General features: G+C 61.3%; 49 protein-coding genes (2 of these 49 only partly in view). 37 read left to right on the top strand and 12 right to left on the bottom strand.

Annotated features, from left to right (window positions below):
- Positions 1–940: the 3' end of an indolepyruvate ferredoxin oxidoreductase family protein gene (locus UC34_RS24385; protein WP_044458640.1), read on the top strand. The gene continues 2,675 nt to the left of window position 1, outside the view; only the last 940 of its 3,615 coding nucleotides appear in the window; its start codon lies off the left edge, out of view; its stop codon occupies positions 938–940.
- A gap of 100 nt (positions 941–1,040) precedes the next feature.
- On the opposite strand, the gene UC34_RS24380 is transcribed toward UC34_RS24385, so the two are convergent.
- From UC34_RS24380 to UC34_RS24370, 3 genes are read right to left on the bottom strand one after another with little or no spacing between them, the layout of a single operon-like run.
- Positions 1,041–2,258, bottom strand: a complete 1,218-nt coding sequence (locus UC34_RS24380) for an MFS transporter (RefSeq protein ID WP_044457520.1) — start codon at positions 2,256–2,258, stop codon at positions 1,041–1,043.
- Positions 2,255–3,841 carry a carbamoyltransferase C-terminal domain-containing protein gene (locus UC34_RS24375; protein ID WP_072617540.1) on the bottom strand — a complete coding sequence of 529 codons (1,587 nt, stop codon included), beginning with the start codon at positions 3,839–3,841 and terminating at the stop codon, positions 2,255–2,257. Before UC34_RS24375 ends, UC34_RS24380 begins: the two co-directional genes overlap by 4 nt.
- Positions 3,838–4,899, bottom strand: a complete 1,062-nt coding sequence (locus UC34_RS24370) for a SagB family peptide dehydrogenase (protein ID WP_237165194.1) — start codon at positions 4,897–4,899, stop codon at positions 3,838–3,840. Before UC34_RS24370 ends, UC34_RS24375 begins: the two co-directional genes overlap by 4 nt.
- Positions 4,900–5,381: 482 nt before the next feature.
- Here UC34_RS24370 and trpS point away from each other — a divergent pair, with 482 nt between their 5' ends.
- Positions 5,382–6,422 carry a tryptophan--tRNA ligase gene (trpS, locus tag UC34_RS24365; protein WP_044457519.1) on the top strand — a complete coding sequence of 347 codons (1,041 nt, stop codon included), beginning with the start codon at positions 5,382–5,384 and terminating at the stop codon, positions 6,420–6,422.
- Between the two features lie 116 nt (positions 6,423–6,538).
- Here the strand turns inward: trpS and UC34_RS24360 are convergent, their stop codons facing one another.
- The 7 genes from UC34_RS24360 to UC34_RS24330 all read right to left on the bottom strand — a co-directional run bounded on the left by UC34_RS24360 (position 6,539) and on the right by UC34_RS24330 (position 14,810).
- Positions 6,539–6,997 carry a hypothetical protein gene (locus UC34_RS24360; protein ID WP_072617539.1) on the bottom strand — a complete coding sequence of 153 codons (459 nt, stop codon included), beginning with the start codon at positions 6,995–6,997 and terminating at the stop codon, positions 6,539–6,541.
- A gap of 71 nt (positions 6,998–7,068) precedes the next feature.
- On the bottom strand, positions 7,069–8,223 hold the full coding sequence (locus UC34_RS24355) for a hypothetical protein (RefSeq protein WP_044457517.1): 1,155 nt from the start codon (positions 8,221–8,223) through the stop codon (positions 7,069–7,071).
- A 284-nt stretch (positions 8,224–8,507) separates the two neighbouring features.
- Entirely contained in the window at positions 8,508–9,755 is a 1,248-nt protein-coding gene (locus tag UC34_RS24350; RefSeq protein ID WP_044457516.1) for a metal-dependent hydrolase family protein, read from the bottom strand.
- A 66-nt stretch (positions 9,756–9,821) separates the two neighbouring features.
- Entirely contained in the window at positions 9,822–11,102 is a 1,281-nt protein-coding gene (locus UC34_RS24345; protein WP_044457515.1) for an MFS transporter, read from the bottom strand.
- Between the two features lie 246 nt (positions 11,103–11,348).
- Positions 11,349–12,251: a LysR substrate-binding domain-containing protein gene (locus UC34_RS24340; RefSeq protein ID WP_044457514.1), complete on the bottom strand. Its 903-nt coding sequence runs from the start codon at positions 12,249–12,251 to the stop codon at positions 11,349–11,351.
- A 36-nt stretch (positions 12,252–12,287) separates the two neighbouring features.
- The gene (fumC, locus tag UC34_RS24335) at positions 12,288–13,679 is read right to left on the bottom strand and encodes a class II fumarate hydratase (protein ID WP_044458638.1); all 1,392 of its coding nucleotides are present in this window, start codon (positions 13,677–13,679) and stop codon (positions 12,288–12,290) included.
- 255 nt (positions 13,680–13,934) lie between these two features.
- Complete coding sequence (locus UC34_RS24330; RefSeq protein WP_044457513.1) at positions 13,935–14,810, bottom strand: LysR family transcriptional regulator; 876 nt, start codon at positions 14,808–14,810, stop codon at positions 13,935–13,937.
- Between the two features lie 391 nt (positions 14,811–15,201).
- On the opposite strand from UC34_RS24330, the gene UC34_RS24325 reads away from it, so the two are divergent.
- Positions 15,202–16,848, top strand: a complete 1,647-nt coding sequence (locus UC34_RS24325) for a GMC family oxidoreductase (RefSeq protein ID WP_044457512.1) — start codon at positions 15,202–15,204, stop codon at positions 16,846–16,848.
- 39 nt (positions 16,849–16,887) lie between these two features.
- Here UC34_RS24325 and UC34_RS24320 read toward each other — a convergent pair whose 3' ends face one another.
- Together UC34_RS24320 and UC34_RS24315 are read right to left on the bottom strand one after the other, a co-directional pair.
- Positions 16,888–17,934, bottom strand: coding sequence for an MFS transporter (locus tag UC34_RS24320; protein WP_237165367.1), 1,047 nt, complete (start codon positions 17,932–17,934; stop codon positions 16,888–16,890).
- A 359-nt stretch (positions 17,935–18,293) separates the two neighbouring features.
- Positions 18,294–19,130 carry a hypothetical protein gene (locus tag UC34_RS24315; RefSeq protein WP_044457511.1) on the bottom strand — a complete coding sequence of 279 codons (837 nt, stop codon included), beginning with the start codon at positions 19,128–19,130 and terminating at the stop codon, positions 18,294–18,296.
- Between the two features lie 675 nt (positions 19,131–19,805).
- On the opposite strand from UC34_RS24315, the gene UC34_RS24305 reads away from it, so the two are divergent.
- The 34 genes from UC34_RS24305 to cheA form a co-directional block, all read left to right on the top strand.
- Positions 19,806–20,585, top strand: coding sequence for an ABC transporter ATP-binding protein (locus UC34_RS24305; protein ID WP_044457509.1), 780 nt, complete (start codon positions 19,806–19,808; stop codon positions 20,583–20,585).
- Positions 20,586–20,593: 8 nt separating this feature from the next.
- Complete coding sequence (locus UC34_RS24300; RefSeq protein WP_044457508.1) at positions 20,594–21,373, top strand: ABC transporter ATP-binding protein; 780 nt, start codon at positions 20,594–20,596, stop codon at positions 21,371–21,373.
- Positions 21,374–21,449: 76 nt separating this feature from the next.
- Positions 21,450–22,643, top strand: coding sequence for an ABC transporter substrate-binding protein (locus UC34_RS24295; protein ID WP_044458637.1), 1,194 nt, complete (start codon positions 21,450–21,452; stop codon positions 22,641–22,643).
- 100 nt (positions 22,644–22,743) lie between these two features.
- Positions 22,744–23,628, top strand: a complete 885-nt coding sequence (locus UC34_RS24290) for a branched-chain amino acid ABC transporter permease (protein ID WP_044457507.1) — start codon at positions 22,744–22,746, stop codon at positions 23,626–23,628.
- 11 nt (positions 23,629–23,639) lie between these two features.
- Complete coding sequence (locus UC34_RS24285; protein ID WP_044457506.1) at positions 23,640–24,638, top strand: branched-chain amino acid ABC transporter permease; 999 nt, start codon at positions 23,640–23,642, stop codon at positions 24,636–24,638.
- Positions 24,639–25,266: 628 nt separating this feature from the next.
- On the top strand, positions 25,267–26,031 hold the full coding sequence (locus UC34_RS24275; protein WP_237165193.1) for a sulfite exporter TauE/SafE family protein: 765 nt from the start codon (positions 25,267–25,269) through the stop codon (positions 26,029–26,031).
- 170 nt (positions 26,032–26,201) lie between these two features.
- The gene (locus UC34_RS24270) at positions 26,202–27,347 is read left to right on the top strand and encodes an ABC transporter substrate-binding protein (protein WP_044457504.1); all 1,146 of its coding nucleotides are present in this window, start codon (positions 26,202–26,204) and stop codon (positions 27,345–27,347) included.
- Positions 27,348–27,604: 257 nt separating this feature from the next.
- A complete protein-coding gene (hpaR, locus tag UC34_RS24265) occupies positions 27,605–28,102 on the top strand; it encodes a homoprotocatechuate degradation operon regulator HpaR (protein WP_044457503.1) in 498 nt (165 codons plus the stop codon).
- 388 nt (positions 28,103–28,490) lie between these two features.
- Entirely contained in the window at positions 28,491–29,546 is a 1,056-nt protein-coding gene (locus UC34_RS24260; RefSeq protein ID WP_044457502.1) for a branched-chain amino acid ABC transporter permease, read from the top strand.
- A gap of 18 nt (positions 29,547–29,564) precedes the next feature.
- Positions 29,565–31,361, top strand: a complete 1,797-nt coding sequence (locus UC34_RS24255; RefSeq protein ID WP_052811230.1) for a branched-chain amino acid ABC transporter ATP-binding protein/permease — start codon at positions 29,565–29,567, stop codon at positions 31,359–31,361.
- A complete protein-coding gene (locus UC34_RS24250) occupies positions 31,361–32,107 on the top strand; it encodes an ABC transporter ATP-binding protein (RefSeq protein WP_044457501.1) in 747 nt (248 codons plus the stop codon). Before UC34_RS24255 ends, UC34_RS24250 begins: the two co-directional genes overlap by 1 nt.
- Before the next feature lie 2,340 nt (positions 32,108–34,447).
- Complete coding sequence (gene mnmG / locus UC34_RS24245; protein ID WP_044457500.1) at positions 34,448–36,430, top strand: tRNA uridine-5-carboxymethylaminomethyl(34) synthesis enzyme MnmG; 1,983 nt, start codon at positions 34,448–34,450, stop codon at positions 36,428–36,430.
- A gap of 12 nt (positions 36,431–36,442) precedes the next feature.
- A complete protein-coding gene (rsmG, locus tag UC34_RS24240) occupies positions 36,443–37,120 on the top strand; it encodes a 16S rRNA (guanine(527)-N(7))-methyltransferase RsmG (RefSeq protein WP_044457499.1) in 678 nt (225 codons plus the stop codon).
- Positions 37,121–37,125: 5 nt separating this feature from the next.
- The gene (locus UC34_RS24235; protein WP_237165192.1) at positions 37,126–37,701 is read left to right on the top strand and encodes a lipocalin family protein; all 576 of its coding nucleotides are present in this window, start codon (positions 37,126–37,128) and stop codon (positions 37,699–37,701) included.
- A 212-nt stretch (positions 37,702–37,913) separates the two neighbouring features.
- Entirely contained in the window at positions 37,914–38,684 is a 771-nt protein-coding gene (locus tag UC34_RS24230; RefSeq protein WP_044457497.1) for a ParA family protein, read from the top strand.
- A 27-nt stretch (positions 38,685–38,711) separates the two neighbouring features.
- Entirely contained in the window at positions 38,712–39,611 is a 900-nt protein-coding gene (locus UC34_RS24225) for a ParB/RepB/Spo0J family partition protein (protein ID WP_044457496.1), read from the top strand.
- Between the two features lie 105 nt (positions 39,612–39,716).
- The gene (locus UC34_RS24220) at positions 39,717–40,832 is read left to right on the top strand and encodes an SLC13 family permease (protein WP_044458635.1); all 1,116 of its coding nucleotides are present in this window, start codon (positions 39,717–39,719) and stop codon (positions 40,830–40,832) included.
- A gap of 243 nt (positions 40,833–41,075) precedes the next feature.
- Positions 41,076–41,582, top strand: coding sequence for an ATP synthase subunit I (locus UC34_RS24215; RefSeq protein WP_044457495.1), 507 nt, complete (start codon positions 41,076–41,078; stop codon positions 41,580–41,582).
- Positions 41,583–41,651: 69 nt separating this feature from the next.
- The gene (gene atpB, locus UC34_RS24210) at positions 41,652–42,500 is read left to right on the top strand and encodes a F0F1 ATP synthase subunit A (protein WP_044457494.1); all 849 of its coding nucleotides are present in this window, start codon (positions 41,652–41,654) and stop codon (positions 42,498–42,500) included.
- An 82-nt stretch (positions 42,501–42,582) separates the two neighbouring features.
- A complete protein-coding gene (atpE, locus tag UC34_RS24205; RefSeq protein WP_044457493.1) occupies positions 42,583–42,849 on the top strand; it encodes a F0F1 ATP synthase subunit C in 267 nt (88 codons plus the stop codon).
- A 125-nt stretch (positions 42,850–42,974) separates the two neighbouring features.
- Positions 42,975–43,445: a F0F1 ATP synthase subunit B gene (locus UC34_RS24200; protein ID WP_044457492.1), complete on the top strand. Its 471-nt coding sequence runs from the start codon at positions 42,975–42,977 to the stop codon at positions 43,443–43,445.
- A gap of 2 nt (positions 43,446–43,447) precedes the next feature.
- Positions 43,448–43,978, top strand: coding sequence for a F0F1 ATP synthase subunit delta (locus UC34_RS24195; protein WP_044457491.1), 531 nt, complete (start codon positions 43,448–43,450; stop codon positions 43,976–43,978).
- Between the two features lie 50 nt (positions 43,979–44,028).
- Complete coding sequence (gene atpA / locus UC34_RS24190; protein ID WP_044457490.1) at positions 44,029–45,570, top strand: F0F1 ATP synthase subunit alpha; 1,542 nt, start codon at positions 44,029–44,031, stop codon at positions 45,568–45,570.
- 88 nt (positions 45,571–45,658) lie between these two features.
- A complete protein-coding gene (atpG, locus tag UC34_RS24185) occupies positions 45,659–46,546 on the top strand; it encodes a F0F1 ATP synthase subunit gamma (RefSeq protein ID WP_044457489.1) in 888 nt (295 codons plus the stop codon).
- Positions 46,547–46,607: 61 nt separating this feature from the next.
- Entirely contained in the window at positions 46,608–47,999 is a 1,392-nt protein-coding gene (gene atpD, locus UC34_RS24180; protein WP_023598336.1) for a F0F1 ATP synthase subunit beta, read from the top strand.
- A 147-nt stretch (positions 48,000–48,146) separates the two neighbouring features.
- The gene (locus UC34_RS24175; protein ID WP_044457488.1) at positions 48,147–48,563 is read left to right on the top strand and encodes a F0F1 ATP synthase subunit epsilon; all 417 of its coding nucleotides are present in this window, start codon (positions 48,147–48,149) and stop codon (positions 48,561–48,563) included.
- Positions 48,564–48,970: 407 nt separating this feature from the next.
- Positions 48,971–50,689: an AMP-binding protein gene (locus UC34_RS24170; protein ID WP_044457487.1), complete on the top strand. Its 1,719-nt coding sequence runs from the start codon at positions 48,971–48,973 to the stop codon at positions 50,687–50,689.
- A 134-nt stretch (positions 50,690–50,823) separates the two neighbouring features.
- A complete protein-coding gene (locus UC34_RS24165) occupies positions 50,824–52,071 on the top strand; it encodes a Bcr/CflA family multidrug efflux MFS transporter (protein WP_044457486.1) in 1,248 nt (415 codons plus the stop codon).
- Positions 52,072–52,725: 654 nt separating this feature from the next.
- Complete coding sequence (gene flhD, locus UC34_RS24160; RefSeq protein ID WP_023598340.1) at positions 52,726–53,043, top strand: flagellar transcriptional regulator FlhD; 318 nt, start codon at positions 52,726–52,728, stop codon at positions 53,041–53,043.
- An 86-nt stretch (positions 53,044–53,129) separates the two neighbouring features.
- A complete protein-coding gene (gene flhC / locus UC34_RS24155) occupies positions 53,130–53,738 on the top strand; it encodes a flagellar transcriptional regulator FlhC (RefSeq protein ID WP_044457485.1) in 609 nt (202 codons plus the stop codon).
- Positions 53,739–53,876: 138 nt separating this feature from the next.
- Positions 53,877–54,737 (top strand): flagellar motor stator protein MotA, encoded by an 861-nt coding sequence (gene motA / locus UC34_RS24150; protein WP_044457484.1) that lies wholly within the window; start codon positions 53,877–53,879, stop codon positions 54,735–54,737.
- Positions 54,738–54,749: 12 nt separating this feature from the next.
- A complete protein-coding gene (motB, locus tag UC34_RS24145) occupies positions 54,750–55,754 on the top strand; it encodes a flagellar motor protein MotB (protein WP_044457483.1) in 1,005 nt (334 codons plus the stop codon).
- A 17-nt stretch (positions 55,755–55,771) separates the two neighbouring features.
- The gene (locus tag UC34_RS24140; protein ID WP_044457482.1) at positions 55,772–56,155 is read left to right on the top strand and encodes a response regulator; all 384 of its coding nucleotides are present in this window, start codon (positions 55,772–55,774) and stop codon (positions 56,153–56,155) included.
- 111 nt (positions 56,156–56,266) lie between these two features.
- Positions 56,267–57,671, top strand: the 5' portion of a protein-coding gene (gene cheA / locus UC34_RS24135) for a chemotaxis protein CheA (protein WP_237165366.1). The gene runs 788 nt beyond the window's last position; 1,405 of the gene's 2,193 nt are visible here — the first part of the coding sequence; the start codon lies at positions 56,267–56,269; its stop codon lies beyond the right edge, outside the window.

Raw genomic sequence — 57,671 nt, 5'->3', positions numbered from 1 at the left:
TGCATGGCAGTTGGGCCTCGTGCCAGTGTCGCTGCATGCACTGCAACGCGCCATCGAACTGAACAACGTGGCGGTGCCGATGAACCAGCTGGCATTGGCCATCGGACGTCTGGCCGCAGGCGATCCCGCCGCGCTCACCGAGACGACGATGAAGGCCGCTGATGCTACCCGCGCGCCGATGCATGCACCGGTGGGGGACGACATGGCGCTCGATGCGCTCGTCGCCCATCGCGTGGCGTTGCTCACGCAGTACCAGAGTGCCGCGTATGCGTCCCAATTCAAGGCATTCGTGCAGCAGGTCGCCGATGCGGAAACGCGTGTGGCCGGCGCGCCGGGGTGTTTGGCGCGTGCCGTCGCTCAGCAGCTGTCGCGTCTGATGGCGTACAAGGATGAGTACGAAGTCGCGCGTTTGTATGCACAAACGGCATTCACCGACGCACTGGGCGAAACGTTCGAGGGCAAGCCGGGGCGTGACTTCCGCCTGGAGTTCCACATGGCGCCGCCGCTCATCGCGCGTGGCAAAGACGGTGGCGCGCCGAAGAAGGTGACGATCGGCCCGTGGCTGTGGCCGGTGCTGCGTGGCATGGCGAAGTTGCGCGGCTTGCGTGGCGGTGCGCTCGACGTCTTCGGTTACACGCTGGAGCGCCGCATGGAGCGTCAGTTGATCGTGGATTACCGTGCGACGATGGAGCGTGCGCTGGCGGGTCTCTCGGCCGATACGCTGGCGGATGCGATCGCACTTGCCGAAGTGCCGGCGAAGATTCGCGGCTACGGTCACGTGAAGCTGGCGAATCTGGCGATGGCCAAACGTGTGGAGGCGACCATCGCCGGCCGCCTGGGCATTACCCCGGCCACGGGCGACGCCGTCGAACAGGCGTTGGCGCACGCACGCACCAGCGGCAAGTCGCTCAAGGGCATTCCGGTGGTGACGACGCGCTGAGTTAAATGCGCCGCTTTCCGCCAGTGTGTCGGATTGCAGGGGCTGAAATGCGACGAAGTACGGTGGGCGTGAGCGATGTTTTTTGTCTCACGCCCTATTTTTATCGATGAGGCTTGTCCCGCGAGACGGGGACCGCCGCGGCGAATATCCCAAGTCCGACTGCCGTGGCGCCGGCGCAAAAGAATACGAACTCGGTACTGGTGATGTTCGACAGGGCGCCGCCCAACAGTGGGGCAACGATCATCAGTAGGATCTGTGTACTCCGTGCAGTCGACGTTACCGTTCCCAGGACTTCGCGCGGACAGTGTTGCTGAAACGTGAGCATCACCAACATACTGCCTACACCGTATGCGAATCCGTTGACGACCCAGAGGGAGAGCATGGTGGAAGGCGGTATGACCACGTTTGCGTAAACCATGATGGCAGGCGTCAAGACGGTAGCGCCAAAGAGTATTGACGACGTCGCGAGTAAAGTACGTGGCGACAGGTGTTGCACAGCGGTCTTGAATACCACTGATCCAAGGATGGCGCCTGCTGCGGTGCACCCGACGATATTTCCGAAGGTACCGTCGGAATACCCGCGGGTTTTCAGGAACAAAGCGAGCAAGGCATCATAAAAACCGAGTACGAACGCCTGGCATAACGTAACAACAAAGACGCGGCGCAAGCCTGGATGATTTCGCAAAACCGCGCAAAAGACGGCCCAGACAGGACGGGAGCCATTGGAGCCATTCGAGCCGCTGGCGCCACTCGCAGACTCGTGGTTTTCCGACGGTCGTCGAGACAGCAGAATGACGCCGGTCATGCTCAGCGAAGCAGAAATGGCAAATCCCGGCACGTGACACGCCACGCACATTGCAGCAAAAAGCGGCGCGAGCAGTTTCGCCCCTTGATCAATCAGGGCGACGCGGCTCGTATTGGCCACAAGCGCTTCATTGTTCAGCAATCGCCTAAACAATAATTGTTCTGCCGGGCCGGGAAGAAGGTTGGCGAGGCCTTTCAACGCGATGCACACCAGAAAAATGGGAAGGGTGGGCGCGAGCCAAAGCGCCAACGCCGCTGCCGCCCGCAGGACATAGCTCCAGCGGAGCATTGACCATGGACAATGCCGGTCAACGACGGCCCCGACCCAGGGGCCAGCAAGTACGCCGGGAACGCCATAGAGCATCATGGCAAGACCGATGACCACGGAGTCGACGGTCCACTGGAACGCCAGACTTTCGAAGATCAAAGTGAAGTCTATCCACAGAACGGCGGCGCCAATCGCACGCGAGGCAAGCAGGCGCAGGTAGCTTCTTTCGCGCAAAGCAGAGGTCAAAGCAGATCTCTCTGTGGTGGCGTGATGTTCTGTTTTCGCATGTACAACCGGTTCGTAATGACGAACCCGTCTAGTCCGATTTGGCTCGCGAAGCGAGCCAAATCGGATGATCGGTTAATGAAGCCATTTCCGTTGAAATTGAGCGACGTATTGCACAACACGCCTAACCCGGAAAGCCGACGAAATTCGCCAAGGACTTCATGAAGATTCGGATTCTGCGTATTCGATAGCGTCTGCACCCGGGCAGAACCGTCAACGTGGGTGATTGCCGGCAGCCGAGGATTGATCACACGGCGAAAATGCAGCATAAATGGGCTCGGTGTTGCGGGAAAGAAATGTTCCGCCACCTCCTCTTCCCGACATATGGGCGCGATCGGGCGGAACCCTTCTCTTCGTTTCAGAAGATTTATTTTTTCAAGCGTACTTTTTTCCAACGGACTGGCGAGGATTGAGCGATGTCCGAGCGCACGGGGTCCGATTTCAGCATTTCCGTCAGCCCAGCCCAGAATTGCTCCATCGAAAAGATGCTTGGCAACGAGAGATGGTGACGCCGGGAACGAGACGAAGTCTTCGTGCTTCAATTCGTCAAGGATGAAAGGCTGGCCGGAATACACAGACCATTCAATTTTTGCCGATCCGCTCAGGTGAAACTGTGCATCGGCAGCGGTACCTATTGCAGAACCGCTGTCATTCGCACACGGTGGAACAAAGACATCCGAGAACATTCCCGTCTCGGCGAAAGACGAGTTCCAGTCGCAGTTCAGGCCGCAACCTCCAGCGATCAAGAGAGGTGCACGCCGCTGGATATGGTGGTGCATCGCTGATTCGAAGCGGGTATATATGGCGTCTGAAATCAGTCGAGCCAACCTCTTCCCGATGTTTGATGTGACGCCACAGTTGTATTGCGAAAAGTCGCGGAAGTCTTCTTTCGATAAATATGGAATTTCCTTTGGTCTCGAAAGCAACTTTTCGACTAGGCACTCTTCTTCCGGGGTTGGGACAACGTGATCGCAGAATGCGGCCAACGCCATCAGCTTTCCCGCATCTGAAAGCCTAATTGCCGCTTTCGGAAGATTGAACGTGGGATCTATAAGTCCGTAAGCGAAAGCATATCGGATTCCCGGTGCGCACATGATGTCGCATAGAAGTCGAATATTCAGCGCTGCGTCGACATAATAGAATCGTCCCAAATATCCCTCCCACACCAATGCGTAGCATGGAGTTCCTTGTGGAAAGGGAGAAAGGGCGTAAGCGCACAGAATGTGCGAACGCTCGTGCGACGAAGAAAAGAGAATCGTCTCGCGATCAAATATCGTAATGGTCCTACTAGGAGGAACTTCGAGTCCGAAGTATCCGCCGCCAACTGATTTTGTCAGGTTTCCGCCGGTTTCCTGCCATCCGCTTATTGCGATAACATCCGGGGCGGAGGCGACTTGCTGAAACGCGTTTACAATTGACGACGGGTCAAGGGCGGCAAATCGAGCAGAGGAGTCCTTTTCCGCTTCGTACGAGAACTGCAGAACACCGCCATCGATAAAGGTCGCACAGCCGTCATGCCCGGGTTTAAAAGAGAGAATTTTCACCGGTTGTTTTCCTCGGATAAGTATCGCATTGCCGCTAGCGCGTCACGTGCGACCGGGCCATCCCCGTATCCCGCGCCCAGAAAAAAGAGAACCGACTCCTTTATTCCGTCGACGGCCAGCAGAGCGTTGGCGTCGGCGTCGATGAAGTATCCGGTGGGCCAGGTCTGAATACCCAACGCCGTCGATACCAATTGGAACGTTTGCACAAGGCAACCGACATCCATCAAGGCGACCCGGTAAGCACGAGAGTGTGGGTATTTCCACCAGAGCTTGTCGAAGCGCGAAGTCACAAAGACGCCGTATGCCAGATCATTTGCGGCAGTTTGGCCGCATAGGATGTCGCATAGCATGTTCATATCAGGCGCGGCGGCGATATAGGAAAGCTCGTGGCGAAGGGAGCGGTAGTGGTAGATTCCCGGGGCGAGACCGCCTACGTTGAAAGCGAGAAGATAAGGCTCACTCGGCTGCATCGATCCTCCGGACGGGGATGTGCGTCGATAGCCTACTGGTCGCATTCCGAACTGTTCCAGGTCAGTTCGCGAGCCTCCATGGACAGCACCAAAAGTTGCCCATAAGGTATTTGCTACGTCCTGGAACGGTATTGAGCGATTCAAGAATGAACGGCAGGTCTTTCGACCACGAAGCGTTCGGTCAAAATCTCGCCCGACGATCGCTTGAGGAGGGGGCAGCGGCGTAATTGGCCCGGGACGTAATATTTCGTTCTCGGGAATTCGATCTGCTACCGACGCACAGTGTCGGATATATTCCAGATAAGGGCGGGGCTCGGGAGCATGTTCTTTTCTGGGAACCTGGGTGCCAACGTGAAATATTCGGGAGAGGCAGTCCCAGCCCCATTCCTGAGGGTCAATATTCGAAAGCAGGTCCGCTTCGGTGATTTCCTTGTCAATTGCATCGTCGCGTCGTTCGAATCCGGCGACCAACTCCAGAAGCCGCGATGCGTGTTCTGGACGTATTAGAAATTGCTTGTGGTTTTGGTAATCCCAGAGCACAAGTCGTCCGTCTAGGATCTTGATAAATAGGGTTGGTGTCATTGACATGCCCGTTCTGCAAATCGGACGCGGGTCATGCCGCCCGATTTGCCAATCCGGGGTCCTCAGTCGTGCTTTGCCGGAGCGGTGTGAGGAGTGTTGTATGCGTCGTTCGATTGGTTCGACAGCTTCGGTTCAATTTCGATAGGTTGCATGTTTCGCTCTCCTTTTAGTGAGTATTCCCGGTGCCATTAGGTGCGGGAGGCCGAATTTTGATATCCGTGGTTCCGTGGAGCTATTCCATTTGGACATTCCCTTTCGGTGTGGCGTCATCGGACTTCCGAAATTACGCTGAAGCGAGGGATAGACTTCGTTTCGAACGGCTTCGGCCCCCGTTTTCATGCCGATGGCGCACGATCGGGTGCCGTCGGCAGTGTTTCGCCGAGCATCCTTGCGCGCGATGGAGAAGCAGGCTGAGGGAGGGGTTTCTGTACCGTCGTCGGGCCGACGCGCTACCATTCGGGGAGTGACGCTTGATTACGGAGAGGAAAATGAGTGTTTCGAAGGCGCCTGCGGATCGCAAGGTGATCCTCACGGGTGACCGTCCGACGGGCCCGCTGCATCTGGGCCATTACGTCGGTAGTCTGAAAAACCGTGTTGAATATCAGCACGAGTACAAACAATTCATTCTGGTCGCCGACGCGCAGGCCCTGACCGACAACACCGACGACGAAGGCAAGGGCCGCGACAAGGTCCATCGCAATGTGTCCGAGGTGGCGCTCGACTATCTGGCCGTCGGCATCGACCCGGACGTCACGACCATCTGCGTGCAGACCTGGCTGCCCGAGCTGACCGAACTCACGTTCTACTACCTGAACCTGGTGACCGTGGCGCGGCTGGAGCGTAACCCCACCGTCAAGCAGGAGATCAGCCTGCGCAACTTCGAACGCGACATTCCGGCGGGCTTTCTCACGTACCCCGTGAGTCAGGCCGCCGACATCACGGCATTTCGCGCCACGCTGGTGCCCGTGGGCGAAGACCAGTTGCCGATGATCGAGCAGACCAACGAAATCGTGCGCCGTCTCAATCGCATGGCCAACCGCGAGATCCTGACCGAAGCGAAGGCGCTCGTGCCGCCGATCGGCCGCCTGCCGGGCATCGACGGCAAGGCCAAGATGAGCAAGTCGCTGGGCAATGTCATCAACATTTCGTCGACGCCCGACGAGATCCGCGCCGCCGTGAAGAAGTGCTACACGGACCCGCTGCACCTGAAGGTCGAAGATCCGGGCCACCTGGAGGGGAACGTGGCGTTCGCGTACCTCGACGCGTTCGATCAGGACAAGGAAGGCTTGCAAGCCCTGAAGGATCATTACGTGCGCGGCGGTCTGGCGGACTCGAAGGTCAAGGCGCGTCTGGAAGAACGCCTGCAGGAAATGCTGCGCCCGATGCGCGAGCGTCGCGAGCAATATGCGAAGAACCCGGACTATGTGTGGGACATGCTGCGCGCCGGTACCGAACGGGCGCGCGAGACCGTTTCGCAAACGCTTGACGACGTGCGTTCCGTGTTCGTCACGCCGGGCTGGAAGACGTAACCCCCACTGACGAAAACCGCGGTCGCAGGCTATGCGTGCCTCGCGCCGCACACTGCCCCCTGACGCGTTGGCGCGATCGCCAATACTCAGGGGGCAGTGCTTTTTGTGCCCGCCGTTTAGTGAGGTGGGCGCGCTTCGGGCAGCTGGGAAATGCCCGTGTCCCGTGATGTTGCGACGGGGTCGTGCGCTGTTGAGGGAACGTGGCCGACGTCTTGCAGGGCCTGCCGCGTGACCGACGTCGATGTCAGCGACTCGGCGGCGAGCCCCGATCCGACGTCGGACGGTGTCGGCGATTTCGATTCACAGCGCTGCATGTCGCGCTCGAATGTCTGGCCGACATGCGCTTGCGCGTCGTTCGGGGGGGATGCGCCTTGCACTTCGCCGGGTCGCTCGCCCGGCGTCCTGCGCTCGAGCATCTCCAATATCGCTGTGGCTTGTTCGGTGAGTTGCTGGGCGCGTTCGAACATGAGCGCGATTTCGTTTTCATAGTGCAGAAGGCGTTCCCGCGTCGAGCAGGCGACGCCGGCAGACGCGGCGATCTCGCTGGGCGCAGAGGCGGTAATCTTTGGCAACATGGTGATGTCCTGTTTGCGATGTCGCGGTGGAGTAAAAGAAGGGAGATTTCGGGGTGTTTGGTGTGACGCCGCTAAGACACCGTGAGCTTATGGGCAATGGTGGCTTGCGTCGTTTCCAGCCCCCCGAGCACGTTGGTCAGCCGTTTGAGCCGCTGACCCAGGTCGTCAGCCTCCAGCCATCCCGCGGCGGACTGCCGCGCACAGATGCCCGTGCTGATCACCACGTACACGTTGCGCACCCGTTCGATGCAGCCTGACATTTCGGTCCAGCCCCGATTGCGGGAGTAGCCAATGACGCTGAACATGCTGTGAACGGCGCCGAGTATGCCCACGCAGATCGAACCGAACTTGAGACCGAGCGCCACCCCGGCGAGGGTGGGCAGCGCGGCTGGCAAAAGGGCGGCGGCGATGGCGAGCGAGGCCGATATCGCGGCAAGCGCGACGATGATGCCGATCTTCGTTTTCCAGCGCCGCCGCTCCCTCGGAATGGCGGCCGTGGCTTGCTGAAGGTATTTGTGAATGATGAGGGCGGTCTGGAACAGGGCGCGGCCTATCGCGGCGAACGCCTTCGCGACATGTCTTCGCTTCTCGAGCGCAGATAACGAATGGGGCGCATGCAGATGCTCGCGCAGAATCGCCTTGCGTCGCGTCTCGGCACAATTCACGGCATCGAGCATCATGCCAATGTCCCGAACGGTGACGTCGATACGGGAGAGCGTGACGAACGCCGCCTTCGCATTTGGCGTCAGTGCGTCGATGTCGGTAATCGTCCTTTGTGAGCCGACAGTTTTCCAGGTCCCCCAGGGCAACTGACGTGAACGGTAAATCTTCTTCATGGCCATTTCGAGTTTCGGCGGCAGCGAGTCGATGGCGAGCATGTCGTCGCCCTGCGCGCGTAACGCCGCGCCCACATGTGCGACATATTGATTGATCGCCGAAAAGTCTTCGGGCAACGGCGCGTAATCGACTTCGGCATCCACCTCCGCGAGCATCGCCGCCCATTTCTCCCTGATCGAATTCAACTCCTTGACGATAGACGCCTTCACGCCTTCCAACGAACGGGAAGTGTCCTTTTCTTCGAGTGACGGCACGTTGCGCTGCGTCACCGTCACATGGCGCCAGCCTTCGGAAGACGGTGCGAAGGATGCCGACGAGACGTGTGCCGCGTTGGGTGCAAGCGAAACACCGAAGCGCTGGGGGGAGTCGAAAGACGCATGGAAGATCATGGTGGGGACCCTGTTCTTGGTTTTCGTGTTTTGAGGCTAGTCCCACAACTTGCGTACTGCTTCAACTTTTTGCGCATGGGGGGCGGCGCGATTGGCCCAACGACATACGTCACGAGAATAAAAAAACGCCACGACCCATTCGCTGTCGTGGCGTTGTTCATCGGACGCGCGTGTCGTCCCTGCAGGCAGATTCGCGCGATATCGAGGCGATTCCTATCGACGTGGCTGACGTCGCGGGGTTTTCTTCTCGTCGGCGAATGGCGCCGCCTGGGCGCGTCTGAGGATCACGGTTGCTTCGCGACCTTGCCGTCCTTGAAGACCCAGCGAATGGCTTCGCCCTGACCGGTCAGCACGTCGATCGATTCGAGCGGATTGCCGTCGACGACCAGCACGTCGGCCAATGCGCCGGCCGCGATCACACCCAACTCGCCGCTACGGTTCAGAATTTCTGCGCCGATCACCGTGGCCGAGCGCAGCGTGTCGGCCGCGCCCAGCACTTCGGCGCGAATCGTCAGCTCGTCGGACTGGTACTTGTGCATATCGCCGAGCAGGTCCGAGCCGAAGCCCATCTTCACGCCGGCGTCGCGATAGATCGTCAGCGATTCGCGACCGGCGCGTTGCACGCTTTCGACCTTGGCGACGGATTCGGGCGGCAGTCCGAGCGATGCGCCGTCCTTGGCCAGCGCGTCGTAGGTGACCAGCGTCGGCACGACATATGCGCCTTTCTCGGCCATGAGCGTGGCGGTCTGTGCGTCGCACAGGTTGCCGTGCTCGATGGTGCGCACGCCGCAACGGACGGCACGGGCAATCGCCTTCGGCGTGTAGGCATGGGCCATGACATACGTCTGCGCGGCTTCGGCTTCCGCCACGGCCGCGCGGATTTCGTCTTCCGAATACTGCGTGTTGGCAATCGGGTCGACCGGCGAGGCCACGCCGCCCGAGGCCATCAGCTTGATCTGCGTGGCGCCCTTCTGGATTTCTTCACGTACGGCCAGACGAATGGGATCGACGCCGTCGACGACGCGTCCGATCGCCCCTGCACGGAACGCGCACGAGCACGGCTCCAGGGTGTCGCTGCGCGGACGGAAGTCGCCGTGGCCGCCAGTCTGCGACAGCGCCTTGCCCGAAGGGAAGATGCGCGGGCCGGGGATCACACCCTGCTCGATCGCCTGTTGCAGTGCCCAGTCGGCGCCGCCGGCGTCGCGCACGGTCGTAAAGCCGCGGTTGAGCATGCCTTGCATGATGGGCAGTGACTTGAGCACGGTCAGCACGTTGGGCTGACTGGCGTTGGTGCCGAGGTTCGGGTGCGACGCGAGCACGTGCACGTGGCAGTCGATCATGCCGGGCATGACGGTCTTGCCGGTGACATCGATCACCGTGGCCCCTGCGATGTCGAGCGGCGTGGCGCTCACCGCCGTAATGCGATTGCCGGTGAGGGCCACATCGTGACGCTCAAGCAGGCGACCAGCGGCCGCATCGAGCACGTTGCCGCCGCGAAGCACGGTTGTCGACGTGGGAGACGTGGAGGTCATGTGGGAATTCCTTCAAAAAAAGCACAAGGCGCGCCGGGGGAGGGCGCGCCTTGTTCGGGGGGAAACTCAGGCTTTCGGAAGCGGTTTGACGAAGCGGGTGCCAACGAGGCTGATGGCCGCCGCGACGATCACGTAGATCGCCGGGGCCATGTTGCTGCCCGTGCGGGCAATCAGCCACGTGATGATCAGCGCCGCGAATCCGCCGAAGATCGTCACGGCGAAGTTGTACGCCACCGACAGACCGGTCGAGAGCACCTTGGCCGGGAACAGCTCCGAGAAGGCGGCGAGGATCGGGCCGGTGTAGCAGGCGATCAGCAAGCCGAACACGATCTGGAACGTGAGCAGCGAGGGCAATCCGGGCGAGACGTTCAGGTACGTGAACATCGGCCATGCAAGCACCAGGATCAGCAGCGCCGAACCCGACAGGAACGGACGGCGGCCGATACGATCCGCCATGCGTCCCACGATCGGCGCGAACACGAGAATCATGGCGCCGCCGACCATGCCGGCGGTGAAGCCGTTCGAGGCGGGCAGATGCAGCACGCGCTGGGCATACGTCGGCATGTAGAACAGCAGAACGTACGTGCAGATCGTCCACAACACGACCATGGAGAAGCTCGCAAGCGTTTCCTTGGGGTACTGGGAGAAGACGTCGCGCAGCGGCGTGTCGGACTTCTCCGCATGCTGGAACGTGGGCGTTTCGTCGATCTTGGCGCGAATGTAGAAACCGACCGGGCCGATCAGCATGCCGACGATGAACGGCACACGCCAGCCCCACGATTCGAGCGACGCCTTGTCGAGTTCGGTCGTCACGAACGTGCCCACGGCAGCGCCCAGCAGCACGGCGAAGCCGATGCTCGACTGAATCCACGCCGAGTAGTACGCGCGCTGGTTCGGCGGTGCGTATTCCGTGAGGAATGCCGTCGCACCCCCCATCTCACCGCCGGCGGAGAAGCCTTGGAGCAGACGCGCGAGCACGATGATCAGCGGTGCGGCCAGACCGATTTGGTCGTACGTGGGCGCCAGACCGATCATGGCGGTGCCGGCGGCCATCAGCAAAATGGTGAGCGAGAGCGCTGCCTTGCGGCCCACGCGATCGGAGTAGATACCGAGCACGATGCCGCCGACCGGGCGCATGAAGAAGCCCACGCCGAAGGTGGCCACGGCCAGCAGGAACGACGAGAGGTCGTCGCCGGTGGGGAAGAACTGCTTCGCGATAATGGCCGCGAAAAAGCTGTAGACGGTGAAGTCGAACCATTCAAGGCCGTTGCCGATCACCGTCGCCACGATCGCGTGACGGCGCTGGCGGGCCATGTTGTCTTGAGGCACTGCGTAGGACGCCTGCATCTGGGTCTCCCGGAGGATGGGGGGCGTCCGTCGCGTGTCTTGCCGTCACGTCATACCGGTAATACGCCTGCTTTTTGTCGGATCACGTTCGTCGGCATGGCCCGGCGAGCGAAGTGCGGGCAATATCGCCGACAAACGTGTGCGGATAGGACAGAAAGTAGTGCAGACAAAATGACAGGCAAAGCGATAATTCCGCATGTTGCCATGCGTGCAGCGCATGGTAACTTTTGAAACCTCACGTAACCCCTATGATGGGAAACGGGTTTCCGAGTAAATCCAGTTGCGGAAAATGCGTGCTGCGGCATGCTCATGGCGCTCGGCAGGCCACACGAGATAGTAGCCGCCGCCCAGACTTGCCGTCGCGTCGCAGGCGCGAACGAGCAGCCCCGCGTCGAGGCATGGGTCGATCATGTGTCGCCATCCCATCACCAGTCCGCCGCCTTCGATGGCCATCTGTACCAGCAGCGGGTAGTAGTTGGCGCTGACCATGCGCGGAAACTTCGGGGCATTCACGCCCTGCAACTCGAACCAGTCGGGCCACGACATCCACTTGCGCTGGCCGTCCTCGATGAACAGGAGCGTTTCGTCGATGAGATCGGCCGGGGCCAGTTCGCGCCCGGCGAGATAAGCGGGCGAGCAGACGGGGAACACTTCCTCGTCGAAAAGACGCCGGCCGGCGAAGTCGGGCGGCAGATCGTTGCGCACGTAATAGACGCCGAGATCGAACTCTGACGCGGAGAGCGACGTGATGCCGTCTTTCACGATCACGCGAATCTTGATGTCGGGGTGCGCGGCCCGAAAGCGCATGAGTTGTGGGGTCATCCAGAGCACGGCGACCCCCGACGAGCAGGCGACCGTGAGTTCCAGGTCGCCGCGTCGTTTCATCAGGTCGGCCGTGGCTTCTGCGCATTCGCCGAGCAAACGCTGAATCTGCTCGGCATAGCGTTGTCCGGCCACCGTCAGCCGCAGCGTGCGATGCTCGCGGGTGAAAAGCGCGCGCCCGAGAAACTCTTCGAGCTGCGCGATCTGACGACTCACTGCGCTTTGCGTGAGATTGAGCTCCGCCGCCGCCCGGGTGAAGCTCGAATGCCGCACGGCGGCGTCGAAAGCAATCAGGCAATGCAGTGGCGGCAGGGGCGAGATCGGCATGCGCGGTGACCGTGTGACAGTGTTGCAAAGGGACGTTCAGCGCTTGCCGACCATTTGTTCCGGGCGCACCCAGGCGTCGAACTGCTCGGCCGTGACATGGCCCAGCGCAAGGGCGGCCGCCTTGAGCGTGGTGCCTTCCTTGTGGGCCTTCTTGGCGATCTGCGCAGCCTTGTCGTAACCGATGTGCGGGTTGAGCGCGGTCACGAGCATGAGCGACTCATCGAGCAGCGAGGCGATGCGGGCGCGATTCGGCTCGATGCCGATGGCGCAGTTATCGTTGAAGCTCACCGCGCCGTCGGCCAGCACGCGCACGCTTTGCAGGAAGTTGTGGATGAGCAACGGCTTGAACACATTCAGCTCGAAATTGCCCATCGAGCCGCCGACGTTGATGGCGACGTCGTTACCCAGCACCTGGGCGCAGAGCATCGTCATCGCTTCGCATTGGGTCGGATTGACCTTGCCCGGCATGATGGAGCTGCCTGGTTCGTTTTCGGGAATCTGCAACTCACCGATGCCGCATCGCGGGCCGCTGGCGAGCCAGCGCACGTCGTTGGCGATCTTCATGAAGCTGGCGGCGAGCGTCTTGAGCGTGCCATGCGCGTGCACGATGGCGTCGTTCGCGGCGAGCGCTTCGAACTTGTTCGGGGCCGTGACGAATGGCAGGCCGGTGTCGCGCGCGAGCGTGTCGGCAACCTTCTTCGCGAATTCCGGGTGGGCGTTCAGGCCGGTGCCCACGGCAGTGCCGCCTAGTGCGAGTTCGGCCACGTGCGGCAGCGCGTCCTCCACATGCCTGAGGCCATGGTCGATCTGTGCGACCCAGCCGGAGATTTCCTGACCGAGGGTGAGCGGCGTAGCGTCCTGCAAGTGCGTGCGGCCGATCTTGACGATGTCGTCGTAGGCGCGCGCCTTGGCGTGAAGCGTGTCGCGCAGCTGGCCGACACTGGGTTTGAGGTGGTTCACGAGGGCGTCGAGCGCGGCCACGCTCATGGCGGTCGGGAAGACGTCATTGGACGACTGTCCCTTGTTGACGTCGTCGTTCGGATGCACGAGGCGCTCTTCGCCGCGTACGCCGCCGAGCAGTTCGCTGGCGCGGTTCGCGAGCACTTCGTTCATGTTCATGTTCGACTGCGTGCCCGATCCCGTCTGCCATACGGCGAGCGGGAATTCCTCGTCATGCTGGCCGGCGATGACTTCGTCGGCGGCCTTGATGATGGCGTCAGCCTTCTTGGCGTCGAGCACGCCCAGATCTTTGTTGACCTCGGCAGCGGCACGCTTGACACGAGCGAGCGCGCGCACGAGTTCGCGCGGCATCTTCTCGGTGGAGATCTTGAAGTTCAGCAGCGAGCGCTGCGTTTGGGCACCCCACAGGCGGTCGGCAGGCACGGCAATCTCGCCGAAAGTATCGCGTTCCATTCGCACATCGGACATGGTCGACTCCTTGAAGACAGACTTGAATTCTAGATCGTTGACAGGGATGTGACACGACAGGTCGATGGCAGACGCGCCGTGCCACGGCATGATTTGCGAGGGAGACGGCCTTTTCGAATGTCGTGAAGCGAAGGCCTGGGCAGGCATGGATTATGCGCCCGATTTGCGACGCGAAGGTGCCGGGCGCGGTGTCGGAAAGGCGTCCGGGAGGGCATGACGTCCAGGATCAGCGACGCCCCGGATCAGCAGCAGCGTTCAGGCCCAGACGCTCGTCACGAGTTGCAAGGCAGCGGCGATGGCAGGTTCGTCGCGCCGCGAGACGAGTGTGACGAAGGCAAGCTCGGTGGGCACCGACACGGCGTCGGCGATCACCAGGCCGTGAGCACGCGCCTCGCGCAGCGCGATGGAGTCGCGCACCAGCGACAGCCCGATACCTGACTTCACCAGATCGAGCATCGACGGCTCCTGATCGACTTCCGCGACTTTCACCGGGGTGACGCCGACCTCGCCGAAGGCGGCGCACAGCAGGCGATGATGGGCGGACTCGGGCGGTGTCCAGATCCACGGCAGCGCAGCGAGTTCGCGCCATCCGCGCCGGGCGACCCGCTCGCGCCAACCGGCCGGTGCCAGCACCTGATACGAGAACGGCGTGAGCGTGATCGCATGGAATTGCGCCGGATCCGGCTTGCCAATGTAGAACCCGACATCCAGTTCGCTTCGTGCCAGGCGTTGCAGCACGTCGCCCGACATGCTGTGTCGCAGCACGGTTTCGATTTGCGGATACGACTCCACCAGACGCTTCAGGAACGCGCCCAGCCGCGTGAATTCGGGGTCGAGGATCGTGCCGATGCGAAGGCGTCCGCGTACCGTTTCGCGCAGCGCGCCCGCCGCCTGCTGAAAGTCGGTCAGTGCCGAGAGCATGCGTTCGGCCAATGGCAGCAGGGCCTGGGCGTCGCGTGTGAGGGTGAGCCCATGCGCCGTGCGGGTGAAGAGCGTGAGACGCAGCGTTTCCTGCAACGCCTTGACCTGAAGGCTGACGGCCGGTTGCGTCAGGTGCAGCCGTTGCGCGGCCCGGGTGAGATTGCCTTCTCGGGCGATGGCGACGAAGGCACGAAGATGGGCGAGTTCCATGGCACGAGGGGCAGAGAGTGAGAGTCGACGGGCGACATAAGGGAATCTTATATTGCTTTTGATAATTTCTCATTGGCTTGCCGCGCGGCGCGGCAGTACGCTATGCACTCTCGCGGCGTGGCCAAGGTTGGCGCACTGGCTGGCTTGCGCGGGCGCTGGCGCCGGTTGGGGGCGTGGCATCGACGCGGTCGTTCGGTTCGGTGCGACGGGCGCGATGAACATGAGTATTTCTGATGGAATACCGGGCATTCGACCGTCCCACCTGGCATTGACGGCGTGACGACAAAAATGAACCCGACACGTGGGGCGACAGTCCACCTCAGTCGGGTGCCGCATCAGGGCTGGCACCGCACCATGGCGAGTGCCGCGCCATCGAGGGAGACAAGCGGGAATGAGCAAGCAGGGGCAGCAGCGAACCGACCAGCAAGAGCGTTTCGATTACATCATCGTGGGGGCCGGCTCGGCCGGGTGTGTGCTGGCGAACCGTCTCACGCAGGACCCCGATGTCTCCGTCCTGCTGCTTGAGGCCGGCGGCAAGGACGACTATCACTGGATTCACATCCCCGTGGGTTATCTGTATTGCATCGGCAACCCGCGCACCGACTGGCTCTTTCGCACGCAGGCGGAGGCCGGATTGAATGGGCGCTCGCTCGCCTATCCGCGCGGGCGAGTGCTCGGCGGGAGTTCGTCGATCAACGGCATGATCTACATGCGCGGCCAGCGTGAGGACTACGACCTGTGGGCCGACGCCACTGGCGACGATGGCTGGCGTTGGGACAATGTGCTGCCGCTATTCAAGCGCAGCGAAGACCACTACAAGGGCCGCTCGGAATTTCATGGCAGCGGTGGCGAGTGGCGCGTCGAGAAGCAGCGTCTGTCGTGGCGCGTGCTCGATTCGTTTGCCGATGCTGCCGAGCAGATCGGCATTCCGAAAACCGACGACTTCAATCGTGGCGACAACTTCGGCATCGGCTACTTCGAAGTGAATCAGCGACGCGGCGTGCGATGGAGCGCCGCGAAGGGTTTCCTGCGGCCCGCGTCGCAACGCCCGAATCTCACGGTCATCACGGGGGCGAGTGTCAGTCGTTTGCTGTTCGACGGCACGCGTTGCACCGGTGTGGCGTATCGCGGCGGGAACGAGGACTTCACGGCGCTCGCGAACGTGGAGACCATTCTTGCGGCGGGGGCGGTGAATTCGCCGCATCTGCTCGAAGTCTCGGGCATTGGCGACGGCGAACGGCTGCGCGGCTTCGGCATCGACGTGGTGTCGCATCTGCCCGGCGTGGGGGAGAACTTGCAGGACCATCTGCAATTGCGCACGGTGTACAAGCTGCGCGGCGCGAAGACGCTCAACCTCTCGGCGAACAGTCTGATTGGCAAGCTGACGATCGGCATGCAGTATGCGTTCACGCAACGTGGGCCGATGAGTATGGCGCCATCGCAGCTCGGTGCGTTTGCGCGCAGTCGCGACGACGTGGCGCGTCCCGATCTGGAGTACCACGTGCAGCCGTTGTCGCTGGAGAAGTTCGGCGATCCGCTACACAAGTTCAATGCGTTCACCGCGTCGGTGTGCAATCTGCGACCGACTTCGCGCGGCAATGTGCATCTGACGTCGCCCGATGTGCGCGTCGCACCGAATATCGCGCCGCATTATCTGTCCACGGACGAGGACCTGCGAGTCGCGGCGGACGCCATCAAGCTCACGCGCCGTATCGTGGGCGCCCCCGCATTCGCGCGATTCGAACCGCGCGAGTATCTCCCGGGGCCGTCGTATCAGACGGACGACGATCTGAAGCGCGCAGCGGGCGACATCGGCACGACGATCTTCCATCCCGTCGGCACCTGCCGCATGGGACGCGACGACGATGCGAATGCCGTCGTCGACGCCCAACTGCGCGTGCGTGGCGTGCAGGCCTTGCGTGTGGTGGATGCTTCCGTCATGCCGACCATTACGTCGGGCAACACCAACTCCCCGACGATCATGATCGCCGAGCGCGCCAGCGACATGATTCGCGCGGCGCGCAAGGCGGGGAGATGACCCTAAGGGTGGGACAGCGATTTTCTGAGACGGTGGGCGTCAGCATTCGGGATGCGGGTTGGCGCGCATGCCACCTTGTCCGTGAAGGGCCACACTCGCCACATACGAAGTAACCAACAAGAGGGTGAGCAGAAGGAATTTCGACTGCGGGATATTGGACAGTCCGATGCTTAGTGTCCCGGCGACAAAGAACCGTATTGCCCCGGATGCCGCCGCAGCGGTGCCGGCGCAATGTTCGAATAACGCCATGGACAGTGTCGCGGTTGCGGGGCGGATCAGTGTGGTTCCCAACGTGGCGATGAGCATCGGTGCCATTGCGGTTGCTGCGTGATGTCCGAGCCAAACATAAAGCGCAATCATGAGGAGACTCGCCATGCCGATCATGCCAATGCCGAGTCCAATCTGTCGTTGCGCGGCAAATCGATTGGCAAGTTGATCCGCAAGAAATCCACCTAGCAAATATGTCCCACCGTAGAGAAGCAGCACCTTGGCGTAGCCATACGAAGTGAATTCAAGGATCTCGAAGAAGAGATGTGGCGAAAGAATGATGAAGGAGAAATGGCATGCGAACGCAATGGTGCCGAGAAGCGTGTAGGCAAGGAAAGCGCGATGGCTGGCCAGTTGCCAATAGAGCCATGCGTAGTGACCTGGTTTACTTTGCGGCGCTCGGCGTGAGTCCTTCAAATACCGTGCCGCGTGTAATAAAACGCCGATGGCAATCGCGGCGAATAGCCAGAAGCTGGCCCGCCATCCGAAGTGTTCCTGCAAGGTGGCGCCGAGCAACGGGGAGCCGGCAATGCACAGACCTCCGAACGTCACATTGAATATTCGGGCGCGCAGACCTGTTCCGCCAGGAAATGTGTCTTGAATGATCGCTTGCGCAAGAATGAAACATGAGCAACCCATCGCTTGAACGACACGGAATGTGACATGCAACGCATAGCTGTGTGCGAGGGCGCCGCCAATTGCGCCGAGGGTAGCGATTAGCAAGCCGACGAGAAGGACGCGCCGTCTGCCGACCTGATCGGATAGCGGTCCCACGATGAGTTGCGCGACAGAAAACGTGATTGCAAAGTAGCCGACCAGCGAGGCGATTGAATCGACACTGGTGTCATACGCGTTGGCAATGGAACGAAAGACGGAAGCATGACGTCAAGCGGAAGCGCGCTTAACGCAGTGAGAGCGCTGGTGAGGATAATCGCCGACGTGGGTGTCATGGCTTGCCCTCTGCAGGGAGAAGCCCCGCTTCAATGAACGGCGCTCGGTGTGTTGGGGAAGATGGCATTCCGGTTTGGGCGATAGCAGCGAGCGTTGCCTTTGCGCCGTCTCGGGCTCGGCCAACCCATCTGGGCCAGACCGGATCCGCGCTCAGGCAACGTCGCGTAGTCGAGGAAACAGACAAGTCTTGAAGGGGATGGCGACGTGGTCTTTGTGCGAGGGGATTGCTACGGGAACGTAAGGAGAATGCCGCTCGCATCATCTCGACGCTTGCGGTCCGTGTTACTGGCAAGCGTCGCTTCGTGGCGCCGAACGGCGTTCAGCAAAGCACCAAGTCCAGACTGGGTTGCTAATCTCAGCGCTTGCGCGGACGTCATTAACCCATAGGTGTCCCATGCTCGCGACAGGCCATCCGTTCCCACCAGGATCTGTGCAGGCGTATGGAGAGACGTTTGGATTTTCCGGGCATTGAAGGCGCTTTCCGGGTTCAGCGTGAGCGCTGAACTCAGTTCGTTGCGTTGCTGCTCGCAGCGTCTTGCCTGTAGCTGCGAAAGTCGGTCGCCGGTGAACCCGGAGTGAGGTTTCCACGGATCGTAAGTCCGAGGTACTGACAAGGGCGCTCTGAGGTCGGTGTCCAACGGAATTGGACCTTCATGCAATAGTTCGAAGCAATCGGCGTAACGATAAATTGAGACCGCGACCCTCGATGAGGAGACCATATCCATCTCCACAATCGTCGCGGCGGCTACAGGCCACTCATGCACCGGGCGCTTCGATCCTGAAGCGCTAAAGTACGCCTGCTTTATCGAATTTAGCTCCTGGTGCAATCTTGACGGCATGAAGGCGGAATCAGCCATGTTCGAAAGTGCGTCGGCCACCTTTCGCGCAGACCAACCAGCATCTGAAATATCGTCAAACGTGGTGAATGGCGATTGCGAGAGCGTTGATGCGCCATCGATAGCCCATGCAAGAACCGATCCCGGGCGGCGAAGGTACCCGACGACATCTTCGGTGGGAATGTTCGCGTAAATCCCGTCAGTAATACTCGTTATGTTCGGGGTCATGGCGTTGACTCTCCCTCCAATATTTGGCCGATATCGTGTCCGTGGGGCGATCCGTCACACCATGCTTTCGGTCGCAAGGCGGACCATCGCGGGCTGCCGACGGGACACCCAAACATCGTCACATGGGGAATGGATGGCGGGTTTGGAGATATTCTTATTTCTCATCTGCACTGACGACTTCGTGAGTCCGCGGCCGAAAAAAACGACCGAAATCCCAAAAGTGCGCTGCATGGCCGCGACGTTCCGCTTCATGCGGTTTTCTGTGGCTTCCCCCAAAACTTACGTAGTAATACCTAATGTATGCGGAGGTGCGCGACGATGGCTGATCGAAATTGGCTATCAGACGTGCATTTGCGTGTGCCGCAAAAGCCTTGTCGCACTAGGGCGCGGCGTGCTGGCGGTCCATGTGACCGAACGTTCTGCAACACGTGTGAGCATGCGTGTTTCGACGGATGCGAAGCCTAGTGCAAATCCCAATGATCGCGTTGCAACAAACCACACACAATAACGATTCCTTATAGGCGACCGAACCAAGAATTCGGCGTCCTTCAAAGGACGCGGGGCACTCTGCCGACGACGCCAACCCGTGCGTCATCTGCCTGCCTTGCGGTTGTCACAGACGATGGTGCCGAAGCCTTTTGCTTCGCACCGCCAACCAGGAATGTGGCAGGAGACATGGCGAACAACGATTTCATTCTCGAAACCCGCGGACTCACGAAGGAGTTCCGTGGCTTTACCGCCGTCAATGGGGTTGACCTGCGCGTCGCGCGCGGCACCATCCATGCCCTCATCGGCCCGAACGGCGCCGGCAAGACCACCTGCTTCAACCTGCTCACGAAATTTCTCGTGCCCAGCGCGGGGACCATCACCTTCAACGGTGAAGACATCACCCGTGAAGCGCCCGCGCAAATCGCGCGCCGCGGCATCATCCGCTCGTTCCAGATCTCCGCCGTGTTTCCGCACCTGAGCGTGCTCGAGAACGTGCGCATCGGTTTGCAACGCAACCTCGGCACCGCGTTCCACTTCTGGAGCAGTAGCCGCACGCTGCGCCAGCTCGACGCCCGTGCGATGGAACTGCTCGCGGAAGTCGGTCTTACCGAATTCGCCCATACGCTGACCGTGGAGCTGCCATACGGCCGCAAGCGCGCACTCGAGATCGCGACCACGCTTGCTATGGAACCCGAACTAATGCTGCTCGACGAACCCACGCAAGGCATGGGACATGAAGACGTCGATCGTGTCACCGCGCTCATCAAGAAGGTCTCGGCGGGCCGCACGATCCTGATGGTCGAGCACAACATGAACGTGATCGCCGGCATCTCCGACACGATCACCGTGCTTCAGCGCGGCGAAGTGCTTGCCGAAGGGCCGTATCACGAAGTCTCGAAGAATCCGCAGGTGATGGAAGCCTATATGGGCACAGCGGACGGCGAATTGCAGGGAGCCCACGGGTGAGGACGTCTATGTACGGAAACGGTGGTAACCAGGGTGGCGAGCGTGGCAAGGGCGGGGCAGGTGTGCCCGCACTGGAAGTCGAAGGGCTTCAGGCCTGGTACGGCGAGTCGCACATTCTGCATGGGGTGGATCTGACGGTCGGGCGCGGCGAAGTCGTCACACTGCTCGGACGCAACGGCGCCGGGCGCACGACCACGCTGCGCGCAATCATGGGACTCACGGGCCAACGTCAGGGCTCGATCCGTATCGCGGGGGAAGAGACCATTCATCTTCCGACGTACAAGGTCGCGCATCACGGCGTGGGCTATTGCCCCGAAGAGCGCGGCATCTTTGCGAGCCTGTCGTGTGAAGAGAATCTGCTGCTGCCGCCGTATATCGGCATGAGCGGCAATCGTCGCGAGGATGGCGGGCGCGGCATGTCGCTCGAGGAAATCTACGACATGTTTCCGAACCTCAAGGAGCGACGCCACAGCCAGGGCACGCGCCTGTCGGGTGGCGAGCAACAGATGCTGGCGGTGGCGCGCATCTTGCGCACCGGCGCCAACCTGCTGTTGCTCGATGAAATCTCCGAAGGCCTCGCGCCGGTGATCGTGCAGACATTGGCGCGCATGATCACCACGCTCAAGGCGCGTGGTTACACCATCGTGATGGTGGAACAGAATTTCCGTTTTGCGGCTCCGCTGGCCGATCGCTTCTATGTGATGGAGCACGGCAAGATCGTGGAGCGCTTCGGCGCTCCGGAGCTGGAGATGAAGATGCCGGTGCTGCACGAATTGTTGGGCGTATGAGGTGAGCTACCCGGTGCGCTCGCGTGCCGGGCGATGGACCCAGGCGATCAAATCCACGAAGGAGACGAAGATGACGATGCGAATGAAGGCGTTGGCCGTAGCGGCTGCGTTCGGTTTTGCGGCAATGGCCACGCAGGCCCACGCCGATGGCAACACGGTGAAGATCGGTTTCATCACCGACATGTCGGGCCTGTACACCGACATCGACGGGCAGGGCGGCGCGGAAGCCATCAAGATGGCCATTGCCGACTTTGGCGGCAAGGTGCTCGGCAAGCCGGTCGAACTGGTGACGGCCGACCACCAGAACAAGGCGGACGTCGCCGCGTCGAAGGCGCGCGAATGGTTCGACCGTGGCGGTGTGGACATGCTCATCGGCGGCACCAACTCGGGCACCGGCCTTGCGATGAACAAGGTCTCGGCCGAGAAGAAGAAGGTCTACATCAACGTGGGCGCAGGCTCCGACGCGCTGACCAACGACCAGTGCCAGCCGTACGGCGTGCACTACGCCTATGACACCGTGGCGCTCGCGCGCGGCACGGGCTCGGCCGTGGTGAAGGCGGGCGGCAAATCGTGGTTCTTCCTGACGGCCGACTACGCGTTCGGTCATGCGCTCGAGAAGTCGACCGCCGACGTGGTCAAGGCCAACGGCGGCACGGTGGTGGGGCAGGTGCGCCACCCGCTCTCGGCGTCGGACTTCTCGTCGTATCTGCTGCAGGCCGGCAACTCCAAGGCGCAGGTGCTTGGCCTTGCCAACGCCGGCGGCGATACGATCAACGCGATCAAGGCGGCGAAGGAATTCGGGATCAAGGGCAAGATGCAGATCGCGGGTCTGCTGGTGTTCATCAACGACATTCACTCGCTCGGCCTGGACAACACCGAAGGCATGTACCTGACCGACAGCTGGTACTGGGACAAGGACGAGAAGACGCGCGCTTTCGCCAAGCGCTACTTCGACAAGATGAAGAAGATGCCGTCGAGCCTGCAAGCGGGTGACTACTCGGCCACGACCACCTATCTGAAGGCGGTTCAGGCGGCCGGCACGACGGACGCCGACAAGGTCATGGAGCAGCTTCGCAAGATCAAGATCGACGACATGTTCAGCAAGGGCTACATCCGCAAGGACGGCACGATGGTCCACGACATGTACCTGATGCAGGTCAAGTCGAAGAAGGAGTCGAAGGAGCCGTGGGACTACTACAAGGTGGTCGCCACGATTCCGGGCGACAAGGCCTTCACCACGGAAGCCGAATCGACCTGCAAGCTCAAGTAAGCGCAGTAGCGTCAGCGTTTAGCAAAAACACGTAAGCGATGCACTGATAGCGGCGGGACGCGTGTCCCGTCGCGACCTTTCTCCCAGAGAATCGATTTCGATGGAATTCCTCGGCATCCCCCTGCCAGCGCTGTTGAGCCAACTGCTGCTGGGCCTCGTGAACGGCTCGTTTTACGCCATGCTGAGTCTCGGCCTGGCAGTGATTTTCGGTCTGCTCAATGTGATCAATTTCGCGCACGGCGCGTTGTTCATGCTGGGCGCCATGCTCGCCTGGATGGGCGGCAACTATCTCGGCCTCAATTACTGGGTCATGCTGATTCTCGCCCCCGTTGTCGTGGGCGTCATCGGCATCGTGATCGAGCGCACCATGCTGCGCTGGATCTACAAGCTCGATCATTTGTACGGTCTTTTGCTCACGTTCGGCATCACGCTCGTGCTCGAAGGCGTGTTCCGCTCGATCTACGGCGTGTCCGGCCAGCCGTTCGATGCGCCTGAAGCGCTGTCCGGCGCGACCAACCTCGGCTTCATGTTCATGCCGAACTACCGCGCCTGGGTGGTGGTGGCGTCGCTCGTCATCTGCTTCGTGACGTGGTTCATCATCGAGAAGACGAAGATCGGCGCGTATCTGCGGGCAGGCACGGAAAATCCGAAGCTCGTGGAAGCGTTCGGTGTGAACGTGCCGCTCATGATCACGCTCACGTATGGCTTCGGTGTCGCGCTTGCGGCGTTCGCCGGCGTGCTCGCCGCACCGGTCATCCAGATTTCGCCGCTGATGGGGCAGTCGATGATCATCACCGTGTTTGCGGTGGTCGTGATCGGCGGCATGGGCTCCATCATGGGCTCGATCGTCACCGGGCTGATGCTCGGCGTGATCGAAGGTTTCACCAAGGTGTTCTACCCGGAAGCGTCGGCGACCGTGGTGTTCTTCATCATGGTGATCGTGTTGCTGCTGCGCCCGGCTGGGCTGTTCGGCAAACAAAAGTAAGGGGCGGAACAATGCAACAACAGATGCCACAACGCGTGCTGTACTCCCTGCTGCTTCTTGCGCTGATCGTCGCGCCGTTCGCCGGCGCCTATCCGGTCTTCGTCATGAAGGTGCTGTGCTTTGCGCTCTTCGCCTGCGCTTTCAATCTGCTGCTGGGCTTTACCGGACTGCTGTCGTTCGGTCATGCGGCGTTTTTCGGTAGCGCCGGATACATCACGGGCTATGCGATTCGTAATCTCGGATTTACGCCGGAAGTTGGCATTCTCGCGGGCGTGATTGCCGGCGCGGTCCTGGGGCTCGTTATCGGCTTGCTCGCGATTCGCCGCCAGGGCATTTACTTCGCGATGATCACGCTGGCGCTCGCACAGATGCTGTATTTCTTCTGTCTGCAAGCGCCGTTCACCGGCGGCGAAGATGGACTGCAAGGTGTGCCGCGCGGCTCACTTTTCGGCGTGCTGCCGCTCGACTCGGATCTCACGCTGTATTACGTGGTGCTTGCGATCTGCGCGGCGGGGTTCCTGCTCATCATGCGTATCGTGCATTCTCCGTTCGGTCAGGTGCTCAAGGCGATCAAGGAAAACGAACCGCGCGCCATCTCGCTGGGATACGACGTCGATCGCTTCAAGTTGCTGGCCTTCGTGCTCTCGGCCACGCTCGCCGCGCTTGCGGGCTCGACCAAGACGGTGGTGCTTGGCTTCGAGACGCTCACGGACGTTCACTGGACGATGTCGGGCATGGTGATTCTGATGACCCTGGTCGGCGGTCTCGGGACGATGCTCGGACCGGTCGTGGGGGCGGTCGTGATCATCGTGCTGGAAAACAAGCTCGGCGATATCGGCTCGTGGCTCGCAACGGCTACCGGCGTCACGTGGTTCCAGACGCTCGGCGAGTCGGTCACCATCGTGATCGGTGCGATCTTCATCATCTGCGTGCTCTCGTTCCGGCGCGGCCTGGTGGGCGAGCTCACGGCGCGCAGCCGGTTTTTCCGGACGATGTCGCAGCAGTCGTGAGCCTCGGCGCCAAACCTCAAAAAACGTCGGAAAGGGCATGGGCGGGCAGGCGCTGGCGGGTGGCGGATGCACTGGTGTGGGGCATCCGCTCATCACCCTGGCGCACGAATGTCAGAAAAAACCTAATTTGTAGGGGTAAATGCTGACTTGTGGTGCATTGGGTGCTCCTTTATTCTCTCTCTCAGTTCGCGTCACGGCAGGATATAGGGGCGAGGAACGAGGAGACAACAAGCGCGATAACGCGCACCGCCAAAAAAGAAAGCGCTGTTGGAGCAGACTCCAACAGCGCTTTTTATATTGTACTTCGCACCTTCGCACCCGGCGAAGCGATCACATGCCGACCGACCGGCCCTCCTGCGATTTCCCCCCATTCATTTCCGCCATTCCTGCGATGACGCTGCCCCATACGGTTCGCTCGCATTTCCCCGTCAAACTCGCATCGTTGCCGCGCCGATTCGCCCATTCGGGCGGCAATTTCGCCATGTCGCGAGAATTCATCCGTTCATGTAAGCGCAATGCGCGATAAAAGCGCTATGCTCGCCGTTTTCGTCTGGCGGTCCGCAATGTACGGAAATGTCTGTGTGGCGCGAGCGCCGTGTATGGGGAATGTATGTTGACGAGTTGGGCGTTGACCGATTTGCTGATGCTCGCCGGTGGCGCATTTCTGGCCGGTCTGGTCGATGCCGTGGTCGGTGGTGGCGGACTGATTGCTGTGCCGACGCTGTTCGCTGTCTTTCCCAACGCCGCGCCGCCGTTGCTGTTCGGCACCAACAAGATGGCCGGTATCTGGGGCACGGCCTCTGCTGCCCTGCGTTACGCGCGCGGCATTCAACTGCGCTGGGCCATCCTCCTGCCCGCCACGCTGGCGGCATTCGTCTTCTCTTTCTGCGGGGCGTATGCCGTCACGCACGTGCCAGCCGACATGCTGCGAAAGGTGTTGCCGTTCGTACTGGTGGCGGTGGCGGTCTACACCCTGCGCAAGAAGGATTTCGGGACGGTTCACGCCCCTGTGAGCGGCGGTGCGGGGGTCACCCTCATGGCGATCGCCGTGGGCGGCGCCATCGGCTTCTACGACGGTTTCTTCGGCCCGGGCACGGGCAGCTTCCTGGTGTTCCTGTTTGTCCGTTTGTTCGGTCAGGATTTCGTGAACGCGTCCGCGTCGTCGAAGATCGTGAACGTGGCGACCAACCTGGCGGCGTTGCTGCTGTTCGGCATGGGCGGACATGTGTGGTGGCAGGTCGGGGCGGGCATGGCGGTGATGAACGTGCTGGGCAGTCTGGTCGGCAGCCGTCTCGCGCTCAAGCATGGCGTGGGCTTCGTGCGGCGCATGTTCCTCGGCGTGCTCGCGGTGTTGATCGTGAAGACGGGCTACGACGCCTTTTTGCGTGGCTGATCGCGCGAGATCGGGCATGATCGGTGGCGGCCCGCTGTGGTGGATGCCACACGTGGGGAAACCGCACTTTACGAACTGGCATTGGTGCCCGTAAGATGGGCGTCGATTTACCGACTGCGCGGTCGGTTAATGTAAAAAAACGAATTCGAAATTTTTGTGAGGAGACCCAAATGAAACTGAAGTTGCTGTGCATGGCATCGGCCATGATGCTCGTCGCGGGCGTTGCGAACGCTCAGGTGAAGATTGGCGTGTCGCTGTCGGCGACCGGTCCGGCGGCTTCGCTGGGCATCCCCGAAAAGAACACGATTGCGCTGATGCCGAAGACGATCGACGGCCAGTCGGTGCAGTACATCGTGCTCGATGACGCGACCGACACGACGACGGCCGTCAAGAACATGCGCAAGCTGATCAGTGAAGATCATGTCGACGCCGTGCTCGGCTCGACCGTCACGCCGAACTCGCTGGCCATGGTCGACGTGGCCGCGGAGACGCAGACGCCGGTGATCTCGATGGCCGCTGGCGCCGCCATCGTCGAGCCGATGGACGCCAAGCGCACGTGGGCCTTCAAGACCCCGCAAAACGACATTCTGATGGCGACCGCTATCGCGAAGCACATGGCGGACAGCGGCGTGAAGACCGCAGCGTTCATCGGCTTCTCGGATGCCTACGGCGAAGGCTGGTACAAGGAGTTCCAGAAGGCCGCCGATCTGAACAAGATCAGGATCGTGGCGAACGAGCGCTTCAACCGCGCCGATACGTCCGTGACCGGCCAGGCGCTCAAGATCATGGGCGCGAACCCGGACGCCGTGCTGATCGCCGGTTCGGGCACGCCGGCAGCGCTGCCGCAGCGGACGCTCAAGGAGCGCGGCTACAAGGGCAAGCTGTATCAGACGCACGGCGTGGCGAACAACGACTTCCTGCGCGTGTGCGGTAAGGACTGCGAAGGAACTTACCTGCCGGCTGGCCCGCTGCTCGTCGTTGAGCAACTGCCGAACGACAATCCGGTGAAGAAGTCTGCGGCTGCGTACAAGGCGGCGTATGAAAAGGCCTATGGCGCCGGCTCGATCTCGACCTTCGGCGGCCACGCCTGGGACGGCGGTCTGCTGCTGCAAAAGGCGATTCCGGTCGCGCTGAAGAAGGCCAAGCCGGGCACCGCCGAGTTCCGTGCCGCGCTGCGCGACGCGCTCGAAGGCGTGAAGGACATGCCGGGCACCGCCGGTATCTTCAACATGAGCAAGAACGACCACAACGGTCTGGATCAGCGCTCGCGCGTGATGGTGCAAATCGTCGACGGCAAGTGGAAATTGGCGAACTGATGCGCGTCGGGGCTGCCTATAGCATGCAGGCATGCCCCGCTGTCACATCAGCAGTATCTGCGGTATCGACGCCCGGTTTGACCAGTCGGGCCGAAAGAACGGGCGTTCGCGCCCGTTTTTTTTAAGCGTGGTAGTTTCGCGCATCGCAAAGAGACGGCAGGACATGCATTTGCGAGCGGCACATGAGAGGCCGCATTGTCCCAACCTGATCGCCGCAGCCGGGGGGCTGAACGGCCGATCCTTTCGAGCGTAAATCCATGACGGGTGAATTCGAACACCGCAACCTATCCCTGGTGTTGCTGCAATCGCGCGAAGCGGTAATGGGCCTTTTCCGCCCCTTGCTCAATTGCTACGACATCACGGAACAACAATGGCGTGTCATACGGGCCGTCAACGATAGCGAATCCGGGGAAATGGAAATCGGGCAGGTCGCGCGTGAGTGCTGCATCCTGAGTCCCAGCCTGTCGGGCATGCTCGAGCGCATGGAGGCATCGGGTCTCATCATGCGCCGGCGGGTGGCTGCCGATCAGCGTCGCGTGATGGTGTCGCTCACGCCGTCGAGCCGCGCCTTGTGCAAGAAGCTCGGGCCGCTGGTCGAAGAACGCTATCGCTATCTGGAAGACAAGGTCGGGCGCGACACGCTCGCCGAGATCTACCGGTTGCTCGATGTCGTGCGCGAGGCGTTGCCTGCGGAGGTGCTGGCCGAAGCGCCATCGCTGCCCACCAAGCCGCGCCGCCGTCGCAAGGCGGTCTGAGCCGACCGGGACGCCGCGCAACCCTCGGAAAGTCGACGCGCGGCGACGGCGACCCCGCGCGTCGGCTCAGGTCGGGAAGCCGGAAATTCGGGCGTGCGCGGGACGGGGACGGGAGTGAGGTGCGGTGTGAGGTGGGATGTGAGGTGGGATGTGTGAAGCGGGATGTGAAGCGGGAGGTCGGTGGAGACCGGACTTCGCCGTCTCAGTAGTCACCCGGGTTTTACCAATGCATAACGATTTATACAATTCATAATTCGCTGCACTGCCGCACGGGGATGTGCGGGTGTGTCGATGTGAAGGGGAACGGGGTGGCAGCGCGCCGCGCCGTGCATCACACCGGCTGTCTCGCCAGCCGGTTCAAGAAGTACTCAAACGAAGTGAGAGGAGCATGGATCTTTCGATTGCAGCCATCCTGGCGCAGGACGGCATCACCACGGGTGCGATTTATGCCTTGCTGGCATTGGCGCTCGTGCTGGTGTTCTCCGTCACCCGCGTCATCTTCATTCCGCAGGGCGAGTTCGTGTCGTATGGCGCGCTCACGCTGGCGGCACTCCAGACCCAGAAGTTTCCGCTCACGAGCTGGCTGCTCGTGGCGATGGGTATTTGCACGTTCATCGTTGAGACCTCCGGCGTGCTGCGTCATAGCGAGCGTCGCAAACTGGCGGGTCGCCTGGTGCCGGTGTTTGCGGGCAAATATCTGGTGTTCCCGATTGCCGTGTTCTTCGTGGTCAAGGCGCTCGCGCCGATGACCTTGCCGATGCTCGTGCAGATCGCGCTCACGCTGCTGCTGGTCGTGCCGATGGGGCCGATGCTCTATCGCCTGGCCTATCAGCCGCTGGCGGAGGCGAGCACGCTGCTGCTGCTCATCGTCTCGGTGGGCGTGCACTTCGCGCTGACGGGCCTCGGACTGGTGATGTTCGGCGCCGAAGGCTCGCGCACGCAGGCGTTCTCGGATGCGAGCTTCAACATCGGCTCGGTGATGGTCTCCGGTCAAAGCCTGTGGGTGGTCGGCGTGTCGGTCGTGATGATTCTGGCGCTGTACTTCTACTTCGACCGTTCGCTCTCGGGCAAGGCGCTGCGCGCCACGGCGGTCAATCGTCTGGGCGCGCGCCTGGTCGGTATCGGCACCGTGCAGGCCGGTCGTCTGGCGTTCACGCTGGCGGCGGTGCTGGGCGTGCTGTGCGGCATTCTGATCGCGCCGATCACGACCATCTATTACGAATCGGGCTTCCTGATCGGCCTGAAGGGCTTCGTGGGCGCGATCATCGGCGGTCTGGTGAGCTATCCGGTCGCCGCACTCGGCGCCATTCTCGTGGGCCTGCTGGAGTCGTACTCGTCGTTCTGGGCGAGTGCGTACAAGGAGGTCATCGTCTTCACGCTGATCCTTCCGGTGCTGCTGTGGCTCTCGCTCACAAGCAAGCACGTGGAAGAAGACGAGGAATAAGCCGGGGCGGACCACAGAATGAAAAACAAATACTTCCTGATTTTCCTGGTGCTGCTGGCCGTTTTGCCGGTCCTGCCTGCACCGGTGCGTTTGCCTGAATACTGGGTGACGCTGCTCAACTACATCGGCCTGTACAGCATCGTGGCCATCGGCCTGGTGCTGCTCACCGGCGTGGCCGGCATGACGTCGTTCGGACAAGCGGCGTTCGTGGGACTGGGCGCTTACGCGACGGCCTACCTGACGACGGCTTACGGCGCGTCGCCGTGGCTCGGTCTGATCGTGGGCGTGGCGATTACCGCCGGCGCTGCGCTCATCATCGGCGCGATCACGATGCGCCTGTCGGGCCACTTCCTGCCGCTGGGCACGATCGCGTGGGGGCTGGCGCTGTACTACCTGTTCGGCAACCTCGAGTTCCTGGGCAAGTACGACGGGCTGAACGACATCCCGACCATCAACCTGTTCGGCCTGGAGCTGGCGAGCGGGCGTCAGATGTACTACCTGATCTGGATCGTGGTGGTGCTGGCCGTGGTGTCGATCAAGAACCTGCTGGATTCGCGCCCGGGCCGTGCCATTCGCGCACTCAAGGGCGGTGGTGTGATGGCAGAAGCCATGGGCGTGAACACGGCGTGGATGAAGGTGGTCGTGTTCGTCTACGCTGCAGTGCTCGCGGCGATCTCGGGCTGGTTGTACGCGCACTTGCAGCGTGCGGTGAACCCCACGCCGTTCAACCTGAACCACGGCATCGAATACCTGTTCATGGCGGTGGTCGGCGGCGTGTCGCACGTGTGGGGCGCGGTGCTGGGCGCGGCGATTCTCACGGTGCTCAAGGACTACCTGCAGAACATTCTGCCGGTGCTGCTGGGGGCAAACGGCAACTTCGAGACGATCGTCTTCGGGGTGTTGCTCGTGCTGCTGCTGCAATATGCGCGCGACGGCGTGTGGCCGTTCTTCGGCAAGATCTTCCCGGCGCGGCGCGTGGCGAAGGCGCCGGAGCAGGCCGAGCCGTTGGGCCATCGTCCGAAGCCTGCGGTGGGCGAGGTGGTGCTCAAGCTGGAGAAGGCGCGCAAGGAGTTCGGTGGTCTGGTCGCCGTGAACGATGTGTCGTTCGAGGTGAAGGCGGGCGAGATCGTGGGCCTGATCGGCCCGAACGGTGCGGGCAAGTCGACCACGTTCAACCTCGTGACCGGGGTGTTGCAGGCCACGCGCGGCGAGATTTCGTTCCTGGGCGAGCGAGTCGATCGTCTGCCGTCGCGCGAGATCGTCAAGCGCGGCATTGGCCGGACGTTCCAGCACGTGCGGCTGATGCCGCAAATGAGCGTGCTGGAGAACGTGGCGATCGGTGCGTATCTGCGCGACAAGCACGGGCTGCGTCGTCGCCCGCAGGGTGGCGTGTGGTCCAGCGTGCTGCGTCTGGATCGTCACGAAGAAGCCATGCTGCTGCATGAGGCGAAAAAGCAGATCGAGCGTGTGGGCCTCGGGGCGCACATGTACGACGAAGCGGGCAGTCTGGCGTTGGGGCAACAGCGCATTCTGGAAATTGCGCGTGCGCTGGCGTGCGATCCGACCTTGCTGCTGCTCGACGAGCCGGCGGCGGGCCTGCGTTACAAGGAGAAGCAGGCGCTGGGCGATCTGCTCAGGAAGCTCAAGGATGAAGGCATGAGCGTGTTGCTGGTCGAGCACGACATGGACTTCGTGATGAATCTGACGGATCACCTGGTGGTGATGGAGTTCGGCACCAAGATCGCCGAGGGGCTGCCGGAAGACGTGCAGAAGAACCCGGCGGTGCTCGAAGCGTACCTGGGAGGAGTGGAGTGATGGCAGACGCGATTCTGGAGGTCAAGGACCTCGCCGTCGCATACGGCAAAGTCGAGGCGGTGCATGGGGCGCATCTGCGGGTAGGAGCAGGGCAGATCGTCACGGTGATCGGTCCGAACGGTGCGGGCAAGTCGTCGATGCTCAACGCCATCATGGGGGCGCTGCCGCACAACGGATCGAGCAAGGGCAGTGTGGCCTATCTGGGTCACGAGATGTCGGCGCTGAGCATCGAAGCGCGTGTCTCGCGGGGCATGTGTCTGGTGCCGGAAAAGCGCGAGTTGTTCTCGACGATGACGGTGGAGGACAACTTGTTGTTGGGCGCTTATCGCCGCAAGAAAGCGGGGGAGAAGCACTTCCTCGACCAGATGGAGGTGGTCTACGCGCTGTTCCCGCGTCTGAAAGAGCGTCGTGTTCAGCAGGCGGGGACGCTCTCGGGCGGGGAGCGCCAGATGCTGGCCGTGGGCCGAGCGTTGATGGCCAAGCCGCAGTTGCTGATGCTCGACGAGCCGAGTCTGGGCCTGGCGCCGCTGATCGTGAAGGAAATCTTCCATATCATCAATGACTTGCGCAAGACGGGTGTGGCAACCTTGCTCATCGAGCAGAACGCCCGGGCCGCGCTGCAGGTCGCCGATTACGCTTATGTGATCGAGACGGGCGAGTTGGCGCTCGAAGGCCCGGCGCAGGAATTGGCGACCAATCCGAAGGTCATCGAGACTTATCTGGGGCTGGCCAAGAAGGCTGCCTGATCGGCGGGTCGTCGTTCGATCAGTCTGGAGTGCTACCGAGAAAGCCCGCCGATTCGGCGGGCTTTTTCATTGTGGGGCATCGGTGCAATAGCGAACGATCGTTCGCGTGTAGCATCCGTCCCCATTTCCTTTGGGCCGGCCGCAAGCCTCGGTTCTGAAGTGTGCTAGATCACTTATTCACAGTTGGTTGTGGATATGTGTGGGTAACTCAAATCTATGGCGCACTGCCGCAATAAGGGGTTGCGGGATTTTTTCGAATTTCGAGTGAAATTCGTGTTCGATGTTATCCACAGAAAAGCAAATTCCTGAAATGGAATTTCGACGGCGATGGTGGGGTGTGGATAACGCGATGCGGTTGGGGGGTGACGAAGCGTGTTTTTGCTTTTTGCGTTGTCGTTTTGCTTTTTTGGTTTCACGTGGAACGTGGCAGCTTGACACCACGTCCCTGTAATTCGTCGTCGCTCTTGTCTTGCTTCCGGGCAGTGCGAATTGGGGGCGCCCTGACTACGCTCCAGCTTAAAGTCGCTCCGTCAGGGCGCCCCCAATTCGCACCGGTCGGATGTCCGAGTTTTTGCCGACGTTGATAGGCTTACGCTTCATTCATCGTGTCGCTCGTGGTGTCCTGCGGAATGCCATTTCCGACGCTCAAGCCGTTGTTCCGCTTCTTCTGGAACACCGCATCCCGCTAACACGACACCACTCTTACGTATGTCCGGGCAGTGGGTATCGGGGGTGCCCTGACTGCGCTCCAACTTAAAGTCGCTCCGTCAGGGCACCCCCGATACCCACCTCTCACACGTCCGGGGAAGAATCGGCGCCGCCTCGGTCTCGTCCGTAATTTCAAATTGCGTTACGACGCCGACGCCAACAGCTAGATGTTCGTTGGCTCTGGACTGCGACTTTCTCAAGATCTCCCTCATCTCTCTTCAAACGGCTTCGTGGGATTCCTTACCGCTGCAGCAGGACGAACACATTCCACGAGAACTTCGATCGTCACTCTCACGACCGCTGGCGGCACGTAGTCGCTAACCCCTTAGATAATTGCTGTCTGCTATGGAGCACGTTGGGTTTCACGTGAAACAGGGCACGACCGTCTTACCGAGTTTTACTGGGGCGCTCGCTTGGCGGAGATTGCCGGTGCCCTGACGGAGCGACTTTAAGTTGGAGCGCAGTTAGGGTGCCGGTGATCTCCGCTGCCCGGAGGTCGGAGGAGGAGAGGGGGCGGTGAAAGGTTGTGGTTTTGTTGGACGGCAAGGTGCACGAAGCGTCTGCCTTACGCGAAAACCCCTTACGTTTCACGTGAAACAAGGAACGACCGGTTCATCGAGTTCTAGTCGGGCACCCGCTTGGCGGAGATTGCCGGTGCCCTGACGGAGCGACTTTAAGTTGGAGCGCAGTCAGGGCACCGGTGATCTCCGCAGCTCGGAGGTCGGAGGAGGTGAGAGAGCGGTGAAAGGTTGTGGTTTTTTTGGACGGCAAGGTGCACGAAGCGTCTGCCTTACGCGAAAACCCCTTACGTTTCACGTGAAACAAGGAACGACCGGTTCATCGAGTTTTAGTCGGGCGCCCGCTTGGCGGAGATTGCCGGTGCCCTGACGGAGCGACTTTAAGTTGGAGCGCAGTTAGGGTGCCGGTGATCTCCGCTGCCCGGAGGTCGGAGGAGGAGAGGGGGCGGTGAAAGGTTGTGGTTTTTGTTGGACGGCAAGGTGCACGAAGCGTCTGCCTTACGCGAGAACCCCTTAAGTTTCACGTGAAACATGGAACGACCGGTTCATCGAGTTCTAGTCGGGCGCCCGCTTGGCGGAGATTGCCGGTGCCCTGACGGAGCGACTTTAAGTTGGAGCGCAGTCAGGGCACCGGTGATCTCCGCAGCTCGGAGGTCGGAGGAGGTGAGAGAGCGGTGAAAGGTTGTGGTTTTTTTGGACGGCAAGGTGCACGAAGCGTCTGCCTTACGCGAAAACCCCTTACGTTTCACGTGAGACAAGGAACGACCGGTTCATCGAGTTTTAGTCGGGCGCCCGCTTGGCGGAGATTGCCGGTGCCCTGACGGAGCGACTTTAAGTTGGAGCGTAGTCAGGGTACCGGTGATCTCCGCTGCCCGGAGGTCGGCGGAGGGGAGGAGCGGTGGAAGGTTGTGGTTGACGGGGGCTGGCAAGCTCCGCGAAAGCACCTACTTACCATGAGATTTCCCCACGTTCCACGTGAAACAGTCCCCAAAACCGTCGTTTTCCACGCACGTTCCACGTGAAACACATGCGTGGTTACAAATGATGCACTGCAATGCCGCTATAATTCCGCAATTACCGATCCAGAGAGTTTGCCGTTAGCGGCAATATTGCGATGCTTTATCCGACCGAGTTTGACGTGATCGTGGTGGGTGGCGGCCATGCCGGCACCGAGGCTGCGCTCGCCTCAGCCCGCATGGGCTGTAAGACGCTTCTGCTCACCCACAATATCGAGACCCTCGGCCAGATGAGCTGCAATCCCTCCATTGGCGGGATCGGCAAAGGCCACCTCGTTAAAGAGGTCGATGCCCTTGGCGGCGCCATGGCCGCTGCGACGGACGAGGGCGGAATTCAGTTTCGTATCCTGAATTCGTCCAAAGGCCCGGCGGTTCGTGCCACTCGCGCCCAGGCCGACCGTCTTCTCTACAAACAGGCTATCCGTCATCGACTGGAGAATCAGCCGAATTTATGGCTGTTCCAGCAAGCCGTCGAAGATCTTATTGTCGAGGGCGAGCGTGTCGTCGGGGCCATCACACAAGTGGGCCTCCGTTTCCGTGCTCGCGCTGTTGTGCTGACTGCCGGTACGTTCCTCGATGGCAAGATCCACGTCGGCCTCAACAATTACGTCGGTGGGCGCGCCGGAGATCCGGCCGCGATCAGCCTCTCCGCCCGACTCAAAGAGTTGAAGCTTCCGCAAGGTCGGTTGAAGACAGGGACGCCGCCGCGCATCGATGGTCGCACCATCGACTTCTCCGTGCTGGAGGAGCAACCTGGCGATCTCGATCCCGTACCGGTTTTTTCGTTTCTCGGACGTCCCGATCAGCATCCACGACAAGTGCCTTGCTGGGTGACGCATACCAACGAGCGGACCCACGACATTATTCGCGGTGGCCTCGATCGGTCGCCGATGTACACCGGTGTGATCGAAGGGGTGGGACCACGATACTGCCCGTCGATCGAAGACAAGATTCATCGCTTTGCCGATAAAACGTCGCATCAGATCTATCTCGAGCCCGAGGGTCTGACGACCAACGAGTATTACCCGAACGGTATCTCGACCAGCCTGCCTTTCGACGTGCAGCTCGAACTCGTTCGATCGATGAAGGGCATGGAGAACGCATACATTTTGCGACCCGGCTATGCCATCGAGTACGACTACTTCGATCCGCGCGGTCTGCGCAGCTCGCTGGAAACGCGTGTTATCTCGGCTCTGTTCTTCGCGGGACAGATTAACGGGACCACCGGTTACGAAGAAGCCGCCGCCCAAGGTCTGCTCGCGGGTATCAACGCCGCGCTGCAGGTACAAGGCCGTGACGCCTGGTGCCCGCGCCGAGACCAGGCGTACCTTGGCGTGCTCGTCGACGACCTGATTACGCGTGGCGTGTCCGAGCCGTATCGCATGTTCACCAGCCGAGCGGAGTACCGGCTGTCGCTTCGGGAAGACAACGCCGACATGCGTCTGACGGAAATCGGGCGTGAACTGGGCGTGGTCGACGACATTCGTTGGGAAGCGTTCTGCCGCAAACGCGATGCTGTTTCACGTGAAACAGAACGCCTCAAATCAACGTGGGTGAATCCGAAGACCTTCCCGGCCGAAGACGCCGTGCCGTTGCTGGGGAAAGCTATCGATCATGAGTATTCATTGGCGGACCTGCTGCGTCGACCGGAAGTCGGCTACGACGCGCTGATGGCCGTGCAGGGTGGTCGTCTTGCACCGACATCGCCATTGTCCGACGATGCACTGCAAGCCAACCAGATTCGGGAACAGATCGAGATCGCAGTGAAGTATCAGGGTTACATCGACCGTCAGGCCGATGAAATCGTGCGCAAGGAAGCGAACGAGAACACGGTGCTGCCTGCGAACATCGATTACAACGACGTGCGTGGGTTGTCGATTGAAGTGCGCCAGAAGCTGAATGCGCAGCGCCCGGAAACCTTGGGTCAGGCATCGCGCATCTCGGGCGTGACGCCTGCCGCGATCTCGTTGCTCATGATCCACCTCAAGAAAGGACTCGGCCGCCGACGTGCGGCAGGAAACCCGTCCGCCGACACCCATGTCGCTGCCGACGGCGATGCCGGCGACCAGCACGCTGCCTGACGCGGAGACCTTATGACTGCTCCGCGTAATGCCGCTGCAGACGGCAATGAACTCGCCACCCTATTGGCAGACGGTATCGAGCAACTCGGTCTTTCGATAGATGCCGAGCAACAGGCACGTCTGCTCGATTATCAGATGCTGCTGGCGAAATGGAATGCTTCGTTGCAGATGACCTCGATTCGCGATCCGCGGCAAATGGTCGTCAAGCATCTGCTCGATTCGCTCTCGATTTTGCCGCGTCTCGACCGCGAGCCGATTTCACGTGTGCTGGACGTTGGCTCGGGGGGCGGGCTGCCGGGCGTGGTGCTCGCCATCGTACGCCCTGACTGGCAAGTGACGGTAAACGACATCGTTCACAAGAAGACCGCTTTTCTGACGCAAGCCCGTGCCACGTTCAAGCTGACCAACCTCACGGTCGTCACCGGACGCGTCGAGTCGCTCGTCGTGGGTAAAGAAGTGCCCGCGCCCTTCGATGCCATCGTCTCGCGCGCCTTTGCCGAGTTGTCCGATTTCGTCACCCTCGCGCGTCACTTGCTGGCATCCGACGGCAGCTTCTGGGCGATGAAGGGTGTCGCCGCCGAAAGCGAACTGGCATTGCCGGAAGGCTGCGAATTGATCGAACGCCTGGCTTTGCAAGTGCCATTTCTCGATGCTGAGCGTCATTTGCTCCGCGTAAAGGTTACGGGATGACCCGAATGACTCGTTGGGCCGGCGCCGTGATGGTCGGATTGTCGGTGGTCGCCGCCGTGGCTTGGGCGCAATCCGGCCAGGAATCGCTGACCACGCGCGTGCGTCCCGTGCAGAAAATCGACAAGACGCGCTATGTCGGCACCTGGTATGAAATAGCACGCTATCCGAATTTCTTCGAGCGAAAATGTGTGTCGGACGTGACGGCTGAGTACGTCGCCCGGCCGGACGGCAACATCGACGTCACGAACAAATGCCGCAAGGAAGACGGCGCCTGGGCGAGCGATTCCGGCGTGGCGCGTACGGACGGGCAAGGCACCGGCACGGCACGCTTCAAAGTGACGTTTGCACCGGACTGGCTGCGCTGGATTCCCTGGCTTTGGGCGAACTACTGGGTTATCGTGCTCGACGGTGACTATCAGTATGCCGCTGTTGGGGAACCGAGCCGCGAGTATCTCTGGATCCTCTCGCGCACCCCGAAGATCGACGACGACACACTGAATCAAATGCGGGCGCAATTGCGCAAGCAAGGTTACGACACCGACAAGCTGGTGTTGACACCCCAGAAGGCGAGCGCGCCCTGAGCACCACGCGCCGGCAATTTCAGGTCGGCAGGCAGGTTGAAACAGGTAATAACTGAGCTTTACTCAGATAATCGAATTAACGGGATGTGTGTCCGCCACGGGCGAAAATTTGATCGTCTCGTGGTCGTTATCCGTGACGCCCGAGCGCACGCATCCCGGCATCATCTGCACCAATCGCATCAACACGGCAGCAATCGGAGGACTACATCGGCATGGCGAAAATTTTCTGCGTGGCCAATCAGAAGGGCGGCGTCGGCAAGACGACCACCACGGTGAACCTCGCTGCCGGACTGGCGTCGCACGGGCAGCGTGTCTTGTTGGTCGACCTCGATCCGCAAGGCAACGCGACGATGGGCAGCGGTATCGACAAGGCCTCGCTCGAGACGAGCGTCTACGAGGTGCTGGTCGACGGCATCGACGTGAGCACGAGCGCGCAGCGTTCGGAGACGGGCAACTACGATGTGCTGCCCGCCAATCGCGAACTGGCGGGTGCGGACGTCGAACTCGTCTCGCTGGAGAATCGCGACACGCGTCTGAAGCAAGCGCTGGAGAAGGTCGACGGCGAGTATGACTTCGTGCTCATCGACTGCCCGCCAACACTTTCGCTGCTGACCCTGAACGGGTTGTGCGCCGCCCATGGCGTCATCATTCCGATGCAGTGCGAGTATTTCGCGCTTGAAGGACTGTCCGACCTCGTCAACACGATCAAGCAGGTGCACGCGAATCTGAACCGTGATCTCAAGGTGATCGGTCTGTTGCGCGTGATGTTCGATCCGCGCATCACGCTGCAGCAACAGGTCTCGGAGCAATTGAAGTCGCACTTCGGCGACAAGGTTTTCAACGCGATCATTCCGCGTAATGTGCGACTCGCCGAAGCGCCGAGCTACGGCATGCCGGGCGTCGTCTTCGATCCCGCGTCGCGCGGTGCGAGGGCGTACCTGGACTTCGGCGCGGAAATGATCGCGCGCATTCAAACTATGTAAGGCGCATTCGCGCAGGAACGCATTGTCATGGCGACCAAGACCAACGCACTGAAAAAAAAGGGCCTGGGCCGCGGCCTCGAAGCGCTGCTGGGCGCCCACGCCGATAACCATAACGGCGCCGCGCAAGCGGGCGCCGACGGCACGCCCTCGGTGATGGCGCTCGAACGCCTTCAGGCCGGTAAGTATCAACCGCGTACCCGCATGGATGAAGGGGCGTTGCAGGAACTCGCCGCGAGCATCCGCGCGCAAGGGCTGATGCAGCCGATTCTGGTGCGGCGTGTCGATGGTGAGAAGTACGAAATTATTGCCGGTGAGCGACGCTTTCGCGCGGCACGCATCGCCGGACTCTCCGAAGTGCCGGTGCTGGTGCGCGACGTCCCCGATGAAGCGGCCGCTGCGATGGCGCTCATCGAGAATATTCAGCGCGAAGACCTGAATCCGCTTGAGGAAGCGCAGGGCATTCAACGGCTGCTCGGCGAATTCAATTACACGCATGAGCAAGCGGCGGAATCGCTCGGCCGCTCGCGTAGCGCGGTGTCGAACCTGCTGCGCCTGCTCAATCTCGCCCACCCGGTGCAAACGATGTTGCTCGCAGGCGATCTCGATATGGGCCACGCCCGCGCGTTGCTATCCGTCGATGCTGCCACGCAGATCACGCTGGCGAATCAGGTCGTGAACAAGCGACTGTCGGTGCGCGACACGGAGCGTATCGTGAACGCCTCGCTCAAGCCTCAAGGTGACGGCATTCGCCGTCGCTCGGCGGAAGAGGGCGGTCGCGACGTCACACGCCTCGAAGAGGAACTGTCGGATCTGCTTGCCTCGAACGTCAAGATCAAGGTCGGCCGCAAGGGCGCCGGACAACTGATGATCGAGTTCGGTAGCCTCGATGCGCTCGATGGTATTCTTGCGCGCATTCGCGCGGAATAATTTCGGCGTCCTGATGATACTGTCGTGAGCCATCCGGCCGGTGATCCGGTGGAAAGTTCAGGCCCCACGAAAACGACGTCTCGCGCGAGCGTCGCGTCGCGCGCCGTGCGTGCGTTGCATGTGACCTACGAGCGCGTGCGCGGCGATCGCGTGTTGCTCATTTTGCTCGCGGTGTTCGTCATACTGCAGATTGCGAAACCCGCGAGCCTTGGCGAACTGTTCACGCGCATTGATCGGCACACGATCCTCACGCTCGCAGGTTTGCTCATGCTCACGCGCGCCATCGATCAGAGCGGTTTTCTCGATTGGCTCGCGCAACGCTTGCTTCGCGCGTTTCGCACCGAGCGCCGCCTCGCCTTGCTGATGGTGACGTTCGCCGCGGCGCTTTCCACGCTGCTGACCAACGACGTGGCGCTGTTCGCGGTCGTTCCACTCGCGCAGTCGCTCGCACGCATCGCGCCGGTCCGCATCGAGCGCCTCATCATCTTTCTTGCGCTGGCCGTCAACGCCGGCTCGAGTCTCACCCCGCTCGGCAATCCCCAGAACCTCTTCCTCTGGCAGCAAAGCGGCATGGGCTTCGGCGCCTACGTTCTCATGATGACGCCCATCACCCTCGCGCTCATGGCGATGCTGCTCGCAGTGTGTGCGTTCGCATTCGATTCGCGAACATTGCATTTTCAGCGACAGGGGCCGAAACATGACGTGCGCTGGCCGCTGCTTTGGATTTCACTGGCGCTGTTCGTCGTTTTCGTGACGCTGGCCGATCACGGCTTCGCCGCCTGGGCGTGCGCCGGCGTAGCCGCCGTGCTGATCGTTGCGCGGCGCAATGCCGTGCTCGGCATCGACTGGCTGTTGCTCGCGATCTTCGTGCTGATGTTCGTCGTGTTGCGCGGCGTGGCCGGACTGACGGAAGTTCGTGCCGCGCTCGGGCACTTCGATTTCTCGCAAGGACCGATGGCCTACGGTGGGGCGGCGGTCTTGTCACAATTCATCAGTAATGTTCCGGCTGCGATTCTGCTCGCGGAGTACTCGCAGAACTGGCCGGCGCTCGCCCTTGGCGTTGCGGTCGGGGGTTTCGGACTGGCCGTCGGGTCGCTGGCCAACCTGATCGCGTTGCGCATGGCGAAATCCGAGCGAATCTGGTGGCGCTTTCATTACCTTTCCGTCCCGTTTTATCTGATGGCACTGCTAATCGGGTTCATTGCACTGAAATGGGTCTGAACGCGCACGGAACGCAGGCCTGCTGCGGGGAATGTGCGGCGTTTGCGCGTAATGTCGCGCTGCACCATGAGGGAAATTGCACTCCGTGAGAGTTGGCGCCAAATCGAAGCATGCACTGTGCAGTTTCGGCGAATTTGTTGCGCGTTTAGATTGACTGGCCTTCGTAATTTCCCGTAAAATCTCGCGGGTTTAACTGCTTGAAGAGCCCATTCGTTTGTACGAGTCGGGCGGGGAGGCTGCGAGATGACCGAGAAATCACGGTCGAACTTCGAACCCGAACCGCAAGCGCCGGCACGTGCAGCATACGAGGCTTGGGACGACGAGCAGGAGCAGGAAAAACCTATCGTTCCACTCACGCGTGCGCAGGCTGAGCGCCTGTTCGGTCCCGATGTGGGGCGCGCGTCAAGTGTGACTCCATTCAGGGTGGTGGGAGCCCAGGTACTGCTGTCGCTGGTAGCGACGCTGGCCTGGTGGCTACTGTCGGCATCGCCACGAGACGCGGCGTTGTCTGCATGGCTGGGTGGAATGATCGGTTGGATCCCGGGCGCGCTGTTTGCGCTTCGGCTAAGAATTTCAGGTGATCGTGTCTCCGTCGGTTCGTTGGTGACGGGAGAGGCGATCAAGGTAGCAACGACGATTGCGTTATTGGTGGCGGTGGCGTACGGATTTCCAGGAGTTCACTGGATCGCGCTTCTGATCACCTTCGTGCTCACGCTCAAAGTCTATTGGCTTGCGATGGCACTGAAGTAGCGGTGGAAAACCGCTCACGCGTCGACACGCTACCGTGTGCGGATTTTCATAATTGGGTGTTTGATCGCTATGTCAGTAGAAGCCGGCCACGCTCCGAACCCGTCGGAGTACATTTCGCACCACCTGCAAAACCTCGCGAGCTCGACGCAGACCAGCATCGTCGATTTCTCGATCATCAACTGGGACACGATGTTCTGGTCGGTCGCGATGGGCGTTCTGGGCTGCTTCATTCTGTGGATGGCGGCACGTAAGGCCACCGCAGGCGTGCCGGGCCGTTTTCAGGCAGCGGTCGAAATGCTCGTGGAAATGGTCGAAGACCAGTCGAAGAGCATCGTGCACGGCAATCGCGCTTTCATCGCCCCGCTGGCGCTGACCGTTTTCGTCTGGGTCACGCTGATGAACTCGCTGGACTTGCTGCCGGTCGATCTGCCGTCGAAGGTGATCGAATGGGTGGGTCTGGGTTCCATCATCACGCATCACCGCATTGTGCCGACGGCCGACCTTAACGGCACGCTCGGTATCTCCGTCGGCGTGCTCATTCTGATGCTGTTCTACAGCTTCAAGATCAAGGGCACGGGCGGCTTCATGCACGAGCTGTTCACCGCACCGTTCGGCAACCACTTCCTGCTGTGGATCCCGAACCTGCTGCTCAACATCATCGAATTCTGTGCCAAGACCGTGTCGCTCGGTATGCGACTGTTCGGCAATATGTACGCCGGCGAACTGGTGTTCCTGTTGATCGCCTTGCTGGGCGGTATCTGGAGCTTTGGCGCAGATGCGTCGGTGCTGGGTTTTGTCGGCCACGTCATTGCCGGCACCGCATGGGCGATTTTCCACATCCTGATCGTGCTGCTCCAGGCGTTCATCATGATGATGCTGACGCTGGTGTATATCGGCCAGGCGCACGACCATCACTGATCGGTTGTCGCGGAAGCAACGTTTTTCGGTTTTTCAGTTTTTCAAATTTAAAGTTTCAAGTCTCTAACCAAAAGGAGTAATCATGCAAGCTTTCATCGCCAACATCCAGGGTCTGACCGCCATTGCTATCGGCATCATCATCGGTCTGGGTGCTATCGGCGCCTGTCTGGGTATCGCGCTGATGGGCGGTAAGTACATCGAAGCGTGCGCCCGTCAGCCCGAGCTGATGAACCCGCTGCAAACGAAGATGTTCCTGCTGGCCGGCCTGATCGACGCTGCATTCCTGATCGGTGTGGGCGTTGCCATGCTGTTCGCCTTCGCGAACCCGCTGCTGTCGCGCCTCGCCTAAGTTTCTTTCGGCCGGTTGCGCAATGACATGCGCGACCCACTGGACATGAACGGCGCGCCCAAGCCAGCTGGCACAATGGGGCGCGCTGTTTTGCCAATCGACTCGCATCACCGAAAGGAAACACCGTGAACATAAACGCAACTCTGTTCGCGCAAACCGTCGTGTTTCTGATCCTGGCATGGTTCACGATGAAGTTCGTGTGGCCGCCGCTGATCAAGGCTATCGACGAACGCGCGAAGAAAATCGCTGACGGTCTGGCTGCTGCCGATAAGGGCAAGGCCGAACTCGAAGCCGCCAACAAGCGCTCCACGCAAGCCCTCGCGGAAGCCCGCGACGAAGGCGCGAAGCGTATTGCCGACGCCGAGAAGCGTGCACTGGCCGTGGCCGAAGAGATCAAGACGCAGGCGCAAGCCGAAGCGGCTCGTATCATCGCCAATGCCAAGGCAGAAGCCGAGAATCAGGCCGTCAAGGTCCGTGAATCGCTGCGCGAAGACGTGGCTGGTCTGGCAGTGAAGGGTGCCGAGCAGATCCTGAAGCGTGAAATCGACGCCAAGGCCCACGCCGACCTGCTGAACCAACTCAAGGCAGAGCTCTGATCATGGCCGAACTCGCTACCATCGCTCGTCCGTATGCCGAAGCGTTGTTTCGCGTGGCCAAGTCCGGCGATCTGAATCGCTGGTCGCAGCTCGTGCGCGAACTGGCGCAAGTGGCAGCGCTGCCCGAAGTGGCCAATCTGGCCGACGATCCGAAGGTCGCCCCGTCGCAAGTCGTCGACGTGCTGACCGCTGCCGTGAAATCGACCGACGCCGAAGTGCGCAACTTCGTCGCCGCTGTGGTCGAGAACGGCCGTCTGGCTGCCATGCCGGAGATCGCCGAACAGTTCGAAGCGTTGAAGAACGCTGCTGCCGGTTCGGCAGACGCCACGATCGAAAGCGCCTTCCCGCTCGAAGGCGAGCAATTGACCTCGCTGGTCAAGGGCCTCGAGCACAAGTTCGGCTGCAAGCTCAACCCGAGCGTGACGGTAGATCCGTCGCTCATCGGCGGCGTGCGTGTGGTGGTTGGCGACGAGGTGCTGGACACTTCGGTGCGCGCCCGCCTGGCGGCTATGCGGACGTCGCTGACGGCCTGAGGCCGGCGCGAAACGCCTGCGACGGCAAGAATTGAATATCAGGAGCACATATGCAACTCAATCCCTCTGAAATCAGCGAACTGATCAAGAGCCGGATTCAAGGTCTCGATAGCGGCGCCGAAGTCCGTAACGAAGGCACCGTGATCTCGGTGACTGACGGCATCTGCCGCATTCACGGTCTGTCGGACGTGATGCAGGGCGAAATGCTCGAATTCCCGGGCAACACGTTTGGTCTGGCACTGAACCTCGAGCGCGACTCCGTCGGCGCCGTGATTCTGGGCGAGTACGAGCACATCTCGGAAGGCGATACCGTCAAGTGCACGGGCCGCATTCTGGAAGTGCCGGTCGGCCCGGAACTGAAGGGCCGTGTCGTTGATGCACTGGGCCAGCCGATCGACGGCAAGGGTCCGATCAACGCGAAGGAAACCGACGCCATCGAAAAGATCGCCCCGGGCGTGATCTGGCGTAAGTCGGTGTCGCAACCGCTGCAAACCGGTACGAAGGCTATCGACGCCATGGTGCCGATCGGCCGCGGCCAGCGTGAGCTCATCATTGGTGACCGTCAGACGGGTAAGACCGCTGTGGCCATCGACACGATCATTTCGCAGAAGGGCAAGGGCGTGACCTGCGTCTACGTCGCGATCGGCCAGAAGGCTTCGTCGATCATGAACGTGGTGCGCAAGCTCGAAGAGCACGGCGCGATGGAATACACGATCATCGTGACCGCCACCGCTTCGGACTCGGCCGCCATGCAGTTCATCGCACCGTACTCCGGTTGCACGATGGGCGAATACTTCCGCGATCGTGGCGAAGACGCGCTGATCATTTACGACGACTTGACCAAGCAAGCCTGGGCCTATCGTCAGATCTCGCTGCTGCTGCGCCGCCCGCCGGGCCGTGAAGCTTACCCGGGTGACGTGTTCTATCTGCACTCGCGTCTGCTCGAGCGTGCCGCACGCGTCTCGGAAGAGTACGTCGAGAAGTTCACCAACGGCGCTGTCAAGGGCCAGAGCGGCTCGCTGACGGCACTGCCGATCATTGAAACGCAAGCCGGTGACGTGACCGCATTCGTTCCGACGAACGTGATCTCGATTACCGACGGCCAGATCTTCCTGGAAACCGACCTGTTCAACGCAGGTATCCGCCCCGCAATCAACGCCGGTATTTCGGTGTCGCGCGTGGGTGGTGCAGCGCAGACGAAGGTCATCAAGAAGCTGTCGGGCGGTATTCGTACCGACCTCGCACAGTACCGTGAGCTCGCTGCGTTCGCGCAGTTCGCCTCGGATCTGGACGAAGCAACCCGCAAGCAGCTCGAGCGCGGTCGCCGCGTGACGGAACTGCTCAAGCAGCCGCAATTCGCGCCGCTGCAAGTGTGGGAGCTGGCCGTTTCGCTGTTCGCCGCCAACAACGGCTATCTGGACGATCTCGAAATCGCTCAGGTGCTGCCGTTCGAAAAGGGTCTGCGCGAAGTTCTGAAGACCAGCCACGGCGCACTCATCGGCCGTATCGAAGAGACCAAAGATCTCTCGAAGGACGACGAAGCTGCCTTGCACGCTGCGGTCAAGGACTTCAAGAAGACCGGCGCTTACTAATCCGGTTGAATCGGTAACTATTCAACGGACCCGGGAAGGCGCGATATTCAGGCAGCAACGAATGTCGCGCCGAGACAAGGAGTAAGCAATGGCTGGAATGAAGGAAATTCGCGGCAAGATCAAGAGCGTGCAAAACACGCGCAAGATCACCAAGGCCATGGAAATGGTGGCCGCGTCGAAGATGCGCAAGGCGCAGGAACGCATGCGTCATGCCCGGCCGTACGCTGACAAGGTGCGCCAGATCGCCGCGCATATGGGCCAGGCGAATCCGGAATACCACCACCCGTTCATGGTGAAGCATGCCGACGCAAAGGCGGCCGGCATCATCGTGGTGACGACGGACAAGGGCCTGTGCGGCGGCTTGAACACCAACGTGCTGCGTGCCGTGGTGACCAAGCTCAAGGAAATCGAAGCTCAGGGCCTGAAGATCGAGGCCACCGCGATTGGCGGCAAGGGCTTTGGCTTCCTGAACCGTATCGGCGCGAAGGTGGTTTCGCACGTTGTGCAACTGGGCGACACCCCGCACCTCGACAAGCTGATCGGCGCTGTGAAGTTGCAGCTCGACGCGTATGCCGAAGGCAAGCTCGATGCCGTGTACCTGGCTTACAACCGCTTCGTCAACACGATGAAGCAGGAAGCCGTGGTGGAGCAACTGCTGCCGCTGCCCGAGAAGCTGGAAGGCGAATCGGAAGACGCGAGCGCGGTGCCGGCACAGCATTCGTGGGACTACATCTACGAACCGGATGCGAAGACGGTCGTCGATGCCCTGCTGGTGCGTTATGTCGAAGCTGTCGTGTATCAGGCAGTCGCAGAGAACATGGCGTCGGAACAGTCCGCCCGCATGGTGGCCATGAAGGCCGCTTCGGATAATGCAAAGACCGTGATCGGTGAATTGCAGATGGTCTACAACAAGGGCCGTCAAGCAGCGATTACGAAGGAACTGTCCGAAATCGTGGGTGGCGCCGCCGCAGTGTAAGCGGTGGCACGGGCCGATGCGCCGTAAGGCGAAATGAATTTGAGTATCTAAAGGAAAAGCGATGAGTACTGCTTTGATTGAAGGCAAAATCGTACAGTGCATCGGCGCCGTTATCGACGTGGAATTCCCGCGCGACAGCATGCCGAAGATCTACGACGCGCTCACCATGGAAGGTTCGGAACTGACCCTCGAAGTCCAGCAGCAGCTGGGCGACGGCGTTGTCCGTACCATCTGTCTGGGTTCCTCCGAAGGCCTGCGCCGCGGGATGACGGTGCAAAACTCCGGTCTGCCGATCACGGTGCCGGTCGGTAAGCCGACGCTGGGCCGCATCATGGACGTGCTGGGTCGTCCGATCGACGAAGCCGGCCCGATCGCCAAGGATCACACCCGTTCGATCCACCAGAAGGCGCCGGCATTCGACGAGCTGTCGCCGTCGACGGAACTGCTCGAAACCGGTATCAAGGTTATCGATCTGATCTGCCCGTTCGCCAAGGGCGGCAAGGTGGGTCTGTTCGGTGGCGCCGGCGTGGGCAAGACCGTGAACATGATGGAACTCATCAATAACATCGCCAAGGAACACGGCGGTTATTCGGTGTTTGCCGGCGTGGGCGAGCGTACCCGTGAAGGGAACGACTTCTACCACGAAATGAAGGACTCGAACGTTCTGGACAAGGTTGCTCTGGTGTATGGCCAGATGAACGAGCCGCCGGGCAACCGTCTGCGCGTCGCGCTGACCGGTCTGACGATGGCAGAGCACTTCCGTGACGAAGGTCGCGACGTGCTGTTCTTCGTGGACAACATCTACCGTTTCACGCTGGCCGGCACCGAAGTGTCGGCACTGCTCGGCCGTATGCCGTCGGCCGTGGGCTATCAGCCGACGCTGGCTGAAGAAATGGGTAAGCTGCAAGAGCGTATTACGTCGACCAAGACCGGCTCGATCACGTCGGTGCAAGCCGTGTACGTGCCTGCCGATGACTTGACCGACCCGTCGCCGGCCACCACCTTCGGTCACTTGGACGCCACCGTCGTTCTGTCGCGTGACATCGCCTCGCTGGGTATCTACCCGGCAGTCGACCCGCTCGACTCGACCTCGCGTCAGATCGACCCGAACGTGATTGGCGAAGAGCACTACACGGTGACCCGTCGCGTGCAATCGACGCTGCAGCGTTACAAGGAACTGCGCGACATCATCGCCATTCTGGGCATGGACGAACTGTCGCCGGACGACAAGCTGGCCGTGGCCCGCGCGCGTAAGATTCAGCGTTTCCTGTCGCAGCCGTTCCACGTGGCAGAAGTGTTCACGGGCTCGCCGGGCAAGTACGTTCCGCTCAAGGAAACGATCCGCGGCTTCAAGATGATCGTCGACGGTGAGTGCGACCACCTGCCGGAGCAGGCGTTCTACATGGTTGGCACGATCGACGAAGCGTTCGAAAAAGCCAAGAAGATGCAGTAAACGGTTGAGTGCCGGGCGACGGCGGGGTCTCGCGAGAGACGCCACCGTATCCCGGCAGGTGACTGTTGCGGGGCGGGGTAGCGAAGCGAGGACAGCAATGTCCGGACCGGCGCGCCTGCCGCTTCATCACACTCAACGGGAGCGATTATGGCAACCATTCACGTAGACGTCGTCAGCGCGGAAGAGGAAATCTTCTCGGGTAAGGCGCGCTTTGTGGCGCTGCCCGGCGAAGCCGGCGAGCTGGGTATTTTGCCCGGCCACACGCCGCTGATCACGCGTATCAAGCCGGGTGCGGTCCGCATCGAGGACGAGGCAGGCAACGAGGACTTCGTCTTCGTGGCAGGCGGCATTCTCGAAGTGCAACCGGGCACGGTGACCGTGCTCGCCGACACCGCCATCCGCGGCAAGGATCTGGACGAAGCGAAGGCCATTGAAGCCAAGCGTCGTGCAGAAGAAGCATTGTCGAACAAAGAATCGAACATCGAATACGCAACTGCTCAGGCCGAACTGGCCGAAGCGATTGCACAGATCGCTGCGATTCAGAAACTGCGCAAGACGCGGTAAAGTCGTCGCTAACGGCGTGTGACGGCCTCGCGCCGCACGCTGTCGGACGATTCGCCGAGATGAACGTTTCGGACGTTCGTCGTAGTGCAGAGACAGCGAAGGCCCCATGCATGCAAGTGCGTGGGGCTTTTGTTTTCCCGGTCAGAATCCTGTCGCCACCAGTGTCGATGCGATGGCCGACACATGCCCGACTCAGGGCCATCCCCACTCCAAACGTCACTCAAATTACGTTAACGTAAACGTCAAGTCAGCATGACGCGCTATTGTTATGAACAGAGATTCGCGGTCGATATGGCACGTTAGCGACCGACAGGAAATCGCCGTCGTTGCCATCGCGGTCGTCGCCACCGCCGCCGTCGTCATGCAGCAGCAGTCACCACTTCAGCAGTGCTTCAGGAGACAAAAGCATGGAAAGTCGGGAAGGTGCGGGCGTTGTACCTCGTAATGGACTGTCGTATGTGAAGGGTGATACCAACGTACCGCTTTCGACGTTGACGGTATTCGGGTTGCTCGCCGAGACGGCGGCGAAGTTTCCGGAGCGGCAGGCCGTCGTATTTCGCGAGCAGGGCGTGGACTGGACGTGGCGCGAGTTCATCGCGCACGTGGACACCTTTGCCGCTGGCTTGATTTCCCTCGGTCTGAAGAAGGGGGACCGCGTCGGGATCTGGTCGCCGAACCGCGTCGAGTGGCTGGTGACGCAATTCGCAACCGCACGCGTCGGATTGATTCTCGTGAATATCAATCCCGCCTACCGCATGGCGGAGCTTGAGTACGCGCTCAACAAGGTCGGCTGCAAGGCGCTGGTGGCGGCGGAGTCGTTCAAGACGTCGCGCTACCTCGACATGCTCAACGTGTTGGCCCCGGAACTGGCAACGTGCGCGCCCGGGCAACTTCAGTCGGAGAAATTCCCGACGCTGCGCACCATCATTCGCATGGGCGAGCATACGACGCCCGGCATGATGAATTTCAGCGACATCGTGACGCTTGGCGCGGACGCCAACCTTGACGAACTGCGCCGCATCTCCGATGGACTCGATTGCTTCGATCCCATCAACATTCAATTCACGAGCGGCACGACCGGCAACCCGAAAGGCGCGACGCTCACGCACCACAATATCGTCAATAACGGTCGGTTCATCGCCATGGCGATGCGCTTTTCCGAGCATGACAGCTTGTGCATTCCGGTGCCGTTCTATCACTGTTTCGGCATGGTGCTGGCCGTGCTCGCGTGCGTATCGACCGGCGCCACGATGGTGTTCCCCGGCGAAGCGTTCGATCCGAAGGCCACCATGGCGGCCGTCTCCGAGGAAAGCTGCACGGCGTTGCATGGCGTGCCGACGATGTTCATCGCACAGCTCGATCATCCGGAGTTCGGCAACTATCATTTCGACACGCTGCGCACAGGCATCATGGCCGGCTCGCCGTGCCCCATCGAGACAATGAAGCGCGTGATCGACCAGATGCACATGAGCGAAGTGACCATCGCTTACGGCATGACGGAGACGAGCCCGGTGTCGTTCCAGACGACGACGACCGATCCGCTCGAAAAGCGTGTGACCACGGTCGGGCGCGTGCAGCCACACCTCGAAGTCAAACTCGTCGATGCTGCGGGCGAGATCGTGCCGGTGGGCGAGAAGGGCGAACTTTGCACGAAGGGCTACTCGGTGATGCAGGGCTATTGGGACGACGAGCCGCGCACGCGCGAAGCGATCCGCGATGGCTGGATGCACACCGGCGATCTGGCGACGATCGACGAGCAGGGGTACTGCAACATCGTCGGTCGGGTGAAGGACATGCTCATTCGCGGCGGCGAAAACATCTATCCGCGTGAGATCGAGGAGTTCCTGTTCCGTCATCCGAAAGTGCAGGCCGTGCAGGTATTCGGTGTGCCGGACGCGAAGTACGGCGAGGAAGTCTGCGCCTGGATCATCCTCAAGCCCGGGCAGCAGGCCACGGAGGACGATATCCGCGCGTTCTGCAAGGACCAGATCGCGCATTACAAGATTCCGCGCTACATCCGGTTCGTGGACGAGATGCCGATGACCGTGACGGGCAAGGTGCAGAAGTTCATCATGCGCGAACAAATGGTCGAGTCGCTGGGGCTGCAGGAAGAAAAGACCGCCTGAGCGGACGGCAACGACGTCGCGCAAATGCGAAGCGGGGGTGTGCGGGAGGGCGGCGAAGACGACTCTCCTGCACACTATTTGAGCAGAACCCAAGCGAATGCCGTATCATTCGGGATTACCCTAGGCCCCGCTCAATGCCCGCCCAAACTGTCCAATCTGCCCGAACCGCAGGAACCTCGCGCACGTTTCGCACCGTTTTCGTTCTAGGCATCCTGTCGGCCATCGGCTCGCTGTCGATCGACATGTATTTGCCCGCGTTGCCGAGCATCGCGCGCGAGCTCGATACGACCGATGCGGCGGTGCAATTCTCCCTCGCGTCGTTCTTCATCGGGCTGGGGCTGGGCCAACTGCTTCACGGACCGCTGGCCGACCGCTATGGCCGCAAGCGCCCGCTCTATGCCGGTCTCGCGCTCTACACGCTTGCATCGGCCGGTTGCGCACTCGCCCCCAACATCGAAACCCTGATCGCCTCCCGCTTCATTCAGGCGGTTGGCGGATGCGCCTGTTTCGTGATCGCCCGGGCCATGGCGCGCGACCTGTTCGATACGGCCACGGTAGCGCGCGTGCTCTCGCGCATGACGCTCATCATGGGGGCGGCCCCCATTCTGGCGCCGCTGATCGGCGCTCAGGTGCTCAACTTCGTGGGGTGGCGCTCGATCTTCTGGGGCCTCACCGTCTTCGGCGCGACGTGTTTCGCGATGTCCGTCGTCTGGTTGCCGGAGACGCGTCAGGCCGCGAAGCAGGCGCGTAACTGGCTCGCCACGGCCTGGCATAACTACGGCGCATTGCTGAGCGATCGCGAATTCATGGGCAATGCGTTGGCCGGCGGCGTTTCACAGGCGGGCATGTTCGCGTACATCACCGGCTCGCCTTTCGTCTTCATCAATCTGTATGGCGTCGATCCGGCCAACTATGGATGGCTGTTCGGCCTGAACGCTTGCGGCATCATCGGCGGATCCCAGATCAATGCGTACCTGCTGCGCAAACGTCGCCCCGCAGACGTGTTGCGTCGTACCAACAATCTGGTCGCGATTCTGGGTCTCGTGATGCTGGCAGTCGCAGCGCTCAAGCTCGGCGGCCTGATCGGACTGATGGTGCCGCTGTTCGCTTACGTGACCAGTCTCGGTTTTTCGCAGCCGAACGCCATTGCGGAGGCGCTCAACCGTCAGCATCAGCGTGCGGGCGCGGCCTCGGCCTTGTTGGGGGCGCTGCAATTTCTTTCGGCGGCGAGCGCTGGCGCCGCGGTGGGCCTGCTCCATGCGCGCTCGGCGGTACCGATGGCGGCAGTCATGGCGGTCTGCGGTGTACTCTCGTGGTGTTTTCACACCGTGCTTATCCGTCGGGCGCGTGCGGCGTCGCCGCCGACGCCCGGGCCGGCGTGACTCCTGCCTCGTTGCTTCTCCCCCTTCATGAACGCCAGCGCCGGCGCGCCATCTGCCAGATCGGGGCTTCCGTTCAACGCTGCATGAAAGCGAGGGCAAGGAACGCCGGGGATTCCCGGGCGTCTGTTCAATATCGAGCGTCGTAACGAGGATATCGAGACAGCGCCGAAGAAGCATTTGTAAGATGGGGCGCTTCGCGTCTTCCCGAATGCCGGGGAACCTGCATCGGAAAGAACCTTCCAAACCAGGAATTCGGCGCGCGGCACTAACATCTGTAACACTTTGTAATTGCGCTGTTCCAGTGCCCGCGTAATAGGCAAAGTACGATCCAGCGATCCCTTGCAAAAGCCCCCTGAAATTTTTTGCAAGGATGGCTAAAGTTCGGCGAAAGCCCGCCGAAATACAGTCAAGTAGTAGAGCGTAGCTTCGTGACGGTTTCATGAAGCCCGGCGCTTCTGTCATCGAACGTTCCCCCCGAGCGCGTCGCAGGGTCCCTGCGCGCCGCTCATGTAGGAAAAATTCCTACAAAAAACTTCCGCTTTTCTTGCCCCTCTCTGTAGTTTTTCTCCGATTTCTTTATCTTTCGCCCTTGTCCACAATGCGAGGGAATAGACAGTAGTACCGCCAGATTCATCCATTGCGCCGGGGGGCCGCATGCGAAACAGCGAAACACTGAATGAGATTCGAGAGTTGAATCTCTCCTACCTAGTCCTGGCTCAGCGCCTGATCCGTGAGGATCGCGCGGCGGCAATGTTCCGCCTGGGCATCAGCGATCAGCTCGCCGACGTGCTCGGCAGCCTCACACTGGCTCAACTCGTCAAATTCGCGGGGTCGAATCAGCTTCTGTGCCGATTTCGATTCGACGACCACGTGATTCTCTCCAGCCTCACGCACGGTGCGAAAGACGTGGGTATGCAGCAATCACACGCTTCGATTCTTCTCGCGGGTCAGCCCGTCGAGCAGATCGGCTGAACGTACGACATACGCGACGCACGTCTCGCGCTCTCCCGCGGTGCTTGCGGGGCGGCGCTTGACGTGACTTGCCAGGAAGCCTGTATATGCGTACCAAAAGCGTCGTCCTCGAAGCCCGCGAAATTCAACTGGCCATCGAGTTGATCGAACTCGGCGCCCGCCTCCAGTTGCTGGAAGCGGAAACGAGCCTGAGCCGCGACCGGCTTATCAAGCTCTACAAAGAGCTCAAGGGCGCCTCGCCGCCCAAGGGCATGCTCCCGTTCTCGACCGATTGGTTCGTGACGTGGTTGCCCAACATTCATTCGTCGCTTTTCCACAACATTTACCGTCACCTCGTTCAGTACGGCGGCTGCCAGGGCATCGAAGCCATCGTGAAGGCATATCGCCTTTACCTGGAGCACGTGGAATTGCATGGATGGGAAGCCGTACTCGGCTTCACGCGGGCATGGACGCTCGTTCGCTTTTTCGACAGCAAGATGTTGCAGATGACGCCGTGCACGCGCTGCGGCGGTCACTTCGTCACGCACGCGCACGAGCCGCATGGCCAGTACGTTTGTGGTCTGTGCCAGCCGCCGTCGCGCGCGGGCAAGACCCGCAAGGCCAAACACGCGCACGCTGCCGATCTGGCGCCGGCCGTGGCGCCCGCCATGACGCCGGTTGCGCCGGGCAAGGACGTATCCCCGTTGGCCGCCTGAGCGGGCCTTCCTGCCGAGTCGAGTTGAGACGAATCGAGGTTATCCCTCCCCTACAGTTTCCCTGCGTGTCTGCCGTTAAGCCCTCTGAACAGGAAGGACAATTTTCCGTAGACGTATTTTTGCGAGAGGTATCCGGCAGTGCTTGTCGTCATTGGTTACATCATCGTTCTGGCATCGGTCTTTGGCGGCTTCGTCATTGGCGGGGGCCACTTGGGCGCGCTGTTTCAGCCGACCGAGCTGCTGATCATCGGTGGCGCGGGCGTCGGCTCGTTCGTGGTGGGCAACAACAGCAAGGCGATCAAGGCGACGATGAAAGCGCTGCCGATGCTGTTCAAGGGCTCGAAATACACCAAAGAGCTGTACATGGAGCTCATGGCGCTCCTGTATGTGCTGCTCGCCAAAGCGCGCAAGGACGGCATGCTCGCCATCGAAGGCGACGTGGAAGATCCGGCCTCCAGCCCGGTGTTCTCGCAATATCCGCGCATTCTCGGCGAGCCGCGCATCATGGAGTTTCTCACCGACTATCTGCGACTGATGGTCAGCGGCAACATGAACGCCTTCGAGATCGAGAACCTGATGGATCACGAAATCGAAACGTATCGCCATGAGGGCGAAGTCCCCGCGCATTGCCTGCAAAAGACCGGCGACGCCATGCCCGCGTTCGGTATCGTGGCGGCCGTGATGGGCGTGGTGCACACGATGGCCTCCGCCGATCAGCCGCCGGCCGTGCTCGGTGCACTGATCGCCCAGGCGCTTGTCGGCACCTTCCTTGGCATTCTGCTCGCGTACGGTTTCATCTCGCCGCTCGCGCAACTCATCGAGCACCGCATCAACGAGTCGGTCAAGCTCTACGAGTGCATCAAGGTCACGCTGCTTGCCAGCCTGAACGGTTATGCGCCGGCCCTCTCGGTCGAATTCGGCCGCAAGGTGCTGTATTCCACCGTCCGTCCGTCGTTCGCGGAGCTCGAAGAGCACGTGCGGCAGGTCAAGTCACGTTGACGGGCAAGTGCAATGAGCGAGAAAGAAGAGCGGCCCATTATCGTCAAGCGCCGCAAAGCCGGCGGACACGGCCATCACGGCGGTGCGTGGAAAATTGCCTACGCCGACTTCATGACGGCCATGATGGCGTTCTTCCTGCTGATGTGGTTGCTCAGCTCGGTGAGCAGCAAGGAACTGACCGGCATTGCAGAGTACTTCCGCACGCCGCTCAAAGTCGCGCTCACGGGCGGACGTAACGCCGCCGACAACGCCGGCGTGATTCCGGGCGGCGGCGCCGACACCACACGTACCGACGGGCAGAAGTCGCGAGGCGATCAGGTGCGCTCACGGCAGGCCACCACGGCCGAGATGGCCGAGCGTGCCGATGCACAACGTTTGCGCGAACTCAAAGCGCGCATCGAGAAAGCGATCGAAAGTAATCCCACGCTCAGGCAGTTCCGCAAGCAACTGCTCATCGATGTGACGACCGAAGGTCTGCGCATCCAGATCGTCGACGACCAGAACCGGCCGATGTTCGCCAACGCGAGTGCGCAGGTGCAGCCGTACATGCGCGACATCCTGCGCGAGATCGGCAAATCGCTCAATGGCGTGCCGAACAGCATCAGCCTGTCGGGGCACACCGACGCCACGGCGTACGCGCAGGGCGACAAGAGTTACAGCAACTGGGAACTGTCGGCCGATCGGGCGAACGCCTCGCGTCGCGAGCTGATCGCCGGTGGTCTGGACGGCGAGAAGGTGCTGCGCGTCGTGGGACTTGCATCGACCGTCCCGCTCGATCGCGACGACGCGTACAACCCGATCAACCGCCGCATCAGCATCATCGTGCTCAATCGCCGCGCCGAACAGTCGGTGAAGCACGAAGTCGATCAACCGACGATCGACGCCGCGAACGCACGCGGCGCGGGCAGTAACGCCGTGAGCGCCGCAGTCAGCGGCGAGCTGCCGGCCCTGCCTGGCATGCCGGCACCGCCGGCGCCGCCGTCAGCCCCCACGGTGCCGGGCGCGTCAGCGCGATAACTGACAAGAGGAGACGCATGCAGGCCAATCGCAACACGATTCTCGCCGTCGACGATTCCGCGTCGATGCGACAGATTCTGGCGGCCACGCTCGACGAAGCCGGCTACGCGGTGACGACTGCCCGCGACGGACAGGAAGCGCTGGCGCTGGCGTCGAACGCCGTATTCGATCTGGTGCTGACCGATCAGCACATGCCCGGCATGGACGGCCTGTCGCTCATTCGCGCGCTGCGCGAGCTCGACGCGTTCGCCGAGACGCCCATTCTGGTGCTGACGACGGAAGTCGACGGCGCCTACAAGACGGCCGCCCGCGAAGCGGGCGCCAGCGGCTGGCTGATCAAGCCGGTCGATCCCGAAGCACTGGTCGACGTGGTCGGTTCGCTCGTCGGCGAAGGCGCATGACGATGAAGTCGACGGCGTCGATGGCACAACCAAGTTAGGACGAGGAAACCGGTGGATATCACCCAGTTCTACCAGACCTTTTTCGATGAAGCGGAAGAGTTGCTCGCAGAGATGGAGCATCTCCTGCTGGCGCTCGACGTCAGCGCGCCCGATAACGAGCAACTGAACGCGATCTTCCGGGCTGCCCATTCGATCAAGGGCGGCGCCGCGACGTTCGGCTTCACCGCGCTCACCGAGACCACGCACCTGCTGGAGAACCTGCTCGATCGCGCGCGTCGCGGCGAATTGCAGTTGCGCACCGAGATGGTCGATACCTTCCTGGAAACCAAAGACGTGTTGCATCAACAGTTGAATGCCTACCGCGCCTCCAGTGAACCCGACGCCGAGGCGATGAAGCGCATCTGCGCCGTGCTCCAGCAACTTGCCGCAGAAAGCGACGGCGCCCCGGCTTCCGCCCCACCGGCACCGGCGGCGTCGGCCGCCGCGCCGGCGGCACCCGCCGCTCCGGCCGCTTCCACCGCCGCCCCCGATTCGGCAACGGACGCCAGCGGTGCGCCGAGCGGCGCCGTGCCCCCGGGCCAGACGCGCCTGAAGGTCACGCTCACCGGCGTCGGCGAAAAGGATCAGGCGTTGCTCGCGGAAGAACTGGGCAACCTCGGGACCGTCGCCGGTCGTCAATCCGTGGGCGACGTCCTGCACCTGTGGCTCGACACCACGTGCGGCGCGGACGACATTCTCGCCGTGTGCTGCTTCGTCATCGAACCGTCGCAGATCGACGTGCAGGATGCGTCGGCAGCGGCGGCGTCCGCTGCCGCGGCCCCGGAACCCGCGCCGGTGTCGGCGCCCGCGCAAAGCGCTGAAATTTTCGCTGCACCAGCTGAACCGGCTGAACCAGCCGTAGCGGCCGCAGCAACGGTAGCGACCGCCTCCGCGCCGATCGAAGTCCCCGCCGCGGCAGCGCCCGCGCCCGAGGTCGTCGCGCCGCCGCCTGCGGCCGAGCCGATCGTCGTGCCGCCTGCTGCACCGCCAGCGGCCGCCGGTAGCGGTAACGGCAACGGCGCGCATCATCCGCCCGAGAAGCGCGCCGCCGCCCCGGCAGCCGGTGGCGCAGCCGGACACGAGAACAGTTCGATTCGCGTGGGCGTGGAAAAGGTCGACCAGCTCATCAACCTCGTGGGCGAACTGGTGATTACGCAGGCCATGCTCGCACAGACCGCGAGCAGCCTCGATCCGATGCTGCACGATCGCCTGTTCAACGGCATGGGCCAGCTAGAGCGCAACGCGCGCGATCTGCAAGAAGCCGTGATGTCCATTCGCATGATGCCGATGGACTACGTCTTCTCGCGCTTCCCGCGTCTGGTGCGCGACCTCGCGACCAAGCTGGGCAAGCAGATCGAACTCGTGACGTTCGGCCAGGCGACCGAACTCGACAAGAGCCTGATCGAGCGCATCATCGATCCGCTCACGCACCTGGTGCGCAACAGTCTCGACCACGGCATCGAAACCACCGAACTGC

This window comes from Pandoraea vervacti, from assembly GCF_000934605.2.
GTDB classification, from domain to species: domain Bacteria; phylum Pseudomonadota; class Gammaproteobacteria; order Burkholderiales; family Burkholderiaceae; genus Pandoraea; species Pandoraea vervacti.
This window is presented reverse-complemented; position numbering and strand designations above follow the sequence as displayed.

Coding starts and splice junctions, on each gene's coding strand:
- UC34_RS24285 (WP_044457506.1), top strand. CDS start 23,640: ATGCAACAACAGATGCCACAACGCGTGCTGTACTCCCTGCTGCTTCTT.
- atpE (WP_044457493.1), top strand. CDS start 42,583: ATGCAAGCTTTCATCGCCAACATCCAGGGTCTGACCGCCATTGCTATC.
- UC34_RS24230 (WP_044457497.1), top strand. CDS start 37,914: ATGGCGAAAATTTTCTGCGTGGCCAATCAGAAGGGCGGCGTCGGCAAG.
- atpB (WP_044457494.1), top strand. CDS start 41,652: ATGTCAGTAGAAGCCGGCCACGCTCCGAACCCGTCGGAGTACATTTCG.
- UC34_RS24300 (WP_044457508.1), top strand. CDS start 20,594: ATGTACGGAAACGGTGGTAACCAGGGTGGCGAGCGTGGCAAGGGCGGG.
- UC34_RS24215 (WP_044457495.1), top strand. CDS start 41,076: ATGACCGAGAAATCACGGTCGAACTTCGAACCCGAACCGCAAGCGCCG.
- flhC (WP_044457485.1), top strand. CDS start 53,130: ATGCGTACCAAAAGCGTCGTCCTCGAAGCCCGCGAAATTCAACTGGCC.
- UC34_RS24270 (WP_044457504.1), top strand. CDS start 26,202: ATGAAACTGAAGTTGCTGTGCATGGCATCGGCCATGATGCTCGTCGCG.
- UC34_RS24370 (WP_237165194.1), bottom strand. CDS start 4,899: ATGTCAATGACACCAACCCTATTTATCAAGATCCTAGACGGACGACTT.
- UC34_RS24250 (WP_044457501.1), top strand. CDS start 31,361: ATGGCAGACGCGATTCTGGAGGTCAAGGACCTCGCCGTCGCATACGGC.
- UC34_RS24255 (WP_052811230.1), top strand. CDS start 29,565: ATGAAAAACAAATACTTCCTGATTTTCCTGGTGCTGCTGGCCGTTTTG.
- UC34_RS24260 (WP_044457502.1), top strand. CDS start 28,491: ATGGATCTTTCGATTGCAGCCATCCTGGCGCAGGACGGCATCACCACG.
- trpS (WP_044457519.1), top strand. CDS start 5,382: ATGAGTGTTTCGAAGGCGCCTGCGGATCGCAAGGTGATCCTCACGGGT.
- rsmG (WP_044457499.1), top strand. CDS start 36,443: ATGACTGCTCCGCGTAATGCCGCTGCAGACGGCAATGAACTCGCCACC.
- UC34_RS24315 (WP_044457511.1), bottom strand. CDS start 19,130: ATGACCCCGAACATAACGAGTATTACTGACGGGATTTACGCGAACATT.
- UC34_RS24330 (WP_044457513.1), bottom strand. CDS start 14,810: ATGGAACTCGCCCATCTTCGTGCCTTCGTCGCCATCGCCCGAGAAGGC.
- UC34_RS24360 (WP_072617539.1), bottom strand. CDS start 6,997: ATGTTGCCAAAGATTACCGCCTCTGCGCCCAGCGAGATCGCCGCGTCT.
- mnmG (WP_044457500.1), top strand. CDS start 34,448: ATGCTTTATCCGACCGAGTTTGACGTGATCGTGGTGGGTGGCGGCCAT.
- atpG (WP_044457489.1), top strand. CDS start 45,659: ATGGCTGGAATGAAGGAAATTCGCGGCAAGATCAAGAGCGTGCAAAAC.
- UC34_RS24140 (WP_044457482.1), top strand. CDS start 55,772: ATGCAGGCCAATCGCAACACGATTCTCGCCGTCGACGATTCCGCGTCG.
- flhD (WP_023598340.1), top strand. CDS start 52,726: ATGCGAAACAGCGAAACACTGAATGAGATTCGAGAGTTGAATCTCTCC.
- UC34_RS24355 (WP_044457517.1), bottom strand. CDS start 8,223: ATGATCTTCCATGCGTCTTTCGACTCCCCCCAGCGCTTCGGTGTTTCG.
- UC34_RS24340 (WP_044457514.1), bottom strand. CDS start 12,251: ATGCCGATCTCGCCCCTGCCGCCACTGCATTGCCTGATTGCTTTCGAC.
- UC34_RS24325 (WP_044457512.1), top strand. CDS start 15,202: ATGAGCAAGCAGGGGCAGCAGCGAACCGACCAGCAAGAGCGTTTCGAT.
- UC34_RS24175 (WP_044457488.1), top strand. CDS start 48,147: ATGGCAACCATTCACGTAGACGTCGTCAGCGCGGAAGAGGAAATCTTC.
- atpD (WP_023598336.1), top strand. CDS start 46,608: ATGAGTACTGCTTTGATTGAAGGCAAAATCGTACAGTGCATCGGCGCC.
- hpaR (WP_044457503.1), top strand. CDS start 27,605: ATGACGGGTGAATTCGAACACCGCAACCTATCCCTGGTGTTGCTGCAA.
- UC34_RS24170 (WP_044457487.1), top strand. CDS start 48,971: ATGGAAAGTCGGGAAGGTGCGGGCGTTGTACCTCGTAATGGACTGTCG.
- fumC (WP_044458638.1), bottom strand. CDS start 13,679: ATGTCCGATGTGCGAATGGAACGCGATACTTTCGGCGAGATTGCCGTG.
- UC34_RS24295 (WP_044458637.1), top strand. CDS start 21,450: ATGCGAATGAAGGCGTTGGCCGTAGCGGCTGCGTTCGGTTTTGCGGCA.
- UC34_RS24345 (WP_044457515.1), bottom strand. CDS start 11,102: ATGCAGGCGTCCTACGCAGTGCCTCAAGACAACATGGCCCGCCAGCGC.
- UC34_RS24165 (WP_044457486.1), top strand. CDS start 50,824: ATGCCCGCCCAAACTGTCCAATCTGCCCGAACCGCAGGAACCTCGCGC.
- UC34_RS24195 (WP_044457491.1), top strand. CDS start 43,448: ATGGCCGAACTCGCTACCATCGCTCGTCCGTATGCCGAAGCGTTGTTT.
- UC34_RS24305 (WP_044457509.1), top strand. CDS start 19,806: ATGGCGAACAACGATTTCATTCTCGAAACCCGCGGACTCACGAAGGAG.
- motB (WP_044457483.1), top strand. CDS start 54,750: ATGAGCGAGAAAGAAGAGCGGCCCATTATCGTCAAGCGCCGCAAAGCC.
- UC34_RS24235 (WP_237165192.1), top strand. CDS start 37,126: ATGACTCGTTGGGCCGGCGCCGTGATGGTCGGATTGTCGGTGGTCGCC.
- UC34_RS24290 (WP_044457507.1), top strand. CDS start 22,744: ATGGAATTCCTCGGCATCCCCCTGCCAGCGCTGTTGAGCCAACTGCTG.
- UC34_RS24350 (WP_044457516.1), bottom strand. CDS start 9,755: ATGACCTCCACGTCTCCCACGTCGACAACCGTGCTTCGCGGCGGCAAC.
- atpA (WP_044457490.1), top strand. CDS start 44,029: ATGCAACTCAATCCCTCTGAAATCAGCGAACTGATCAAGAGCCGGATT.
- UC34_RS24225 (WP_044457496.1), top strand. CDS start 38,712: ATGGCGACCAAGACCAACGCACTGAAAAAAAAGGGCCTGGGCCGCGGC.